Below are 55,763 nucleotides of genomic sequence, written 5' to 3' on the forward strand. Positions count from 1 at the left end.
AAATAGATGATGACGGCGGCTTCGGTGCCGATCTGGGTGATCGCGGTGAACGCCGCACCGGGGTCTTTCCAGTCGGCGAACGCCGCGGTCAGACGGAGATGCGCGCTGGAGGAGATGGGCAGAAACTCCGTCAACCCTTGGACGAGTCCGAGGACGAAAGATTCAAACCAGGTCATGGGGACGACATATCCAGGGGTGATCGAGCGCTTGCCTGCGCGCGGGGACAAAAGGGACAGTGGTCGCGGATGCGGATCATCGGCGGCCGCAGGCAGGGTAACGCCCGGAGATGACCGGCCCGTCAAGAGCCCCGTACCGCCCCGCTACCGCCGGCCACCTGGCCGCGTCGCCCGCCGCCAACGGCCGTCCGCAGGTAAATCGTTCGACGCCGGACCCGGCGCCCGGCACCATATGACGCATGTTCCGGCACGCCTTCCTCTCCCTGCCGTCCGCAGCCGCGGACGCGCCGAAGGCTGCCGTCGATTTCTTCCCGGCCGCGGCCGCAGCTGCCGCAGTCGCCGCAGCCACCGACGGCGCACGAAGCTGACCCTCTCCGGATCGTCCGGCGGACCCCACAGGGGGAGGGTCGGAGTGGCTCAGGGGTCCCCACGGCGCCAAGTCGCCGTCCTCACCGCATCCTTGCGAGGAAGAACACCATGCCCAAGACGGCATACGTGCGCACCAAGCCGCACCTGAACATCGGCACCATGGGCCACGTCGACCACGGCAAGACCACCCTGACGGCCGCCATCACCAAGGTCCTCAGCGACCGGGGCAGCGGCACCTTCGTACCGTTCGACCGGATCGACCGGGCCCCGGAGGAGGCCGCCCGCGGGATCACCATCAACATCTCGCACGTCGAGTACGAGACCGACACCCGGCACTACGCCCACGTCGACATGCCGGGCCACGCCGACTTCATCAAGAACATGGTCACCGGCGCGGCGCAGCTCGACGGCGCGATCCTCGTCGTCTCCGCGCTCGACGGGATCATGCCGCAGACCGCCGAGCATGTGCTGCTCGCCAAGCAGGTGGGCGTACGGCACATCGTCGTCGCCCTCAACAAGGCCGACGCCGGCGACCCGGAGCTCACCGACCTGGTCGAGCTCGAGGTGCGCGAGCTGCTGAGCGTGCACGGCTACGACGGGGAGCACGTCCCCGTCGTACGGGTCTCGGGGTTGCGCGCCCTGGAGGGGGACCCGCGCTGGACGGAGGCGATCGGCGCGCTGCTGGACGCCGTGGACACCTATGTCCCGATGCCCGAGCGCTATGTCGACGCTCCGTTCCTGCTGCCGGTGGAGAACGTCCTGACCATCACCGGGCGCGGCACGGTCGTCACCGGCGCCGTCGAGCGCGGCACGGTGCGCGTCGGCGACCGGGTGGCCGTGCTCGGCGCGGACACCGAGACGACGGTCACCGGGCTGGAGACCTTCGGCAAGCCCATGGAGTCGGCCGAGGCCGGGGACAATGTCGCGCTGCTGCTGCGTGGCCTGCACCGCGACCAGGTGCGTCGCGGACATGTCGTCGCGGCGCCGGGCAGCGTCACCCCGCGACGCCGGTTCACCGCCGAGGTCTATGTGCTGTCGACGGAAGAGGGCGGCCGCCGTACGCCGCTGTCCACCGGCTACCGGCCGCAGTTCTACATCCGGACGGCCGATGTGGTCGGCGACCTCGACCTCGGGGACCGCGCGGTGGCCCGGCCGGGCGAGACGGTGACCGTCTCCGTCGAACTGGGCCGTGCGGTACCGCTGGAGCGCGGCCTCGGCTTCGCCATCCGCGAGGGCGGCCGGACGGTCGGCGCGGGCACGGTCCGCTCCGTGGCCGAGTGAGGCACCTCACCAGGGCGTGACCCTGCGCCCCGCCCCAATCCTGGGGCGGGGCGCAGTCGCCTGTCCCTGCGTACGGCCGGGATGCGAGACTGCTCGCCCGGAGGGTGAACGTGCGCGGGTGCACGGGAGCCGGGGCGCCCGTGCACCGGTACGTCCAGGCGCACGGTCCATGGATCCACGGGACAGGGAGGGACGTCCGATGGCGGGTACGGCACTGGTCCTGGGCGGCGGAGGGCTCACCGGCATCGGCTGGGAGATCGGGATGCTGGCCGGTCTCATCGACGCGGGAATCGACCTGACCTCCGCCGACGTCGTCATCGGCACCTCCGCCGGCTCGATCGTCGGCGCCCATGTCACCTCCGAACGGCTCACGCTGGAGGAAATGTACGAGCGCCAGCTGGCCGCGCCCGAGGCCCGGTCGGCCGCGCGGATGGGCCCGGCGGCGATGGCACGGTTCGCCGCCATCGCGCTGCGCTCGCGGGACGCGGCGTCCTTCGGCGCCCGGATGGGACGGCTCGCCCTGGCGGCCCGTACCGTCCCGGAGGCGGAACAGCGCGCGGTGATCGCCCGGACCCTGGACAGCGCCGACTGGCCGGCGCGACGGCTGGTGATCACGGCCGTGGACGCGGCGACCGGGGCGCGGACCGCTTTCGATGACACCAGCGGTGTGTCGCTGATCGACGCGGTGACCGCCAGCTGCGCCGTTCCCGGGGTGTTCCCGCCGGTCAGCCTCGACGGCAAGCGGTGGATCGACGGCGGTGTGCACTCCAGCGCCAATGCCGATCTGGCCGCCGGGTACAGCCGCGTCGTGGTCATCGCGCCGATGGCGGTCAGCGGCGGGCCGATCGCCGCCCCGCGTACACAGGGCGAGACGCTCGCCCGCCAGGGAGCCCGGGTCCGTGTGATCACACCCGACCGGGCGGCCAGGGCGGCGTTCGGGCGCAATGTCCTGGATCTTGCCAAGCGCGCGGACGCGGCCCGCGCCGGACGCCGCCAGTCGGCCGACCACGCCGAGGAGATCCGTCGGATCTGGTCGGAGTGACCACCGTCCCGCCCGGCACAATGGGACGGTGAATGAGCACACCGGGCCCACGGACGACCGCATCGGTTCGGCGAACGACCGCACCAGGTCGGCAGACGATGCCGCCGGACCGGCGGCCGCGCCCCCCGCACCGGCGGCCGATGAGCCCGATCCGGACGAGCCGATACCCGTCACCCGGACCGTGGACCACGGCATCGCCAAGCTGATGCCGGACGTCGACCGCCCCCGCGCATGGCTGCTGACGGTCGACGGCGCGCCGCAGTCGTATGTGGACCTCGACGCGCCCGGGCACCTGGAATTCGAGTACGTCCGCAGGCTGGCCCACGTCCTGGACGAGGCCGCGGCCCCGGGGTTGCCCCTCGACGCCCTCCACCTGGGCGGCGGCGCGCTGACCCTGCCCCGCTACCTGGCCGCCACCCGCCCGCGCTCCCGCCAGGACGTGATCGACGCCGACCGGGGGCTGATCGCGCTGGTGACGGAACACCTGCCGCTGCCCGCGGGCTCCGGCATCGAGATGCGCGCACAGGACGCCCGTACGGCACTGGAGGCGGCGCCGGAGCACAGCGCCGATGTCATCGTGGCGGACGTCTTCGGCGGCTCGCGGGTGCCGGCCCAGCTCACCTCGGTCGAGTACGCGCAGGCCGCGGGGCGGGTGCTGCGCCCGCACGGCGTGTACGCCGCCAACCTCGCCGACAGTGCGCCGTTCGGCTTTCTGCGCGGCCAACTCGCCAATTTCGCCACGGTCTTCCCGCACCTGGCGCTGATCGCCGAGCCCTCCGTACTGCGCGGCCGCCGCTTCGGCAATGCGATCCTGCTCGCCTCGCGTACGGAGCTGCCGCTCGCCGCGCTGGCCCGGCGGGTGGCCGGTGACGCCTTCCCGGCCCGGGTCGAGCACGGCGCGGCGCTGCGGCGGCGGATCGCGGACGCGCGGCCGGTACGGGACGCCGAGGCGGTCCCGTCACCGGAACCGCCGTCGGGAGCCTTCAGCCTCGGCTGACGCGGCGGACCGACGGGCCCGCGCGGCGCTGCGGGCCCCGCTCGTGTCACGCCGAGTGCTCAGCGGCCGCCGGGTGCTCGGCGGAGGGGGCGGAGTGGTGGCCGCTCGACGGCGTGCCCCGGCGCACCAGTTTCCGTACGTCGCGCACGCACAGCACCGCCGCCGTCAGCAGCGCGACCAGCGCGGAGCAGCCCCACAGCGCGGCCGGCCGGCCGATGAGGTCCTGCACCGGGCCGGCCAGCGCGGTGGCCGCCGGGACCCCGACCAGGGAGCCGAACCAGTCGTAGGAGGAGACCCGGGAGAACTTCTCCTCGGGGATTTCCTGGTGCAGCGCCATCATCCACGTCACCGAGAAGACCTCGATGGCGATGCCGGTACCGAACATGATCGCGGTCAGCCCGGCGGTGGGCAGCGGCACGGCCAGCGCGGCGGAGGGCAGCGCGAGCGGGAAGACGCAGAGCGTGCCGGTGAGCAGGATGCGGCGCGGCTTGATGCGGGTCATCAGCAGCGCGCCGCCGACCGTTCCCGCGCCGAACGCGGCCATCGCCAGGCCCCACGGCCCCGCGCCGCCCAGATGTTCCTCGGCGACCAGCGGCCCGTAGACCGCCTCGGCCGCCACGATCACGGCGTTGACGAGGGAGAACTGCACCACCACCGCCCACAGCCAGCGCCGGGAGGCGACTTCGCGCCAGCCGTCCCGCAGGTCGTGCAGCATCCCTCCGCCGGGGGTGCGCGCGGGGACCCCGCTGACGTCGAGGAACGCCCGTAGCGCTCCGGCGAGGGCGAAGCAGGCGGAGTCGACGGCCAGCACCCAGCCGGGGCCGACGGCGGCGACCAGCGCTCCGCCGAGTGCCGCGCCGCCGATGCTGGCGCCGTTCATGCCCATCCGGAACACGGCGAAGGCGCGCCCCGAGTGCTCGCCGGAAACGCTGGCGAGCACCATGCCCTCGGAGGCCGGGGCGAAGAACGCCTGCCCGGTGCCGCCGAGCGCGGCCAGCGCCGCCATCTGCCACAGCGGCGGGTCCCCGGTCAGTACGAGCAGCGCGAACACGCCCTGGGAGACGCAGTTGAGGGCGTTCGCGGCGACCATCACGCGATGCCGCGGGAGCCGGTCGGCGAGTGCGCCGCCGATCAGCAGGAACAGGACGAGCGGGAGCGTACGGGCGGCGGCGACCAGGCCGACGTCGGTGGCCGACCCGCCGGCGGCGAGCACCGCGAACGCGGTCGCGATGTGAGCTCCGGAGCTGCCGAGGCCGGCGATCACGGTGGCGCCGGTGAGCAGCTGGAAGTTACGCCCGGCCCACGTGGGGCGGGCCGTCACCACGACCGCACCGGCCGGGGCCGTATCGCGATCGGGTGGTGCGCGCTTCGTCGGTCTCGTCGGTGTTGTCCTGGCCACATGGGCGTCAACGATATGCGGGGCCGGAGGAGCGCGGCACGCCGTTTTCCGGGTGCACGGGAAGCCCGTCGAGGTGGAACGGGGCGCGCTCTCTTCCCAACCTAAGCTACCGCTAGGTAACATGCCGCCATGTCCTCCGAGACCCTGCCGTCGATCGGCGAAATGATGTCGGCCTCCGTGCCGATGGTGCGCACCCTGAACCTCGAGTTCACCGAGACCACCGCCGAGCGCGCCGTGGTCCGCATGCCGGATCAGTCCGACTTCCACAACCACGTCGGCGGGCCGCACGCCGGCGCGATGTTCACCCTCGCCGAGTCGGCGAGCGGCGCGATCGTGATGACGGCCTTCGGCGACCAGCTCGGCCGCGCGGTGCCGCTGGCCGTACGCGCCGAGATCGGCTACAAGAAGCTCGCGATGGGGCCGGTCACCGCGACCGCCGAGCTCGGCAGGGCGGTGGCCGACGTGGTCGCCGACCTGGATGCCGGCGAGCGCCCGGAGTTCCCGGTGAAGGTCACGATCACCCGTGAGGACGGCGCCGTCACCGGCGAGATGACCATTGTGTGGACGCTGCGTCCCAACAAGTGAGCCAGTAGGCGAAGACCGCTCCCGGCCCGTCGTGCCCTGCACGGCGGGCCGTCGTCGATCCGCGTCCGAACCGGGCGATCGAGTACGCTTCCCGGGCGCGCTGTTACGGCGCGCCGGGGGTAATGACCGGCCCGGTGGCATCTGCGGCCGGGCAGCGGCCCACGGGGGCCCTACACCAAGTGGAGGAAGCTGCTTTGCACATCCAGGAGTGGCTCGAGACCGTACCGGCCGTGAGCGTCTACCTCCTGGTGGGGGTGGTCATCGGAGTGGAGAGCCTGGGGATTCCGCTGCCCGGTGAGATCGTCCTCGTCAGCGCGGCGATCCTCGCCGCGACCACGGACCACATCAACCCGTTCGTGCTGGGCGCCTGCGCGTCCGTCGGCGCGATCGTCGGTGACTCCATCGGGTATCTGATCGGGCGCAAGGGGGGCCAGCCGCTGCTGGACTGGGCCGGCCGGAAGTTCCCCAAGCACTTCGGCCCCGACCATGTCGCGATGGCCGAGGAGAAGTTCGAGAAGTGGGGCATGTGGGCGGTGTTCATCGGCCGCTTCATCGCCCTGCTGCGCATCTTCGCCGGGCCGCTCGCCGGCGTGCTGAAGATGCCGTACTGGAAGTTCCTGATCGCCAACATCCTCGGCGGCATCGTCTGGGCCGGCGGCACCACGGCGCTCATCTACAGCCTCGGCATCGTCGCCGAGTCGTGGCTGCGGCGGTTCCAGTGGCTCGGCCTGGTCGCCGCGCTGCTCTTCGGCCTCGGCTCCTTCCTGGTCATGAAGCGCCGCGCGAAGAAGGCGGCGGCCGAGCGGGAGGCGCAGGCGCAGGACCAGGTCCCGGCGGCGGTCGACTGACGGTCGTCAGGCATGCGCCGTCATCATGCGATCACCGGCCCGGTAGCGCTCGCTACCGGGCCGGTGGTGTTTCGGCGTCATCGCAGCGGTCAGGGTGTCGACCAGACGTCGGGGCCGCCGTCGCGCCATTCGATGAGGCGGGTGTCGTCCCAGGTGAACTCCGCGGTCGGGAATCCGGCCCGGCGCAGATACGCGGCCACGTCGCCGCGGCGCAGCGCGCGGCCCAGGTCCTGTCCGTAGAGCGTGACGCGGCGGCCGCCGGTGCAGGGCGGGTGCACGATCACGGGAGCACGCTTCATGCCCTCCAGGATGTGGCCGGCCCGGCGCATCCGCATCCCGAACGCGAACGCCCGGTCACGCTGTGTGGTCATCGCCGGCGGCGGGGCCGGTCGCCGCACCGGGGCAGGCGCCTCAGGAGCCCGTACGGAGCCGGGAGAAGAACGGGGCCGGCCGCACCCCGCCGCTGCGCCGCCACCACCGGACGCCTCGGCCGGCATCCGGCGCGGAGCTCCCCTCGCGCACCTCGCGGCGCAGCGCGGCGAGCATATTGCGGGCCCCCGCGATGAACAGCGGATCCCCGACGAGCTTCTTGGCCGCCAGCGCCTTGCGGCAGGCGCGCAGCGCCGCCTCCGGACGGCCATGAGCCCGTTCGGTGAGGGCGCGGGCGTACAGGATGGTGGAGTGCAGCCAGAAGTCACCGTCGGAGTGCCGCAATGCCCAGGCTCGGCGGGCGGCCGCCGCCGCACCCTCCGCGTCCACCGCCGACAGCGCGATGGCCAGCAGCGCCCAGCTGTGGGCGGGCCCGGGGCCGAACCACGGGTCCGTCGAGCGGTGCCCGGCCGCCTCCTCCAGGCACGCCACCGCCGCCCCGGTGTCCTCCCGGTACAGCGCCAGCACACCGTGCGCATGCGCGATACGGGCCAGCCCGTCGGAGTCCGCGTGCATCACGGCCGCCGTCCACGCCTGGTCCAGCAGCGCCTCCGCGGCGGTGAGCGCATGCTCCTGCGCGGCGAGCCAGCCGGCCAGCCACAGCGCCCGGGCGCGCAGCGGGGTGTCGTCACGGGAGAGCAGCAGCAGTCGCTCCAGATGCGCCCGGCCCTCGCGGCGGAAGCCGCACGCGCCCCACCGGAACCACAGCGAGACCGCGATCTCCAGGGCGCCGAGCGCATCGTCCGCGTCCTGCGGCGGCCGGGTCAGCGCCGCGTCGAGATGGTGCTGCTCGTCCTCCACCAGCCGGACGGCGATCTGCTGGTCGGGTCCCTGCCAGGCGATCTGGGCCTCGGCCGCGAGCGCCGCACAGGCCTGCCGGAACCGGCGCAGCGCCGCCGACTCCTCGCCCGCCTCGCGCAGCTGGTTCCGCCCGAAGTCCCGGGCGCCGCGCGGAAGTCGGTAGCGGGGCGGCAACGCGGCCCGGGTGTCTTGCGGGGCGCCGCCGCCCTCCCGTACGCGTTCCAGTACGGAGGCCAGTCGGAGCCGTTCCAGCGCGGCGTCGATGTCCGGTGCAGGAACGTCACTGCTGGCGCAGACACACCCCGCGAGCCAGGGGTCGAAATCGCCGGGCAGCACCGAGAGCCGCGCCCATACCCGCCGCTCGGTGGGTGAGCAGAGGGCGTAGCCGGCGGCGTGTGCCGCGTAGAGAGAGGTGTGCCGCGCGGTCGGCGCCGGGCCCGAGTAGAACAGCGGGCCGTCCGCGTCCACCTGCGCCGCGAGCTGCGGCAGCGACATCCGGTCCAGCTGTCCGGCGGCCAGTTCGATCGCCAGCGGCGAGCCCTCCAGCGCCTCGCACACGGCGACGAGCAGCTCCGGAGCGGCCGCCCCGGTCCGCGCGGCCAGCAGCTCGACGGCCGCCCCCGCGATCCCCTCGCCCAACGTCACCGGGAGCGGCCCGAGCTCGACCACCCGCTCCCCGGGCAGCCCCAGCGTCCGGCGGGACGTCGCCACGATCCGCAGCGCCGGTTCGGCCCGCAACAGCCGCCGCACCAGCCGCGCGCACGCCTCGACCAGCGGGTCGCAGTCGTCCAGCAGCAGGATCGCCCGCTGGCGGACGCAGTGCGCGGCCAGTGCCGCGAGGGCGGGGCCGCCCGCCGGGTCCGCCCGCTCGGGCCGGCCGTGGGGCGGTCCGTACGGGCACGGGGCGCCACCGGCGACGGCCGGCGCGGCGGCGGGCAGGCCGACGGCCCGGAGCAGAGCGTCCGTCAGAGCGCCCTCGGCCAGGCCGTCCCAGCAGCCGATCCGGATGAGCGTGCCGCCGTGCCGCGCGAGATGTTCGTCCAGTACGGCGCGGGCCAGCACGCTCTTGCCCACTCCCGCGGCCCCGGTGAGCGTCACCAGGGCGGAGCCGTCCAGCAGCCCGGACAGCCGCTCGTGCTCAACGGCCCGTCCCACCACCTCGGGCAGTGGCCGGCCCTCGGCCCACGCGCTCATCCGTCATCCTCGTCCACGGCACAGCCCCGCGCCGTCCTATGGACGACCAACGATGCCAGAACCGGCCGTCCGGCAAACAGGCGAGTGCCCTTATCTATCGAGGGAAACGCGGCGGGGACGCTTGACGTGAAGGAAGGGCGGCGGCGCCCCAGGGGACGCTCAGCCCTCCGGGGTCCGGACCGACTCCCGGTGCTGCGCCGCGAGTTCGAGGTACATCGCGGCATTCAGCTTTATCGTCTCGCGCTCCTCGTCGGTCAGCTCCCGCTTGACCTTCGCCGGCACCCCGGCGACCAGCGAACCCGGCGGCACCCGCATGCCCTGCGGGACCAGCGCCTGAGCGGCGACCAGCGAGCCGGCGCCGATGTGCGCGCCGTTGAGGACGGTGGCGCCCATGCCGATCAGGACGTCGTCCTCGACGGTGCAGCCGTGCAGGACCGCGTTGTGCCCGACGGAGACCCGCTCGCCGACGGTCACCGGGAAGCCGGGGTCCACATGCACCGTGCAGTTGTCCTGGATGTTGCTGTCGGTGCCGAGCACGATCGGGCCGCAGTCGGCGCGCAGCACCGCGTGGTACCAGACGCTCGACCCCGGCGCCATCCTGACATCGCCGAGCACGACGGAGGTGGGCGCGGTGAAGGCCGCCGGATCGATCGCCGGCTCCTCGCCGGCCACCCCTGAAATCAACGCCCGTCCTGCCATGTCCGTATCTCCTTGCCGAAACCGTGCCGCGCCAACAGCACCGTAGACGACGGCCGCACCGGCGGGCGGGTGCGGCCGCCGGTAGGGCGAAGATCACAGCGCGGGCGCGACCGGCCGGCCGGTGCGCTGAGTACGGTGTGCGGGTGCCGTCAAATCAGAACGTGTTCTCATCCCTTGCGGCCTGGCGGCGCCGGGCCGTCTCGCGCGCCGTCCACCGTGGCGTGCGCTGGGTGAGGCGGACCGCGGCCGTCACGGCCGAGCGGCCCGGCCCGTACCGCTTCCGCCGGATCGGCGCCGGCGCCCGGCTGGCCTTTCCGCAGGGCACGGTCTTCGGCGACCCGTGGATCGAGATCGGCGATCACTGCATCATCGCCCAGGACGTGACCCTCACGGCGGGCATGATGCCCGACCTCGATCTCGGCCCGGAGCCCATCCTCACCCTGGGCAACGGCGTGGTCCTGGGCCGCGGCAGTCATGTGATCGCGGATGTCCGGCTGACGATCGGTGACGACTGCTTCTTCGGCCCCGGGGTGTATGTCACTACCACCAACCACAGCTATGACGATCCCGAGGTACCGGTCGGCAAGCAGTGGCCGCGCACCGACCCCGTCAGCATCGGCGCCGGCAGCTGGATCGGCACCGGGGCGGTCATCCTGCCCGGGGCGCGGCTGGGCAGGAACGTGGTGGTCGCGGCCGGCGCGGTGGTGCGCGGCGAGGTGCCCGACCATGCGGTGGTCGCCGGCGCGCCCGCCAGGGTCGTCCGCAGCTGGGACCCCGAGGCGGGCTGGCAGCCGCCGCTGCGTACGCCGACGCCGGTGCCGATCCCCGAGGGCGTCACCCCGGAGCAGCTGCTGGCGCTGGAGGGATGGGAGCCGGAGGAGGCCGGGGCGGCGGCCGACGGGGCGTACGAGGCTTCCTGAGCCGGGTACCGGACGAGGCTTTCTGGGCCGCCGTCGGCCGCGTCGGCCCGGGGCGCTCAGCCGCCGGTTGCGAGCAGGGCCGTACCGGCCAGGGCGAGCGAGGCGCCCGCCGTCGGGACGGCGGGCATCCGCTCCGATCCGCATCCCCCGGGCACCGTCGAGCTGATGCACGTCCGGTCCGGCACGCTCGCGCTCGTCGTGGACGGCGAGGGGCACACGGTGGCCGCCGGGGCCTCGGCGACCTTCGACGGCAAGGCGGCGCACGAATACCGCAACGACGGACCGGATCCGGATCCGGTCGAGATGGCCATGTCGGTGATCATCCCGCCGGGGCGCTGATCATCCCCTGAGACGGGCCGTCCCGGATGGCCCCGTGCCTGTTAGCTTGACAGTCATGAGCGTGCCGATGGATGCCTTCGACGATGTCCGCCCCGCCGCCGAGTGCCTGGACCTGCTGGTGGAGCCGGTGGCCGCGGCGATCGCCGACTGGCGCGGCTCCGTGCCGGTGCAGGAACTGCGCTACGTGGACACCGATCCGGCCATCGCGGACACCGAGTCCCTCGTCGAGCGCCACGGCGGCTGGCTGCTGCAGCAGTCGGCGAACTGCGTCGTGGTGGCGGGCAAGCGCGGCGGCGAGATCACCCTCGCCGCGTGCCTGGTCCTCTCGCACACCCGGGTGGACGTCAACGGCACCGTCCGCCGCCAACTGGGCGCCCGCAAGGCCTCGTTCGCGCCGATGGACACCGCGGTCGGCGACACCGGGATGGAGTACGGCGGCATCACCCCGATCGGCCTGCCCGCCGGCTGGCCGCTGCTGGTGGACGCCGCCGTCGCGGACATCCCGTACGCGCTCATCGGCAGCGGCAGCCGCCGCGGGAAGCTGATCGTGCCGGGCAAGGCGCTGGCCGAACTGCCGGGCGTCACCGTCCTGGACGGGCTGGGCGTCGGGTAACTCCGGCTCCCCGGCCGCTATTCGGCCCGCTCCGCCTGCCGGGTCCGCGCGCGGGAGCGCAGATCCAGCGACAGTGGAGTGGAGTGCTCGGTGAAGCCCAGGCTCCGGTACAGCGGCTCGGCCTCGTCCGTGGCATGCAGATCGACGCGGGTGACGCCCAGCTCGGCGAGGCGGCCCAGCAGCGCCTCCGTGGTGGCGCGCGCATAGCCGCGGCCGCGGTAGCGGGGGTCGGTGCAGACGCTGAAGACGAACGCGAAGCGCCCCGACGGATGTCCGGGCGCGGGCAGCCGCTCCTCTATCCGCCCGACCGCGCAGGCCGCCAGATGCGGCGCCCCCGTCGCCTCGCCGTCCACCACGAACGCAACCAGCGGCGCATCCGGCCCGCTCAGCTGGCGTCGCGCCACCGCCTCCGCCTCCCGCTCCCAACTCCCGGGCTCATCACGCCCGTTCATGGCCAGGAACATCAGTCGACGCAGCCGGACGAGCTCGGCGGCGTCTTCGGGGAGCGCGGCGCGGGGCGTGATCATAGACGGACGCTAACGCACCCGGAACTCAGGCCAAACGGGGTATCTCAATGGCCGGACAACGGTCCATGACCATGGCGAGACCGGCGGCGCGGGTGCGGGCGTAGGCGGCTTCGTCGACGACGCCGAGCTGGAACCAGACGGCCTTGGCGCCGATCGCGACGGCCTCGTCGGCGACGGCTCCGGCGAGGTCACTGTTCACGAAGGTGTCCACGACGTCGACCGGGAAGGGAACGGCATCGAGGGACGGATAGCCCACCTCCCCGTGCACGGTCTCGGCCTTCGGGTGCACGGGCACGATCCGCTTGCCGTAGCGCCGCAGCACGTCGGCGACGCCGTACGCGGCGCGCCGCTGGTTCGAGGACAGCCCCACGACGGCCCAGGTGTCCCCGAGCTCGGTCAGGATCCTGCGGATCGTCGCCGGGTCGCCGTACATAGCTGCCTCCTGTAGTCCACCGTGCATGGGGTTCATCGCGTTCATGGTCCCGCTGCAGCACAACGAACGGCCGGCCGCGCTGATTCCCGCCCCGGCCCGACGGCGGTGGCGATGACGTTCCCGGACACGCAGACGCCCCGCCCGAAGGGGAAGACGGGCGGGGCGAGTTCTTGTGGGTCAGTTGGCGCCGCCGACCACCGCGGCCCCGACGACCGGGCTGCCGTTCGTGGTACGGGCCGGCTTGCCGATCGCCGCGCCGCCGGCCACCGGCTCGATCCCGGCGGCCGCCGAACCCGGGCGCAGCGCACCCGCGGCCGGCTCCTGCCCCTCTTCCGCCTGCTGCCCGGCCCCGGCCGCCGCGATCGCCGCCCGGAGCGGCTCGGTCTCCACCAGCATGCTCACCGGACCGGTCGGGTTCAGATACAGCGCATGCCCCGGCGGCAGCTGCTCGATGAGCTCGGCGACCGGCCGCCGGTCGTACAGCAGCCGTCCCACCGACTCGAGGTAGCCGGGGGAGGTGTAGACGGGGATCACTGGGGTGCCCTCCGGCGAGGCCGCGGCCAGCGGCGTACCGGTGGCGGTCACCAGGACCGAGACCTCCGCACGGGCCAGCGTCGCATGGACGTCATGAGCCGGACCGTAGCCGGTGGCGGCGAGCTGTACCGCTCCGTCGACGGCGTCGGCCGGCTCCGCCCAGTCCAGCGCCTGCGGCGACGGCCGGTACTCGGGGTTGTCCCGCCACTCCTCGATCTCGCCGGTCGGACCGGACCGCCACTGCCCGATCAGCGCCCACAGCGGTGGCGGCCCCTCGCCCTGCCAGGTCAGATCGACCATGGCCAGCCAGTGATCGGGTGCGCTGCGCGCCGCCTCGATGACCTCCGGCGGCGGCTCGGGCATGTCGTCGCCCGTCACCGGAACGCCCGCCGTCATCGCCGACTGTGTGCTCTCGTCCATGAAGCCCTCCGCCAACCCGCCGTTCCGTTCCTGAGTGCACGAGCGGACCCCGCAAACACCAAGGCCTTCGCCCTGGATCACCCTGCCCATGGGCGGCGTGGACGTCTTCCCGACGCACCGTGCGGAGCCTCCGGGTACGCCGCCTGGCCGTGCACCCGGCCCCCGTCCGGCGGACACCGCAGCGCGGCGAGGGGCACCGGGACCGGCCGGCGTCCGTGTGTCACAGGGGCCGCATAGGCTGGTCGGATGCAGGAGCAGTACCGGACTCTCGCGCGCGAGGGTGTCCATGAGATCGAGATCAACAAGTCCCGCTTCCTCTGCGCGCTCGCACCCGTGGCGAGCGAGACCGAGGCCCAGGACTTCATCGCGCGTATCCGCAAGGAGCACCCGGGGGCGCGGCATCACTGCTGGGCGTATGTCCTCGGTGCCGACGGCGGCGTCCAGAAGGCGAGCGACGACGGGGAGCCGGGCGGTACCGCCGGCGTGCCGATGCTGCAGATGCTGCTGCGCCGCGAGATGCGCTATGTGGTCGCCGTCGTCACGCGGTACTTCGGCGGCATCAAGCTCGGCGCCGGCGGCCTGATCCGTGCCTACGGGGGAGTCGTCGGCGAGGCGCTGGACGTGCTGGGCACGGTCACCCGGCAGCGCTTCCGCCTGGTCACCGTCAGAGTCGACCACCAGCGGGCCGGCAGGGTCGAGAACGACCTGCGGACGACGGGGCGTGCGGTGCGCGAGGTCACGTACGGGGCCGATGTGCGTATCGAGGTTGGGCTGCCGGAGGCCGATCTGGACGGCTTCCGCGCCTGGCTGGCCGATGCGACGGCCGGGACTGCGGCGCTGGAGGTCGGCGGCGAGGCGTACGGGGAGCTGTGACGGGGGGACGGTGACGGGGAAGCGGTGACGGGGCGGGGGCGGGACCGCTGCGGCAGGCACCGGAAATCCTGTCCCAGCCGGTGCGCTCGGCTCCCGAGCGTGTCAGCCTGTGGCGCGGCGAGCACCGCCACGATCCGGCAAGCACAGTCGGCACGAGAAAGGGCCGCCCATGCCTGAACTCCTCGACGAGCGCGTGGGATTCGTCCGCCGTATCGGACTGTTCCAGGCCACCGCCATCAACATGAGCCAGATGTGCGGCATCGGCCCCTTCGTGACCATCCCCCTGATGGTGGCGGCGTTCGGCGGGCCGCAGGCCGTCATCGGCTTCCTCGCCGGCGCGGTCCTGGCACTCGCCGACGGGCTGATCTGGGCCGAACTGGGCTCCTCCCTGCCGGGCGCGGGCGGCAGCTACGTCTATCTGCGGCAGGCGTTCCAGTACCGCACCGGAAAGCTGATGCCGTTTCTGTTCGTGTGGACGGCGATGCTCTTCGTCCCGCTCGGGATGTCCACCGGAGTCATCGGCTTTGTGCAGTACCTGGGTTACCTCTGGCCGGGCATGAGCCAGGGCCAGGGCGATGCCGTCGGCCTCGTCGTCACCGTAAGCATCGTCGTGCTGCTGTGGCGGCGGGTGGAGAGCATCGCCAAGCTCACCGTCGTGCTGTGGACGGTGATGATCGCCTCCGTCGTCCTCGTCATCACCGCCGCCTTCACCCACTTCAGCCCGGAGAGCGCCTTCACCTACCCCGCGCACGCCTTCGAGCTGACGTCGTCCCACTTCTGGACCGGCTTCGCGGCGGGCCTGACCATCGGCATCTACGACTACCTCGGCTACAACACCATCGCCTACATGGGCGCGGAGATCAAAGCGCCCGGACGCACCATCCCGCGCGCCGTCATCTGCTCCATCCTCGGCATCATGACGATCTACCTGCTGTTGCAGATCGGCACCCTCGGCGTCGTCCGCTGGCAGGACATGCTCGATCCGAACAACCCGGCGTCCTCGTCGGTCGCCTCCGCCGTCCTGGAGAAGGCCTGGGGCAAGGGCCCCGCCGAAGCCGTCACCGTGCTCATCCTCGTCACCGCCGTCGCCTCCGTCCTCGCCGGACTCCTCGGCGGCTCCCGGATCCCCTACGACGCCGCCCGCGACCGGGTCTTCTTCCGCCCGTACGGCACGCTCCACCCGCGCCACCGCTTCCCCGTACTGGGACTGCTGACCATGGGGCTCATCATGGCCGCGGGCTTCCTCCTGGGCCGGCACACCGATCTGGCCACCATCATCCAGCTGCTGACCACCGTCATGGTGATCGTGCAGGCGCTGGCCCAGGTGGCCGCGGTCACCGTGCTGCGCCGCCGGCAGCCGACGCTGCGCCGCCCGTACCGGATGTGGCTCTACCCGCTGCCGAGCATCGTGGCGCTGGCCGGCTGGCTGGTGATCTACGGCTACGCGGACCGGAACTCACCCGGCAGACACCCCATCGAGTGGTCGCTGGCGTGGGTCGCGGCGGGCGTCGTGGCCTTTGTGCTGTGGGCGCGCTACGAGAAGGAATGGCCGTTCGGCCCGAAGCGGATCAGCGAGGAGTATCTGACGGAGGGGGCGACGGGCGCGGAGGGAGCGGAGCGGGGGGATCCGGATACCGAGCCGGTGTAGCCGCCGTCCACCGCCGCGGTCCATCGGCCGGGCGCCGTGCCCACGCCGCGCCACACCGTACGCGCCGGTACCGGCGGAGCGGCCGCCCCGGGGAAGTAGAAGTAGGGGGAGGGAGAAGCAGTCGTTCGGAGAGGTGGCGGACGGCATCACCAAGCGGGCGTCTGCCTGAGCCCGGCGGAGGCGCGGCATGACAAGCGACGACGAGGAACCCGGCGACCGGTGCCTGGTGACCGGGGCCACCGGCTACATCGGCGGGCGGCTGGTGCCGGAGCTGCTGGACGCCGGGTACCGGGTGCGGTGCCTGGCCCGCTCTCCCGAGAAACTGCGTGACCACCCATGGGCCGGCCGCGCGGAGGTGGTGCGCGGCGATGTCACCGACGCGGCGACGGTGCGTCCGGCGATGGACGGCATCGACGTCGCGTACTACCTCGTGCACGCCCTCGGCACCGGCTCCCGTTTCGAGGAGACCGACCGCAGGGCGGCCCGGATCTTCGGCGAGCAGGCCCGTGCGGCGGGCGTGCGGCGCATCGTCTACCTGGGCGGCCTGACACCCGCGGACGTACCGGAGGGGGAACTGTCTCCGCATCTGCGCTCCCGCGCCGAGGTGGGGCACATCCTCCTCGCCTCCGGGGTACCGGCCACGGTCCTGCGCGCGGCGGTCATCATCGGCTCCGGTTCGGCGTCGTTCGAGATGCTGCGCTATCTCACCGAGCGGCTGCCGGTCATGGTCACCCCCAGCTGGGTGCGGACCAGGATCCAGCCGATCGCCGTCCGCGATGTGCTGCGCTATCTCGTCGGTGCCGCCCGGATGCCGGACGAGGTCAGCCGCGCCTTCGACATCGGCGGTCCCGACGTCGTCACGTATCTGGACATGATGCGGCACTACGCGGCGCTCTCCGGCCTGCCGCGACGGCTGATCGTGCCGGTGCCGGTGCTCACGCCGCGGCTGTCCAGCTACTGGGTCGGCCTGGTGACGCCCGTACCGCAGGCCATCGCCCGGCCGCTGACCGAATCGCTTCGCTATGAGGTCGTCTGCCGGGAACACGACATCGCGCGGTACGTCCCCGACCGGCCGGGGCGCCCGGTTCCGTTCCCCACCGCGCTGTCGCTGGCACTGCAACGGGTACGGGAGGCCAAGGTGACCACCCGCTGGTCGTCCGCGGCCGTGCCGGGCGCGCCGAGCGACCCGCTGCCCACCGACCCCGACTGGGCCGGCGGCAGCCTCTACACCGATCGCCGCGAGCTCGCCGTCGACGCCTCCCCGGACGCGCTGTGGCGGGTCATCGAAGCCATCGGCGGAGACAACGGCTGGTACTCCTTCCCGCTCGCCTGGGCGGTGCGCGGCTGGCTCGACCGGCTGATCGGCGGCGTCGGGCTGCGCCGCGGCCGACGCGACGCGGACCGGCTGCGGGTGGGGGACTCGCTGGACTTCTGGCGCGTCGAGGAGATCGAACCCGGCCGGCTGCTGCGGCTGCGCGCCGAGATGCGACTGCCGGGACTGGCCTGGCTGGAGATGCGGGTGGAGCACGGCGCGTCGGGCGGCGCCCGCTACCGGCAGCGGGCGCTGTTCCATCCGCACGGACTGCTCGGGCACGCGTACTGGTGGAGCGTCTCGCCGTTCCACACCGTGGTCTTCGGCGGCATGGCCCGCAATATCGCGCAGGCCGCCACCGGCGCGCGGACCGGCGGCCGGGCCCGCTTCCGGCGGGCCCGCGGCAAGGACGGAACAGGGCCCCGATGAACCCCGATGAGGCCCCGGTCGGTCATCGGCGAGCGGGCGCGCCGCCCCCTGGCTCCCGGCCGCGCAGGGCCCGGAAGGGCATGAGCGCATGCACGGTCTTGCCCCGTGGCGTGACACACACGGAGGTGGCAACCGCCAGCCGGCGGACCATGGGCCAGCCGAAACCTCCCCCGTCACCGTCGACGTCGGGGCAGCGCCCCACGGGCGGGACGGGGCTGGAGTCGCTCACCGACACCACCACGGCGTCCCCGCAGACCGCCAGCCGCAAGGAGCACGAGGCGCCGTCCGCATGCCGTACGGAGTTGGTGACGAGCTCGGAGACGACGAGTACCACGGTGTCGGCGGCCTCCTCGTACACCGGGGGCCGCAGATCCGCCAGAAACCGCGTGGCGACGTCCCGTGCGGTGGCCGCCGCCTGCGGGCAGCGCTCCAGTGTCACCGCGTGCGCGGGTGGTGACGGGTTCAGGCGAAGGGCCGCGGTGCTGCTCATCAGGTCCGCCGCGATGCTGTTCACGAAGCGTCAATCCCTTCTCACGATCACTGCAGGGCCGGCGCCCGGTCACGGGCGTTGACCTGCCGCGCAACGTCTTTCACGGTCGCAGCGGCCATCTACCCCGGTCACGTTCCGTTATTCCGCGCGGATGGATGAGCGGGGCATCGGACCGCATTTCGGGACGGGACCTCCCGGATCTCCGAGACCGGCACCGGACCTCTGACGTGGGTGAAAAGATGAGGCGGAGGACGGACCACGGGCGGCCGGAAGCTAGCGTGGTCGTCGGCGTCCGGTGGCCCTGCGCGGCCCCGGCGCCGGGTGGCGGGGATCTGTGAGGAGAAGAGAAGAGATGCGTCCCGGGGCGGTTACGTGAGAGTCCTGCACACCTCCGACTGGCATCTGGGACGGTCGTTTCACCGTGTGAGCCTGCTCACCGCCCAGCGCGCGTTCCTCGATCACCTCGTCGAGACGGTCCGGGCCCGGGGGATCGAGGCGGTGCTCGTAGCGGGCGACGTCTACGACCGCGCGGTGCCGCCGCTCGCTGCCGTGGAGCTCTTCGACGAGGCGCTGCACCGCCTCGCCGGCCTCGGCGTCCCGACCGTCATGATCTCCGGCAACCACGACTCCGCCCGCCGGCTCGGCGTCGGCTCCGGCCTGATGCGGCAGGCCGGCATCCATCTGCGCACCGACCCGGCCGCATGCGGCACCCCGGTGCTGCTCGAGGACGAACACGGCCCGGTGGCGCTCTACGGACTGCCCTATCTCGAACCGGCCATGGTGCGCCAGGAGCTCGGCGCCCGGCGGGCCGATCACGCCGAGGTGCTGGCCGCGGCGATGGAGCGGGTACGCGCCGACCTGGCGGAACGGCCCGCGGGCACCCGTTCCGTGGTCCTCGCGCACGCCTTCGTCACCGGTGGCGCGGTGAGCGACAGCGAGCGCGACATCACCGTCGGCGGGGTGGCCTCCGTCCCCGCGGCCGTCTTCGACGGCGTCGACTACGCCGCGCTGGGGCATCTGCACGGCTGCCAGACGCTGACCGAACGCGTCCGCTACTCCGGCTCGCCGCTCGCCTACTCCTTCTCCGAGGCCACCCACCGCAAATCGATGTGGATCGTCGACCTCGACGCGGCGGGCACGGTGACCGCCGAACGGGTGGACTGCCCGGTGCCGCGGCCGCTGGCCCGTATCCGGGGGCCGCTGGAGTGGCTGCTCGACGACCCGGCGCTGGCGGCGCACGAAGCGGCATGGGTGGAGGCGACGCTCACCGACAGCTCCCGGCCGCACGAGCCGATGGCCAAGCTCGCCGCCCGCTTCCCGGGCATCATCAGCCTCGTCTTCGACCCCGACGAGGGCCCCGCCCGCTCGCTCGCCTCCTACGCCCAGCGGCTGCGCGGGCGCAGCGACCAGGAGATCGCCGAGGACTTCGTGGAACACGTACGGGCCGGACGCGCGGCCGACGCGGACGAGCGGGCCGAACTGCGGTCGGCCATCGATGACGTACGTGTCGACGACCTCGTGCACGAGGTGGCGCGATGAGGCTGCACCGACTGTCCCTCACCGCCTTCGGGCCGTTCGGCGGCACCCAGGTCATCGACTTCGACCGGCTGTCACGGGACGGGCTCTTCCTGCTGCACGGCCCTACGGGAGCGGGCAAGACCTCCGTCCTGGACGCCGTGTGCTTCGCGCTGTACGGGTCGGTGCCCGGGGCGCGGGGGAGCGGCCAGGCGCTGCGCAGCGATCTGGCGGAGCCGCTGACGCTGACCGAGGTGGTCCTCGAACTGACCGTGGCCGAGCGGAAGTTGGAGATCACCCGGCTGCCCGAGCAGTCGCGCCCCAAGAAGCGGGGCAGCGGGACCACCCGGGAGAAGGCGCAGAGCCGGCTGCGGGAGTTCGACGCGGCCGAGGGGGAGTGGAAGGCGCTGAGCCGGTCGCACCAGGAGATCGGTGAGGAGATCGGCCAGCTGCTCGGGATGAGCAAGGAGCAGTTCTGCCAGGTGGTGCTGCTGCCGCAGGGCGACTTCGCGCGCTTTCTGCGGGCCGATGCGGAGGCCCGCGCCCGGCTGCTCGGCCGGCTCTTCGACACCCGCAGGTTCGCCGCGCTGGAGGACCAGCTCAATGCGCGGCGCAAGTCCGCCGCCGACCGGGTCGCGGCGGGCGACGAACGGCTGCTGGCGCTGGCGCACCGGATGGCGCAGGCGGCCGGGGAGAACGGCGAACTCGACGACCTGTCCATTCCGGTGCCGGAGCGGGACGTTCGCGATGCGCCGCGCCGTGCCGGGGGGAGGGCGGCGGCCGCCGTCCCGAAGCAGAGCCGGGGCGCCGAGCGGACCGCAGCCGGTCCGGGTGAGCCCGGATTCGCCGACGCCGTACTGGTCAGGGCCGCCGTCGCCAGGGTCGGCGCCCGCGAATGGCTGGAGGTCGCCCAGGCCACGGTGCGCGCCGCCGAGGTGGCGGAACGGGCCGCTGCGGGGCGGCTGGAGGAGGCGCACGAGCGGGACCGGCTCCAGCGCCGGTACGACGACGCCCGCCGCCGGGCCGCCCAACTCGAGGCCCGCGCCGGGGAGCGGGAGGAGGTCCGGCGCAGGCTGGAGCGGGGCCGCGCGGCCGCCGAGGTCGCCCCGGCCCTCGCGCTGCGCGACGCCGCCTGGCGTGAGCTGGAGGCCGCGCAGGGCGCCGAGCGGCGGGCCAGGGCCGTACTGTCGCCGGAACTCGCGGAGGCCGAGGGCGATCGGCTCGCCGCGCTGGAACACCGGCTGAGGGGCGAATTGGGTTCGCTGGCGGCGGCCCGGCGGGCCGAGCGGCGGGCCGCCGACATCGGCCTGGAGCGCGCCGGACTGGACCGCGATGCGCGCGCCGACGAGCAGACGCTGCTGGACGCCGCTGAGTGGCTGGCCGGCTGGGACGCCGCCCGCGAGGCCCACCAGCGGCGCATCGAGACGGCGCAGGAGGCCGCGACCCGGGCCGAACAGCTCGCCGCCGAGCTCCGGCCCGCCGCCGAACGCCTCGCCGCGGCCCGTCGGCGCGACGCCCTCGGTGACGAAGTGCGGGCCGCGGAAGGGGAGTTGCTGCGCGCCCGGGAGGGCGCCGCGGCGGCCCACGAGAGCTGGCTCGACCTCAAGGAGCGGCGGCTGCGCGGTATCGCCGCCGAGCTCGCCGAGGGGCTGCGGGACGGCGAGGCGTGCGCGGTGTGCGGCGCCACCGAGCATCCCGAGCCGGCCCGCCCGGGCGCCGGACATGTCGACCGGGCGACCGAGGAGGCCGCGCTGGCCGGCCACCGCCGGGCCGAGGAGATCCGCCGGGACGCCGAGGCCGCCCGCCAGTCGCTCAAGGAGGCGCTGGCCGGTGCGGCCGCCACGGCGGGCGACGCCGCGACGGCCGAACTCGCCGCCCGTGCCGAGGAGTTGCGCCGGGACCACGCCCGCGACCACGCGACCGGCGCCGATCTGCATGCCGCCCGCGAGGCGTCCGACCGCGCGGAGCGCGAGTACGAGCGCCGCAGTGCCGAGCGGCAGCAGGCCGAGCGCCGGGTCGCCGCCCGCACCTCGCACCGCGAGGCGCTGGACCGCGAGCGGGCCGCGCTGGAGGAGGAGGTGAGCCGGGCGCGCGGTGACTGCGCCGGCGTGGCCGAGCGCGCCGGCCGGCTGGAGCGGCAGGTCGGGCAGCTCGCCGCCGCCGCGGACGCCTCCCGTACGGCGAACGCCTGCGCCGAGCGGTACAAGGACGCCGACGCCGGGCTCTCCGACGCCGCCTATCGCGCCGGGTTCGACACCCCGCAGGCCGCCGCCGAGGCGCTGGCACAGAGCGGCGAATGGCGGGCGCTGCAACAGCGCCTCGACGACTGGCGGGCCGAATCGGCCGCCGTGGCGGCGGAGCTGGCGAACCCCGAGGCCGTCGCCGCGGCGGCGCTGCCCCCCGCCGATCCGGACGCGGCCCGCACCGCGCACGAGGCCGCCGGGCACCGGCTGCGGAGCGCCGCCGCGGCCCAGGCGGCGGCCCGTGACCGCTGCGGCGAACTCGACCGGCTCTCCGCCCGTGCGGAGGCCGACGCCCGGGAACTGGCCCCGCTGCGTGCCGCCCACGACCGCATCGCAGGCCTGGCGGGGCTCGCCTCGGGCACCTCCAGCGAGAACGAACGGCGGATGCGCCTGGAGTCGTACGTCCTGGCCGCCCGGCTCGAACAGGTCGCGGCCGCGGCCGGCGAGCGGCTGCACAGGATGTCGTCGGGCCGCTACACCCTCGTCCACTCCGATGAACGGGCCGGCGGCACCCGGCGCTCCGGCCTCGGCCTGCATGTCATCGACGCCTGGACCGGCCAGGAGCGGGACACCTCCAGCCTCTCCGGCGGCGAGACCTTCTTCGCCTCGCTCGCCCTCGCCCTCGGCCTCGCCGATGTCGTCACCGACGAGGCGGGCGGCACCCGGCTGGACACCCTCTTCATCGACGAGGGCTTCGGCAGCCTGGACGAGCAGACCCTGGACGAGGTCCTGGACGTCCTGGACGGGCTGCGCGAACGCGACCGCAGCGTCGGCATCGTCAGCCATGTCGCCGACCTGCGTGCGCGCATCCCCGCCCAGCTGGAGGTCGTCAAGGACCGGTCGGGCTCGACCGTCCGGCACCGGGTGCAGGGCTGAGCCGTACGGGCCGGTGCGGGCTGCGGGGACCCACCGGCCCGCGGGATCCCGCCGCGGGGCCGGTCAGTGGCCGACGGGGCGGCGGGGGAGCGGCGAGGAGTAGACGACGCTGGTCGTCACGGCGCCGAGCGCCCCGATCCGGCCCGAGACCTCCTCCAGATGCCGCATCGAACGCGCGGCGACCTTGATGACGAAGCAGTCATCGCCCGTGACGTGATGGGCCTCCAGGATCTCCGGCGTGGTCTCCAGCAGATCGTGGAACGGCTTGTAGTTGCCGTTCGGATAGCGCAGCCGGACGAAGGCGAGCACCGACAGGCCGATCCGCTCCGGGTCGATCACCGCCGCATAGCCCGAGATCACCCCGGCGTCCTCCAGGCGGCGCACGCGTTCGGTGACGGCGCTGGCGGACATGTTCACGGCGCGCGCCAGCTCGGCGTAGCCCGCGCGGCCGTTGTGCTGCAGGACGTCGAGGATGCGCCAGTCGGTGGCGTCGGGGGAATAGCCGGTCATCCCCGCTGTCTAGCAGGGGAATCCCCGGCAGATCAAGGGTTTTGCCGGTGATCATCACTTCTCGGCCCGACCGGCGAACCATAGGTTATTGGCCATGATCACAGAAGCGACCGAGACGAACCGGACGCCGGGGCCCGCTCCTGCCGTCGCCCCCGCCACCAGCTCCGTCCTCGTCACCCCGCCCGCCGCGCCCGCCGACGCCGCCGCCTACTTCGCCGCGCGCCTCGCCTTCCACACCGATGTCGCCGATGTGCACGGCGCCCTCGCGGCCGGCGCCACCGAATTCGTCGTCGTCGACTCCCGCAGCACCGAGTCCTGGGACCAGGGGCACGTCCCCGGCGCCATCCATCTGCCCACCGCGCGCATCCCCCTGGACGCCGACGAGCTGCTGGACCCCGCCGTCCCCGTCGTCGTCTACTGCTGGGGTCCCGGCTGCGACGGCGCCACCCGCGCGGCCCTGGCGCTGGCCCGGCTCGGCTACCGCGTCAAGGAGATGCTCGGCGGCATCGAGTACTGGATCCGCGAGGGGTACGAGGTGGCCACCTGGCAGGGCACGGAACGACGCCCGGCCGACCCGCTGACCGCGCCCCTCGGGGCGGAGGACTGCGGCTGCTGAGCCGGGCCGCGGAGCGGAGCCGCGTCCGGTACACGAGGACGTACGGTCGACGAGGCCCCGGGCGTCGGCGGTCAGCCGGTGCCCGCGGCGACCAGCGCCTCGAACAACGGCCGGTGGTCCGCCTCCGCGGGCAGTCCGCTGACCTGGCCGTCGCCGACCTCCACCACCCGCCAGACGCCGTCCGCACGCAGCGCCAGATCCGTGGTCAGGAAACGCGGGCCCAACTCCCTTACGAAAGGCGCCACATGAGCGAGGTCGGGGGCAGGGCGCAGCCCGGGGGTGTCGGGGTGCGGGCCGGTCAGCACCGGCTCACCGTCCACCCACCACACCCGCGCCTCGCCCACCGCCCGCGTGAAGTCCTCGAAGGCGCGCAGCACCACACCGCCGGTCAGAAACTCCTCCTGGAGGGCGATGAAGCGCTCCACGACCGAGGTCAGGCGGGCGGTGTCGGCGGCGTTCGGGACGTAGGCCGCCTCCGCCCACTCGTGCTTACGGGACTTGACCCAGTCCTTGACCATCAGCGGACGGTCGCCGAACGTCCCGGCGAGCCGGGCCAGTTCCGTCTCCTGCGGGGCCCGGCCGGGTGCGCAGGGGAGCCAGGCGCTGTCCGGGGTGAGCGCGCGGAACGCCTCGTACCAGCCGGGGAGTTCATGGGCGGTGCGGTACGCGGCGGGGGAGGTCAGCAGCCGGCCGCCGCGGGCGGCGAGGGCCGCGGCCAGCGCGGCGTAGCGCTCTGCGGGCAGCATCCAGCCGCGGTACCAGACCGGCCCGGCATCGCGGGGGACCCGGGACACCGCTGCCGCCGCGTCCCCGGCCAGCAGCGCCTCATGGTCGAGGACCGCGGCCGTCGCCCCGGCCGCCCCCGCCGCGGCGGCCTCGGCCGCGAAGTGCGGGTCGGTACGCCGGGGGCGCAGCGGATCGCCGGGAAGCAGGAAGAGCGGCGGGGCGGGGTCCGTGGTCATCGACGGACCTTAGCAGCGGCCGGAATCGGCACTCCACCGAGAGCAACCGTCAACGGCTCCTGCCCCGGCCCACCCCGCCGCGGGGTCACAGCGCCGACAACTCGCTCAGCAGATCGTCCAGGCCCAGCGAGCCCTGCGAGAGCGCCGCCATGTGCCAGGCCTTGAGGTCGAAGTCCGCGCCGTGCCGGGCGCGGGCCGCCTCCCGGCCCTGGAGCCAGACCCGCTCGCCGAGCTTGTAGCCGATGGCCTGGCCCGCCATGCCCTGGTAACGGATGATCTCGCTCTCGACGAAGTCTGCCGGGCGGCTGCAGTGGCGCGCCAGGAACTCGTGCGCCAGCTGCGGCGTCCAGCGCTCGCCCGGGTGGAAGGGGGAGTCCGCCGGGATCTCCAGCTCCAGATGCATGCCGATGTCGATGATGACCCGGACGGCGCGCATCATCTGGGCGTCCAGATAGCCCAGCCGCCGCTCGGCGTTGGTCAGGAAGCCCAGCTCGTCCATCAGGCGCTCGGCGTACAGCGCCCAGCCCTCCGCGTTGGCGCTGACGATGCCCACGGTCGTCTGGTACCGGGAGAGCCGGTCGGCGACATGCGCCCACTGCGCCAGCTGGAGGTGATGGCCCGGCACGCCCTCGTGGTACCAGGTCGACACCAGGTCGTAGGCCGGGAAGCGGGTCTCGCCCATCGTCGGCAGCCACGTGCGGCCGGGGCGGGAGAAGTCCAGCGAGGGCTGGGTGTAGTACGGGGCCGCGGCGCTGCCCGCAGGGGCGATCCGCGATTCCACCCGGCGCACCCGCTCGGCGAGCTCGAAGTGGGTGCCGTCCAGCGCGTCGATGGCCTCGTCCATCAGCGACTGGAGCCACTGCCGGGTCTCCTCGACGCCCTCGACGGCCTCGCCGTGCTCATCGCACCAGGCCAGCGCCTCCCACGGCGTCTTCGCGCCGGGCAGGACCTTCTCGGCCTCGGTCTCCATCTCGGCCAGCAGCCGGTGGAACTCGGACCAGCCGTACGCATACGCCTCGTCCGGGTCGAGGTCGGCGCCGTTGTAGTAGCGGGCGAGGCGGGCGTAGCGCTCCCGGCCGACGACGTCCGGCGCGCCCGCGACGGCGGGCGCATAGCTGTCCCGGAACCAGTCGCGCAGCTCCACGAGCGCACCGGTCGCCACGTCGGCCGCCGCGGTCAGTTCGGCGCGCAGCACCTCGGGGCCCGGGTCGGTGAACTCGGCGAACCAGCTGCGGTCCTCGCCGATCCACTCGTCCAACTGCCCGATGACGGTGGTGACTTGGAGCGGACCGCCAGGCAGGTCCCGCTTGAGACCGGCGTCGAGCGCGGCGCGGTAGCCCTCCAGCGCGTCCGGTACCGCCCGCAGCCGCCGGGCGATCGCCGCCCAGTCCTCGTCCGTCTCGGCGGGCGTGATGGTGAAGACCTCGCGGACGTGGTGCAGCGGCGAGCTGAGGTTGCTGACCGTGCGCAGGCCCTCGCCCGCCTCGTGCACCGCCAGCTCCGCGGTCAGCCGCTCCCGCAGCAGGCGCGCGCAGACCTGCTCGGCGGAGCTGTCCGCGCCCGGCCGGGCCTCGGCCTCGGTGAGTTTCTCCAGCGTCGTACGGGCCAGCTGGGCCAGCGCTTCCTGGCCGGTGGGTGAGAAGTCGGGGAGCTTGCCGGAGCTCTCGGCGATGCCGAGGAAGGTGCCGGTGATGGGGTCCAGGTCGACGAGGGCGTCGACATAGGCATCGGCGATCTGACGGGGCAAGGGGCCGCCGTCGGAAGAAGTGGTGTTGGACATGCGGGCCATCCTCGTACGGATCACCCCGCCGCGTCACCAACAATAGGCCGGACGTTCCTGTCGCTTTGCGTCGTCATTGCCCAACGGCGCGGGCTGAGGGCCCAACGGCGCGGGGCCGGCCGGGCGTCACTGCGCCCGGCCGGCCCCGCGGTGACCTGCTCAGCGACGGCCGGGGCCGTCCTGGACCCGTACGGTCTCGAGGGCGGGCGACGGGGCGGCCACCCCCGCCGGGCGCGTGGTGATCACCAGCGTGCCCTCCTCGATCTGGTAGTCCAGCGGCAGCCCCAGACCGCGCATCGCCGCGACCATCCCGGTGTTGGAGGCCTGGGTGATGGCGTACACGCTCTCGCAGCCCGCCTCGGCCGCCATCGCCACCAGCCGGCGCAGCAGCTCCGCGCCGATGCCGCGCTGCTGCCAGGCGTCCTCGACCAGCAGCGCGACCTCGGTCTCGTCGCCGTCCCACAGCAGATGACCCAGCGCCACCAGACGGCCGGACGCGGTCTCCACCGCGAGGGTCCGGCCGAACCGGGGGCTGAGCAGATGCCCCAGGTAGCGGTCGGCGTCGGCGACCGGACCGTGGTAGCGCAGCGCGAGCGTGGCGGAGGAGCAACGGTCGTGCATCTCGCGGGCCGCTGCCTGGTCGCTGGTGTCGGCGCGGCGGATGGTGATCTCGTTGCCCTCGGGCAGCGTCAGCACATCACGCCGCGGCGGCACCCGCTGACCGAGCCTGGCGTCCAGGTCGACCAGGGCGCGCACACGGGCGAACTCGGTGGGAGTGAACGGCAACTGCGGCCTTTCGATGGTCAAGGACCCCCCGGAGGGGTCGCGGAACTTCATGGTGTGCTCGGCCAGCACGCCCTCGGCGGGCACCTTCTCGGCGAGCGGCTGCCCGCGCAGCGAACGCGCGGGAACGGAGTGGATCGTGCAGCGCCCCAGCAACTGGCGCAGTGCGAGCGGGAGTTCGGCGGAATCCAGGGCCGTACGGGTCGCCAGGCTCAGCATCCGGGCCGGCGCGTCGACGAGATCGTGGGTGTCCGCCCGCTCCAGCCAGGTGTGCGCGCCGCCCCCGCCGGCCACCGTACGGGTCAGTTCCTCGGGCGCGAGCGCGGCCGGCGCGCGCAGCAGGAACTCATCGACCGTACCGTCGGACAGCGGGTGGGCCTGGAGGCTGAGGATGTCCACCCGCTCCCCGGCCAGCGCCGTGCACAGCGCGGCCAGGCTGCCCGGCTCGTCCCGGACCGTGGTCCGCATCCGCCACAGCGCCGTCTCCTGCTCGGCGGCCACGGCGGGCCGCCCGGCGGAGGACGGCGCCGTGGCGCCGGTATCGGTCGGCGGCGGGGCGTTTTCGTGGCGGCGTGACCACCAGACGTGGAATCCGGCCGTGGCGACCAGGGCGACCGCCGAGGCGCACAGCAGCACCGGGCCCCGGGGGCCGTGCGCGACGGTATTGGCCACCACGTCCGCCACGGCCACGGCCGTGAACAGGGCGGCGAGCTCGACAACTTCCCGGCGCCAGTGATGGCGGCGGGCGGAATTGGCAGAGGAGGCTTCAGTCATGCAGACAGCCTTGCCGACCGGTGTTGCCTGATCGCCAACACTTTGTGTCCGACGGGTAAAAGACGCAATCGACGCATTGGTCCCTACTGCCCTACCCGTCCTGGTTGCAGCACCTTACTGAACAACACCTCTCCGCCCTCCTGACGCAACCGCACCGTCAGCTCCCCGCTGCCCCCGTCGATGTCGATCTCGCCGAAGTTCTGCGGACTCTCCGCGGGGGAGGTGTTGGCACGGTCCGGCGCCTTGATGAACGGCTGCGCGGGGCCGAACGTTCCATCCAGTTTCAGCGACTGGAAACCGCCCGCGTTCAGCGGCCCGGACACGAATTCCCAGAACGGCGCGAAGTCCTTGAACGCCGCCCGCTCCGGTGCGTAGTGCTGCGCCGACGTGTAGTGGACGTCCGTCGTCAGCCATACGGTGCCGGTCACCCGCTCGTGCTTGATGTGCCGCAGCAGCTCCGCCAACTGCAGCTCACGCCCCAGCGGAGCGCCCGGATCGCCCTGCGCCACCGCCTCGAAGTCGGTCTTGCCGTCCGGAACCACCAGCCCCAGCGGCATATCGGAGGCGATCACCTTCCACACCGCACGCGAGCGCGACAGCTCCCGCTTGAGCCAGCGCAGCTGCTCGGCGCCGAGAATGCCCTGCGGGTCATCCGTCTGGCGGCCCGGCGAGTTGGCGTTGCGGTACCGGCGCATGTCCAGGACGAACACATCCAGCAGCGGGCCGTGCCGTACCACCCGGTAGACCCGGCCCCCACGGTCGGCCCGCAGCGTACGGATCGGGAAGTACTCGCTGAAGGCGCGCAGCGACCGCGCCGCCAGCACATCCGCGTCCTTGACGGTGTACCGGTCGTCGTCGAGCAGCTGGCCCGGATACCAGTTGTTGTGCACCTCGTGGTCGTCCCACTGGGTGATCGTGGGCACCTGCGCATTGAACCGGCGCAGATTGTCGTCCAGCAGGTTGTAGCGGAACGCGCCCCGGAACTCCCCGAGCGTCTCGGCGACCTTCGCCTTCTCCTCGGTCGTCACATTCCGCCAGATCCGCCCGTCCGGCAGCGTCACCCGCTCCAGGATGGGGTTGTCGGCGTAGATGTTGTCGCCGCTGCACAGAAAGAAATCCGGGTCACGGCGCCGCATGTCCTCGTAGATGCGATAGCCGCCGCGGTCCGGATTGATGCCCCAGCCCTGCCCGGCCAGATCCCCCGACCAGTGGAAGCGGACGCCCGCCCGTCGCCCACCACCGCCCCAGTCGGAATCTCCCCCAGACTCCGTCCGGGGGGACCCCCATCGCGATGCACCAGTTGGATCGCGCCGTTCGGGCGCCGTCCGGAAGGTCCCGGTGACCGGCTCGCCGCTGCGCCGGGGATCGTCCGGGTCGGCGAGCAGCACCCGGTAGTGGATCTGCTCCCCGGACGGCAGACCGTGCAGCGAGGTGACCCCGGTGAAGTCCGTACCGGCCCCGATCACCGGCCCGTGCCAGGTCCTGGCGCCCCGGAACGACTCCGTCGCGGCGGTCTGCACGACCATCCGGGCCGGCCGGTCGGACCGCACCCACACCAGACCCGAGGACGTCGTCACATCCCCGACCTGCACGCCCCAGGCGGCGCTCGGCCGCCCGCTGCGCGCCTGCGCGGGCGCGGCACAGGCGAGCGAGGGCAGCGCCAGCACCCCGGAACCGGCCGCCGCGCCCCGCAACAACGACCGCCGGCCGAAGCCGTCGCCGGATCCCTGCGCCATCTGAAACCTCCATCGTCGAAACGGCTTTGGTGATGTGCTGTTCGTACCGGGAGCCGATGCCCGGCGCCCGAACGCACGGTGACGGGCGCCCGAACGGCGGGTGCCCCGCCCCGGTAACGGAGCGCCGGACTCAGCCCACCGTGTCGAGAATGACACGGGCCACCAGCCCGGGATCGTCGTTCATCGGCACATGCCCGCAACCCGGCAGCCGCACCAGCCGGGCGCCCGGAATCGCGTGCTTGGCGCGTACGCCCTGACGGGGCAGCAGCAGCCGGTCCCGGCTGCCCCAGCCGATGGTCACCGGAACGTCGGGCACATCGCCGGTGAACCGCACCGTCTGACCGGCCGCCAGCGTCGGCGCGAACCCGGGCGCCTCGCGCAGCGCCCGGGTCTCCGCCACCACCGCCTCGGCCGAACGGCGCCCGGGGTGGGCGTAGATGGAACCGGTCAGCGAGGCCCGCCCGATGACGGAGCGGGCCAGCGACTGCACCACCGGCTCCGGCAGCGCCTGCGCCCCCGCGTACATGCCGCGCAGCACACCGAAGGCGTACCGGCGCTCGGCCGGCGTCCAAAAGCCCGCGGGCGACAGCGCGGTGACCGACCGTACGGCCTTCGCCCGGCCCAGCTCCAGGGCCAGCAGCCCGCCCAGCGAATTGCCCACGACATGCGGCCGGTCCACGCCCAGTTCCCGGAAGGCCGCGGCGAGCAGCGGAACCACCGTCGCCAGGTCGTACGAGGAATCGCCGGGCAGCGCGGGCGAGGCCCCGAAGCCGGGCAGGTCCAGGGCGATCACCTCGTGGGAGGCGGCGAGGATGTCGGGGACCGGGCGCCAGGCCTGGAGATGGTGGCCGATGCCGTGCAGCAGGACGATGGGTTCGCCCGCGCCCTTGCGCTCGTAGGCGAGCGTGACGGCCGGCCCGTCGTCGGGGCGGATGCGGGCGAAGGAGACCGAGGCGGCCATGAGGGGACTCCTGTGGGGGTGAGGCGTGCGGTGTTGCCGGGGCGTGGGAACTCACGATGCCAGCCGTGGCCGGTGAGCGGTCCCGCAGGCCCGGCAGTGTGCCGCACACCACGCCATCCACCGCCCGCCGACTGCCGTTTGCGCTGGACAACGCGGCGACGGCCCGATGGGATGGCAGGGTGCCGACCCATTCCGCGACCGCTGCCACCGATGTCTTCGAAGAACACCGCCCCCTGCTGCACGGGGTGGCCTACCGCATGCTCGGCCGGGTGGCCGACTCCGAGGACGTCGTCCAGGACGCGTGGCTGCGCTGGGCGTCCGCCGACCGCAGCGAGGTACGGGAACCGCGTGCCTATCTGGTGCGCATCACGACCCGGCTGGCCATCGACCGGCTCCGCCAGGTGCAGTCCCGTCGCGAGTCGTACGTCGGGCCCTGGCTCCCCGAGCCCCTCGCCACGGACCTCGACGCCACCGCACCCGACACCGCGGAGCGGGCGGTCTTCACCGAGTCCGTGACGCTCGCCGTCCTCGTCGTCATGGAGTCGCTCTCCCCTCTGGAGCGCGCCGTGTTCGTGCTGCGCGAGGCCTTCGGCTATCCGTACGCGGAGATCGCCGAGGCCCTCGACCGCAGCGAGGCGGCGGTACGCCAACTGGCCGGACGGGCCCGCCGGCATGTGGAGGAGGGCAAGCCGCGCTTCCAGGTCGATCCGGACCGGCAGCGCGACCTGACCGAACGGCTCATGGCGGCCGCGGCCGGCGACGACCTGGAGGGCCTGCTGAAGCTGCTGGCGGCGGACGCGCGGCTGGTGGGGGACAGCGGAGGCAAGGCCAAGGCCCCGCTGCGGATCATCGAGTCCGCCGACAAGGTCGCCCGGTTCCTGTTCGGCGTCACCAGGTCCTTGCCCTCCGGCATGGAATACGCCCTCCTCGAACTCAACGGCGGCATCGCGCTGCTGGCGCACCGCGGCGGCACGCCGGACAGCGTCACCCAGTTCGACGTCGAGGACGGCCGGATCCAGACGGTCTACATCGTCCGCAACCCCGACAAGCTGGCTTCCCTCATGGCGAGCTGAGCCGCGGCCCGCAGGCCGGGCCGCGGACTCGACAGCACGGGCACCGGGCCGGCGAGCCGGTCCGCCGCGGCCGCCATCGACGCCTGGGCCAGCACGATCGCGTCGGCGTCCGGCACCTCCTGCGCCGCGGCGACGACCGCCGCCACAAAGCCCTCCGCATCGCCCGCCTCGAACCGCTCCCAGGCGCCCGCCACGAGCACCGTGGTCACCCGCACCTCGCGTCCGGCCCGCTCCGCCTCCTCGGCGATCAGGTCCCGGGTCGGGCCGAGCGTGCTCTCCAGCGCCGCGAGCACCACGATCCGCGGGCCCGCGGCGACCGCGGCCGCGGCCATCGGCCGGTCCACCCGCAGTACGGGCACGCCCAGCGCGGCACCGGCCGCCTCGGCCACCGAGCCGATCGTCGAGCAGGTGCACAGCGCCGCCTGGGCCCCCTCGCGGGCCGCCCCGGACAGCGCCGCCGCAACCTCCTCCGCCACCGTGTCGGGGCCCAGCTCCCGTGCCCGGTCGAGGAGTTCGGGCCGTACCAGGTGCCGCAGCGCGAGGCCGGGAGCGTCCTCGTCGCGCAGGGCGTCGAAGACCGGGACATGGACGGGCGAGGTGTGCAACAGGGCCAGCATGGCCGCAGGATAGCGAGCGCCCGGGCGGGGCGGCGGGCGCGTCCGCCGTATGGCACCCGTGCGGCGAAACCGCTCGCGGATTGGTCTTGACCAAGGTGTGGACCGGCCATATCGTCGGGATACTGCAACAACCTTTAATAAAGAAACGCTCATAATCGGGCGCGCCGGGGGGACCGGCCGGATGCGGGCCCCGTGAACGGGCCCGGTCCATGGGGCCCCGCGGGGCAACGGCCAGTGCGGAGGACAGGGTGGGGACCACGCAGCTCGAAACGGCGCCGGAGCCGAAGTACTGGCACCTCAAGACCGTGCTCAGCGAGGCGCTGGACTCGGAATTCGCGGTCGGCGAGATTCTGCCCAACGAACGCGAGCTGGCCGCGCGGTTCGGCGTCGCCCGGGCCACGCTCCGTCAGGCGCTCGAACAGCTGGAGCTGGAAGGCAGGCTGCAGCGCCGCCGCGGCGTGGGCACCACCGTCGCGCCGCCCCGCGTCGGCGTCGCCGTGGACCCCGCCCGGCACACCTGGCCCGGCGCCCCCGGTGACGACTGGCAGCCGCTGGACGCCACCGAGACCGAGGCGGTGCCTCCCGCCGTCGCCCGCCTCCTGGAGACGGCGCCCGGCGACCGGGTGCACGTCGTCCGCCGCAGCCGGGTCACCCACGGCCAGCCGGTCGCCGCCGAGCTGCTGTACGTACCGTCGGCCGTGGTCCCCGGCTGCTCCGCGGTGGCCGCGCTCAACGCCCCGGCCCGCGCCCGCGCCGTCCTGAACGCCCTGCAGGAGAGGGAGCTGGAGGGCCAGGACCGCACCGTCGAGCTCGGCTCCGCCCGCGCGGAGGACGCCAAGCAGCTGGACCGGCTGCCCGGCGCACCGGTGCTCGTCGTCACCACCCGCTATGTCTCCGGGGGCCGCACCGCCGCCGTGGCGGTCTCGACATACCGCGCCGACACCTGCCGCCTCACCTTCGGCGAAAGCGACGCGGTCGCGCTGCTCGCGGGCTGATCCGCTCGGCCGGCGATCCTCCGCCTGCACGGGGCCGTGCCGGGCCACGGCACGGGCCCGGCGGCCATCGCGCTACCGGCGGCCCGTCACGGTGCCCTCCACCGCGAAGAGTTCGCCCTCCACGTGATCGAGCGCCAGCCGCAACGCCCCCGTGGCCACCGCCGCCTCCCCCAGCTCCGACAGGGCGACCTGCGGCGGACGCAGGCAGTAGCGCGCCAACTCCGCCCGCAGCGGCTCCAGTACACCGGCCAGGCCCGCCGCCCAGCCGCCGATCACCACCAACTCCGGGTCCAGCGCCAGCACCAGCGCCGCCACATCGTGCACCAGCCGCCGGATGAACCGGTCCACCGCCTCCCGCGCCCGGACATCGCCGTCCCGCGCCAGCGCGAACACCGCGGCGACCTGCGCCTCGTCCAGCGGATGCAGCGGCTCCCCGGTCGTCGACAGCAGCGTCTCCGGCGTCGCCTCCCGCCCCAGCAGATGCAGCGCCCCGATCTCCCCGGCCGCGCCGCCGAACCCCCGGTGCAGCCGCCCCCCGATCAGTGAACCGGCCCCCGGACTCAGCCCCGCCAGCACGAACACCACATCTCCGGACGAGGCCGCCGCACCCTTCCAGTGCTCGGCCACCGCGGCGGCGTTCGCGTCGTTCTCGACCAGTACCGGACAGCGGAAGGAGCGCCGCAGCCGCTCGCCCAGGGGGAGGCCGGTCCAGCCGGGCAGCGCGGTCCCCAGCCGCACCGTGCCGTCCGCCTCCACGATGCCCGGACTTCCCACGCCGACGGCCCGCAGTGAACTGCGCGGCACGCCCGTCCGGCGCAGCAGATCGGCCACCACGCCACGGACCCGCTCCAGCCGCTCGTCGGCCGGCGCGGTCTCCGCCACCGGGCGCTGCGCCGAGTCCAGCACCTGCCCGCCCAGATCGGCGAGCTGGGCCGCGATGCGGTGCGGACCGATCTCGATGCCCAGCAGATGGCCCGCCTCCGTACGGAACCGGAACCGGCGGGCCGGCCGTCCCTGCCGGCGCGCCTCGCCCTCGTCGGCGGCCGCCTCGGCGACCAGCCCGGCCTCGATGAGCCCCTCGACCACGCCCTCGACCGTCGGGCGGGACAGGCCCGTCACCTGGACGAGATGGGTGAGCGTGGGGGAGTCCGCGGCCCGCAGCGCGTGCAGCACCACCGCGGAGTTGATCCGTCGCAGCAGGGAGGGGTCCCCACCCGTGAGCCGCCCCAACGTCACTCTCCCTCGCATCGCGTGTCTGGCGGATCGTAGCCGGTCAGCGGGTGTGCGGCGAGACCCGACCGGCGCGGAAGGGGCTGCCGGGGAGGGCCGTCTCGGTTGCGGAGGGGACCACCGGCGACGAGCGGCACGCCCTCGCCGCACCTTCGCCGCACCCCCGCCGCGGCCCTGCCGCGGCCCTTGCACCGCCCGCCCGCCGGGCCGGCCGGGCCTGACGGGAGGCCAATTGTCAGACCCTGGAGCTTTACTGACGGTATGACGACTGGAGAGCAGCTGGCGGCGATCGACGAGTTGCGCGGCCGCGCCTTCCCGGCCCGGCGGGAGCGGTCCGCGCAAGGGGAGAGCGGGCCCGGGTTCCATGTGGTGCGGCTGTGGGAGGGCGCGCCGCTGTGGGACGCGGACCCGGCGGATGCCGCGGAGATACGCGAGGACTGCGCGGCGGCGCTGGCGGCGCTGACCGCGCTGCTGTCCTTACGGTGGGGAGAGCCCGGGGTCCTCGATCTCGCCGGGCCCCTGGAGCGGGTGGCAATGGGACTGCCCGTCCCGCCGCCGCTGGACATCCTGAGCGGCCTGGTGCCCCGGCTGCACACATGGCGGACGGCGGGCCGCTGGGTGGCGGTCGGCGCGGGGCAGGGCGGACCCGAGCAGCCGTGCCAGGTGCTGGCGGCGATAGCGGAGGAGCGGGCGGCGCGGGGCTTTCCCGGCCCGCCGAGGGACGTCAGTCGTCGCTGAAGGCCGCGGCGCGCAGCCGGCCGTACTCCTCGGCCATGGTCGCCGTCGTCCAATGGGCGTTGAGGCCGCTGGGGTTGGGCAGTGCCCAGATCCGGGTGGTGCCGAGGGTGCGTTCCTGCGGGCCGATGGCGGCGTGCTTGTCGCCGAAGGCGACGCGGTAGGCCGTGACGCCCGCGACCGCCAGCCAGCGCGGCCGCAGCAGCGCCACCTTCTCGGCCAGCAGCCGCCCGCCCTCGCGGTACTCCGCTGCGCTCAGCTCGTCCGCCTTGGCGGTCGGCCGGGCCACGACATTGGTGATGCCGAGGCCGTGCGCGAGCAGTTCCTCCTGCTCGTCCGGCCGCAACTGCCGAGGGGTGAAACCGGACGCGTGCAGGACCGGCCAGAAGCGGTTGCCGGGGCGGGCGAAGTGGTGCCCGGTGGCGGCCGTCATCAGCCCGGGGTTGATGCCGCAGAAGAGCACCCGCAGTCCGCTCGCGGCCACGTCGGGGACGGGGCGGTCGCGAGCGGCCTGCAGCTCCTCGGGGGTGAAGCGCACGTCAGCGGCCCAGGGTCACAGGATCGAGCCCGGGGTGTAGGCCGCGGCCTCGGGGTGCTGCTTGGCGATCTCCTCGATCCGGGCGACGACGGACGCCACCTGGTCGGCCGCGGCGCCCGTGAAGGAGAGCTTGTCCGCCATCAGGGCGTCCAGCTGCGCCTTGTCCAGCGGGATCCGGGAGTCCGCGGCGAGCTTGTCGAGAAGCTCGTTGCGCTCCGCGCCCTGCTCGCGCATGGCCAGCGCCGACGCGACCGCGTTCTCCTTGATCGCCTCGTGTGCCTCCTCGCGGCCGACCCCGGCCCGTACGGCACCCATCAGCACCTTCGTCGTGGCGAGGAAGGGCAGGTAGCGGTCCAGCTCGCGGGCGACGACGGCGGGGAAGGCGCCGAACTCGTCCAGCACGGTCAGGAACGTCTCCAGCAGGCCGTCCAACGCGAAGAAGGAGTCGGGGAGGGCGACCCGGCGGACCACGGAGCAGGAGACGTCGCCCTCGTTCCACTGGTCGCCGGAGAGCTCACCGGCCATCGAGGCGTAGCCGCGCAGGATCACCATCAGGCCGTTGACGCGCTCGCAGGAGCGGGTGTTCATCTTGTGCGGCATCGCGGAGGAGCCGACCTGGCCGGGCTTGAAGCCCTCGGTCACCAGCTCGTGCCCGGCCATCAGCCGGATGGTCTTGGCCAGCGACGAGGGAGCGGCGGCCAGCTGCACCAGCGCGGTGACCACGTCGTAGTCCAGCGAGCGCGGGTAGACCTGGCCGACGGAGGTGAAGGCCTGTCCGAAGCCGAGGTGCGCGGCGATCCGCTGCTCCAGCTCGGCGAGCTTGGCGGCGCCCGCGGAGCCGCCGCCCATCAGGTCGAGCATGTCCTGCGCGGTGCCGACGGGGCCCTTGATGCCGCGCAGCGGGTAGCGGGCCAGCAGGTCCGCCAGCCGTCCGTACGCCACCAGCAGCTCGTCCGCGGCGGTCGCGAAGCGCTTGCCCAGCGTCGTGGCCTGCGCGGCGACATTGTGCGAGCGGCCCGCGATCACCAGCTCGGCGTTCTGGGCGGCCAGCGAGCCCAGCCGCGCCAGGACGGCGACCGTACGGTCGCGCACCAGCTCCAGTGACAGCCGCACCTGCAGCTGCTCGACGTTCTCCGTCAGATCGCGGGAGGTCATGCCCTTGTGGATCTGCTCATGGCCGGCGAGGGCGTTGAACTCCTCGATCCGGGCCTTGACGTCGTGCCGGGTGACCTTCTCGCGCTCGGCGATGGAGGCCAGGTCGACGTCCTCCAGGACCCGCTCGTAATCGGCGAGCGCCTGCTCGGGGACCTCCACACCCAGGTCCTTCTGCGCACGCAGCACGGCAAGCCACAGCTTCCGCTCCAGCTTCACCTTGTACTCGGGGGACCAGAGCACGGCCAGCTCCGTGGAGGCATAGCGGCCGGCCAGAACATTGGGGATGCGAGGCTTCGCAGACACAGCAGTCACGTGGTCAGAGTCTACTGGCGGTTTACGCAGGCCGGAGCCCCGGCCCCGGTCGTGCATTCCTCCAAGCCGCGGACCGACGGACAGTGAGCCCGCTCTGCCGCTCCGTAGCCCTGCTTCACGTCTCTCCCCGACCCGGCGTCCGCCCCTACCGGCCCCCGTTGACGATCGCTCGCTCCACCGCCCCGTCCTCGATGTACCACTTCTTGAGGATCTTCGCGTACTCGCCGCTCACGATGAGGCGGTCGAGGGCATCCCGTACGGCGTCGCGCAGCGCCGTATGGGTCTTGGCGACCGCTATGCCGTAGGGGACGGGCTCCAGCTGCTTGCCCGCGCGCTCCAGGACGTCGCCGCCCGAGTGGGTGGCGGCGCTCAGGGCCGCGACCGGGAAGTCGTCGAGACAGGCCGCGGACCGGCCCTTGGCGACGTCGTCGTAGATCTCGGCCCCTGAGTCGAACTCCCGGATCCTCAGCTTCCCGGAGACGTTGCCGCTGAGCTCGTCCAGGTAGTCACGGGCCACCGTGCCGCGCTGGACGGCGACCGTCCTGCCGGACAGGCCCTGGGGGTTCTTGATGCCCTCCGGGTTGCCCTTGCGGACGACGAGCGCGAGCCCGGCGCTGAGGTAGTCGATCAGGTCCACGCCACCGCCGGTCTTCTCGCCGCCGACGCGGCCCTCCTGCCGGGCCCTGGTGTCGGTCAACGCCGACATGACCAGGTCGTAGCGGCCCGCGGACAGACCGGCAAGAAGGGAGTCGAAGGCGGCGTTCTCGAACCGGAAGCGCACGCCCAGCTCGCGGCCGAGGGCGTTCGCGAGATCGACGTCGACACCGGCGGGCACGCCGTCCTTGGTGAACTCCATGGGCGCGTAGGCGATGTCCGATCCGACGGTGACGATGCCCTTGTCACGTATCTGCTGCGGCAGCCGGCCGGATGGCTGAGCGGTGTGGCCGGGGCTGCCGGTGGCGCTCGTGCCGCCGCTGGGCTTGTTCCCGGCGCTCGCGCCGCCACCGCCGCCGTCCGGCCACAGTGCCCAGGTCAGTGCCCCGCCGCCGGCCACCGCCCCGACGGCGGACAGCGCGGCGAGCACGCGGCGCCGGCTCGGCCCCGGGAGCGGGGTCTGGTCAGGGGGGTGCGGCAGCGGGGGCGCGGGGGTGTAGACGGGGTGCGGCGGCGTCGCGCCGTACAGCGGCGGTGCGCCGTCCGCCGCGCGGGTCGGCAGCTGGTGGTAGGGGACGTCGGCGGGTGGCGCGGCCGGCGGCCGCAGCGCGAGGGTGGCCGGGGACCCGACGTCGCGGAGCTGCGCGGAGAGCCGGCGCAGCTCTACGGCGACGGGGTCCGGCAGCCAGTCGCCGTACGGGCCCGGCGCGCCCGCCGATGCCATGAGCGCGGGGAGGGCAGGCCGATGCTCCGGCTCCTTCGCCAGGCAGCCCGCCGCCAACTCCCGCAGCCCGTCCGGGAGATCGTCGAGCCGCGGTTCCTCGTGCACGGTGCGGTACATGAGGATCTGCGGCTCGGCGCTGCCGTACGGACCGCCGCCCGTCGCCGCGAACACGATTACCCCGCCAAGCGCGAACACGTCCGCCGCGCCCGTAATCTCGGGGCCCGTCATGACGAGTTGCTCGGGCGCCATGAACCCCGGGGTGCCGAGGGCGGTACCGGTCATCGTCAGGGCGGTGTCCGCGGCGGAGTACGCGATGCCGAAGTCGATGACGCGCGGGCCCTCGGCGGTGAGCAGGATGTTCGACGGCTTGAGGTCGCGGTGGACCAGGCCGTGCGCGTGCACCGCCGTCAGGGCGTGCAGCAGGCCCGCCGTCAGCAGCCGCACCGCCCGCTCGGGCAGCGGTCCGCAGTCGTGCACGGCATCGGCCAGCGAGACGCCCGGCACGTAGTCCGTCGCCATCCAGGGCGTGTCGTCGTGCGGCGCGGCGTCGACCACCGGCGCCACGAACGGCCCGCCCACTCGCCGGGCGGCGGCCACCTCACGGGCGAAGCGCGTCCGAAAGCCTCGGTCGTCGGCGAGTTCGGACCGCGCGGTCTTCACCGCCACCGTCCGCCCGTCCGGGGTGCGGCCGAGATAGACCCGCCCCATGCCGCCGCCCCCGAGCAGCCCGACGATCTCGAACGGTCCGATCTGCCGGGGATCGTCCTTCGCCAACGGTCGCACCCATACCCCCACCCTTGACCAGCAGTTGTGTACGGCAGTATTCCGCACGCCGGCCGGCGCCTGGCCAACGCCTCGCACCCCGCCCTGCCGCCTCGCCGTCTGCGAGGGCGGCCCGTTGTCAGTGGTCGCCCCTACTGTGTCCGCATGGTGACTGAGACACCGCACGAGACCTCACCGCGGCATCTGCTTCAGGAGTGGATCGACGATCTGCCGTATCGGCTGCTGCTGTTGGAGAAGGTGCACCTCGCCGGCCATTGGATGGGCTTCACGTTCGACTATTCCGCCACGTCGCTGGAGGTGCTGGAGGCCCGTCTGCTGGAGCACGACGACTCCGTGCAAGAAGCGGGGGAGCGGGCGGAGTTCGTGGACAGCGCGATGGCCTACCTCGGCGAGGTCCTGCTCGGCACAGCGGGCGGTGGCTGGGGCTGGAACACCCGACCGGTCGGTGATCTCCCGGGGCAGCCGGTCGTCCGGCCGGACCCGGCCCTGGAGCTCTCGCCGGTCGCACCCCGGCTGCTGATCGCGTACGCCCTCCGGGTCCGCACCGGGACCGCGTTCGCCGAGGAGGTCGAGCGGCTGCGGCAGGCCGTGACGGCACGGCGGCAGGAGGTCCCGGGCTGGGAGCCGGTCAAGGAGCACACGCCGCGCGTGGACCCCACGGAGCCGCTGCCGGAACCTCCGGTGCTGACGGCCTGGCTGGACGAGCGCAGGGAAGCGCTCTCCCAGTGGGCCGAGGACGCATTCGAGGGCGCGTGGCGGTGGAATTTCCACCCGGACACGCTGGGCCGGCTGGAAGCGGTGGTGCGGCAGCGGTTCGCCACCGTGCAGGAATTCGACGCCGCGCGGGACGAGCCGTTCGTGCAGGGCGCCTGCTGGTACGTGGGCGAGGTCATCCGGCGGAACAAGGGCGCCGTGTGGCAGTACCTCCCCCTCGACCCCGCCGCCGAGCCCGGGGCCCTGGGCTCGCGGGAGAGTGCCTGGACCGGGGTGCCCTTCGTGGACCAGCCGGACAAGCGGGTCGGGGGCGCCGCCATTCCGCTGGTGTGCCTGCGCGAGCTGCTCCGCAGCGACGCGGCGGACGGGGAGCCGGGGGAGCCGGAGGACGGCACGGGCGGCCTGCGGGAGGTGCTGATCTGGTTCAGGTCGTCCACGTACGCGCATGTGGGGGCGCTTCTGGCGCGGATGGGCATGGTGTCCCGGGAGAAGGTCGACGGCGTCCTCGCCGGGTACACCGAGTTCGGGCACGAGGAGCTGCCACCCCATGAAGTGGCCGACGCTCTCGCGTCGTTCGGCGTGGCGATATCGGCCCACGCGGACGATGTCGACTATCTGGAGGAGAGCTACGCGGGCATCCTGCAAGAGGCCGCGGCACTCACCGACGGCGCGGTCACCATCACCGACGTGCGGCTGCGTCCGGACGAGGAGTACGACGAGGTCCTGGAGTTCGCCCGCAATGGCGTCCTGGTGACCCAGCCGGTCGAGCACGCGTCGGAGGAATACCTCGACCACTTGGCGATCATGGAGTTCATGCACCACCTCGATCCCGACCCCGGCGACGACCCGCGCCGGTTCCGCCAGGTCGACTTCGTGCGCCTCAAGGATTCCGGCTACGACAGCTACTTCGTCCTCGTCACGCCTGAACAGGCGACCGTGCTGGAGAAGGAGCTCGGTCTGGAGCTGCACTGAGCGGCGGGGGCGGTTACGTGCCCATACGCCAGGCCGTTACGTCCCGACGCGCCGGGCGGTCGCGGCCCCACACGCCGGGCCGTTACGTCCCGACGCGCTGCCAGTCCGTCACCGGGCCGGGGGCCGTATGGTCGGCGGGGGAGACCCAGAAGCCTTTGCCCAGCTCGGCGCTGAACTGGGCGCCCGTCCGGCCGTCCCCCGAGGACCGGCCGGTGAGCCGGCGCCCTATCCACGGCACCAGATGCTCCCGCGCGAACCGGAGGTCCGCGGTCCGCCGCGCGCCCCAGCCGGGCGGCACCGAGGCCGGCAGCGGCGCGTCCCAGTCCGACTCGGCGGCCAGCCCGAGCGCCTGCCAGACGGCCTCCGCCACCCGCCGGTGCCCCTCGGCGTTCAGATGCAGCCGGTCGTCCGCCCACAGCCGGGGGTCGGCCAGCGCCCGCGATGCGTACAGGTCCACGACCACCGCGCCGTGCCGCGCCGCCAGGGCGTCGATCTGCGCGAACAGCTGCTCCATCCGCGGCCGGAACCGTTCCATCACCGGCCCCTCGCGCCCCGGGCTGCGCATCAGCACCAGCTGCCCGCCGCCCTCCGCCAGCCGTCCGGCGGCCTCGGCCAGCTGCGCGCACACCCGGTCCACATCGCACTTGGGCCGCAGTACGTCATTGAGCCCGCCGACCAGCGTCACCAGATCCGCGCCCATCGCGGCCGCGGGGCCGCACTGTTCGTCGACGATCTGGCCGATGAGCTTGCCGCGCACCGCGAGATTGGCGTAGCGGAAGCCCGGCGAGCGAAGCGAGGTGGGGGTACCCCCGGCCGAAGGCTGGGGGAGAAGCGAGGTGGGGGTACCCCCGGCCGAAGGCTGGGGGAGAAGCGAGGTGGGGGTACCCCCGGCCGAAGGCTGGGGGACAGTTGCGAGGCGGGCGGCGAGCAGATCGGCCCAGCCGCGGTAGGAGCCGTCGGGCAGGCCGTCGGACATTCCCTCGGTGAAGCTGTCGCCGACCGCGACGAAACTGGTGTAGTAGGCATTCATTTTCATGGCGCGGTGATCCTATCCCGCACCGTCCGGCCGGCGGACGCGGTGTACGGTCGGATGTCGTCCGGAGGGCGAGGAAAGGTAGAGGTGAACGCGCCATGACTCCCCGCCGGGGTGACGGACCCCACGCGCCCACATTCACCGAGCGGGCCCGTCGGCAGCAGCTCATCGAGTGCACCATCGACCTGATCTCCACCCGGGGCTACCCCTCGACCTCGCTGTCGGCGATCGCCGAGCGGGCCGGACTCTCCAAGGCCGCGGTGCTCTACCACTTCGCCTCCAAGGACAACCTCACCAAGGCCGCGCTCGACCAGGTGATGGGCGAGTTCAGTGCGTATGTCACCGAGCGCCTGGCGCGCGCGGCGGGCCCCCGGGAAGCGGTCATCGCCTACGTACGGGCGATGATCGGCTACCAGCAGGCCAACCGCCGGCATGTCCGCGTGATCACCGAGATGCTGCTCGACGACCACGGCGGCACCAAGCTCAAGACGCCGTCCTCGCATGACACCAACGGCCGGTGGCAGGCCCTCGCCGCGCTTCTGATAGAGGGTCAGGAGGCGGGCGTGCTGCGGGAGTTCAACCCCCAGACGCTGGCCCTGGCGATCGGCGGGGCGATCGACGGGGTGATCGCGCACTGGCTCGTCCACCCCGACCTCGATCTGGACGCGGCCGCCGCCGAGCTGGAGACCTTCACCCTCAACGCGATCGAACGCCGTGACTGACCCGGGCGAAGGCCGGAGCGCGCTCGGGACGTACGCCGAACCCGCCCAGCATCCCGCTGACCGTCCGCAGCGCCGGAACCCGTCGCAGCAGCCGCATCGGCACCGGCAGCCGCTTCTCGTCGAGCGTGCCGTTCAGGGCGTCCCGGATCATCCCGTGCTCGGCCTGCTGCGCCCTTTGCACCACGGCCATCGGCAGATGCCGCCGCTTTTGCACGCGCGCCAGATCGGCGACGGTCACCGTGCCGCGGCGCAGCGGTCCCGCCAGGATCCGGGCGGCCGCCACCGCGTCCTGCAGCGCGAGATTGACGCCCACCCCGCCCACCGGCGACATGGTGTGCGCCGCGTCCCCGATGCACAGCAGACCGTGCCGGTGCCACCGCCGCAGCCGCCCGAACGTCACCTCCAGCAGCTTCACGTCGTCCCACTCGATCGTGCCGGTGACCTTGTCGTCCCAGTCGAACAGCACGCCGAGCCGGTCACGCAGCCGCTGGATGCCGCGGCCGCGCAGCTCCGCGTCCCGGCCCTTCGCGATCAGATACGAGGTCTGGTAGTACGTGCCCCGGTCCATGGTGACCGCCGCCTGGCCGCCGCCGAACCGGGCGAAGACGCGGCCGTCCTTGCGGGTGTCCGAGGGAGCGTCCACCCGGATCTGCCAGACGTCCATCGGCACCTCGAAGAGGTCCTGCCGCAGCCCGGCCGCGCCGCGCACCACCGAGTCCCGGCCGTCGCAGGCGACCGTCAGATCCGCGGCGAGCTCACCCGCGATGCCGCGTTCGTCGACGTACCGCACGCCCGTTACCCGCCCGCCCTCGGTGCGCAGCCCGGTGACCTCGGTGCGCATCCGCAGGGTGAAGGACGGCTCCTCGGCCGCCGCGCTCGCGAGCAGATTGAGGAAGTCCCACTGCGGCACCATCGCGAAGTATTTGTGCCGGCCCGGGATCCGCCGCATATCGGTCATCACGACGGTCGTGCCGCCGATCTGCGCCCGCATGTCCTCCAGCTTGGGAAACGGCAGCCGCGCGAACGCCTCGCCCAGGCCCAGCTCGTCCAGCAGCCGCAGCGTCGACGGATGAACGGTGTCACCGCGGAAGTCACGCAGGAAGTCGGCGTGCTTCTCCAGGACGGTGACCTTCACGCCGGCCCTGGCCAGCAGCAGCCCCAGCATCATTCCGGCCGGTCCCCCGCCCACGATGCAGCACGTTGTGCGGTCCATGTGCCCTTGCCCCCTCGACGCATACGGATATCGCGACCGGCCGTGCCGTACGCAACGCGGCTAACCGATCGGTCAGCAATCTAACCGATCGGTTAGCCAAGGGTGTTGCGGGGGAGGAAATCAGGCCGCGGGCGGCTGCTGCAGCACCAGTTCCCGCAGGACGTCCTCCATCGTCACCAGCCCGGCCAGCGTCCCCTCGTCGCCGATCACCGCGGCCAGATGCGTACGGGATGCGCGCATCGCCGTCAGCACGTCGTCGAGCGGCGTCGCCGACTTGACCCGGGCGATCGGGCGCAGCGCGCCGACCGGGAACGGCAGATCGCGCGGGGTGGCGTCCAGCGCGTCCTTGACGTGCAGATAGCCGAGGATGCGGCTGTTGTCGTCGATGACCGGGAAGCGCGAGAAACCGGACCGGGCGGCCAGCCGCTCCAGGTCTTCGGGAGTGACCCCCATGCGCGCGGCGACGACCCGCTCGGCGGACAGCACCACGTCCCGGACCGGGCGGCGGCCCAGCTCCAGCGCGTCCCGCAGCCGCTCCTGCGCCCGCTCGTCCAGCAGACCGGCGGCCCGCGAGTCCTCCACCATCTTCGCGAGCTGATCGTCCGAGAACGTCGCGGCCACCTCGTCCCTGGTCTCCACCCGCAGCAGGGCGAGCAGCACATTGGCGAAGGCATTGATCGAGAAGATCACCGGACGCAGCGCGCGGGTCAGCGCGACCAGCGGCGGACCCAGCAACAGGGCGCTGCGCACCGGCTCGGCCAGCGCGACGTTCTTCGGCACCATCTCGCCGAACAGCATGTGCAGATAGGTGGCCAGGGACAGCGCGATCACGAACGAGATCGGGTGGATCAGGGCGTGCGAGATGCCCACGGCATGGAACACCGGCTCCAGCAGATGGGCGATGGCGGGCTCGGCGACCGCGCCCAGCACCAGGGTGCACAGCGTGATGCCCAGCTGGGCGGCGGCCAGCATCGCCGAGACATGCTGCAGACCCCACAGCACGCTGGCGGCGCGGCGGTCACCGCGCTCCACGTAGGGCTCGATCTGGCTGCGGCGCACCGAGATCAGCGCGAACTCGGCGCCCACGAAGAAGGCGTTGACGACCAGCGTCAGCAGGCCCACGAAGAGCTGGAGGGCGGTCATCGGCCGGCCTCCGGGTCCACGTCCCCGGGGGCGTCGGCCAGGGGCACGTGCAGCAGCACCCGCGCGGCGCGGTGCCCGGACGCGTCCAGTACATCCATCGTCCAGCCGGCCACCTCCACGCTGTCGCCGCGCACCGGAATCCGGCCCAGCTCCGTGGCGATCAGCCCGGCCAGCGTCTCGTACGGGCCGTCCGGTACCCGCAGGCCGATCCGCTCCAGCTGATCGGTGCGGGCGGCGCCGTCGGCCTGATACAGATTGCGGCCGTCCGCGTCGGAACCGGCGGGGGCGAGGTCGGGGGTCTCCAGCGGGTCGTGCTCGTCACGGACCTCGCCGACCACCTCCTCGACGATGTCCTCCAGCGTCACCACACCGGCCGTGCCCCCGTACTCGTCGATGACCACGGCCATGGTGCGCCTGCCGGACAGCCGGTCCAGCAGCCGGTCCACGGTGAGGGTCTCCGGTACCAGCAGCGGCTCGCGCAGCAGGTCGGAAACGGGGTGCCGGGGACGGCGGTCGGCCGGGACCGTCAGGACGTCCTTGATGTGCGCGACACCGACGACGGCATCCAGGCTGCCGCGGTAGACGGGAAAGCGGGACAGCCCCGTCGCCCGGGTCGCATTGGCGATGTCCTCGGCCGTGGACTGCACCTCCAGGGCCACCACCTGCACCCGCGGCGTCATCACGTTCTCCGCGGTCAGATCGGCGAGATTGAGGGTACGGACGAACAGCTCGGCGGTGTCCGGCTCCAGCGCGCCCTCCTTGGCGGAGTGCCGGGCCAGCGCCATCAGCTCCTGCGGGCCGCGGGCGGAGGCCAGCTCCTCGGCGGGCTCCAGGCCCATCCGGCGGACCATGCGGTTCGCGGCGTTGTTGAGATGCCGGATCAGCGGCTTGAAGGTGGCGCTGAAGCCGCGCTGGGCGCTGGCGACGTTCTTGGCGATGGCCAGCGGGCTGGAGATCGCCCAGTTCTTCGGGACCAGCTCGCCGACGACCATCAGGACGACCGTGGAGATCGCCGTGGCGAGGACCAGCGCCACCGATTCGACCGCGGAGCGCGGCAGGCCGATCGCGGCGAGCGGCCCCGCCAGCAGGGTGGCGATGGCCGGTTTGGACAGCATGCCGATGACCAGGCCGGTGACGGTGATGCCGAGCTGCGCCCCGGAGAGCTGGAAGGTGAGGCTGCGGACGGCTTTGAGGGCGCTGTCCGCGCCGCGCTCGCCGCGCTCCGCGGCGCGTTCGAGGTCGCTGCGCTCGACGGTCGTCAGCGAGAACTCGGCCGCGACGAAGATGCCACAGGCCAGGGTCAGGAGGAGCGCCACGCCCAGCAGAAGCAGGTCGGTCATCGGGTCACCTCCGTCCCATGATCGAACAGGTTCGGGAGGTTCGCCCTCTGTCGGGAGGGCACCCGGCCGGGGGCCCGGCAACTGGGAGGCTCGTCCATGGCTGGACGCTCACACACCTTTCACTGGGGGGAGGGAAGTCACGAAAGCCCTCCAATAGTAAAGGATCGGCAAAGTTGGTGGGATGGTGAAAGCCCGCCCCTGTTGAGCGCCTCATCGACCGATCCGGATGCCGCCGCCAAGCCCGCCCCCGCGGCCCGGCCGGCCGTGCTCCTCGCCGGCCGCCGGCGGCGTGCCGCCTACAGCGTCTTGACCCAGCGCCGCCAGTGGTCCTCGCGGTGGTAGCCGGCCGCGGCCCAGGTGTGGTGGGCGCGTTCGTTGGCTTCCAGGACCATGGCGTCGACGCGGCGGCCGCCCAACGCGGCGAACCGTTGTTCCGCCGCTTCCATCAGGGCGGTGGCGACGCCTTGCCGGCGGCGGTCCGGGTGTACGGCCAGCCGGTAGGCGGAGCACCGCCAGCCGTCGAAGCCGGCTATGACGGTCCCCACGAGAAGGCCGTCGCGCTCGGCGAGGATCAGGGCTTCGGGATCCGTGGCGATGAGCCGGGCCACTCCGTCGTGGTCGTCGCTGATGCTCGTACCCTCTGCGGCTTCGCGCCAGAACGCCAGCACGGTGTCGATGTCCGGGAGGGCGGCGTGGCGGATGTGGAGATCACTCATGTGGCGAGCCAAGCAGATCGCTCGCGCGCCTGGCGAGCCGATTCCGTGGACGAGTGACGACGAGTCAGGGAGCGGCGGAGGGCCCTTGAAGGCGGAGTCTTCCGTGCCGAGCCTTCGGCAGCCAACTGCGTTGCCCAGGAGTGCGGTTGTCCGACCGGCCCGGGCGAGGACGCGACCGATCGCGCTCCAGCCGGAAATGCCTGGCGGCTCACGGCGGCGAGCGATACGATCACTCGCGATGACGACTCAATCCATTAACAGATTGGGGGCCCCATTCGCGCAAGGTGAGTGCTGATGCTCACTCGGACCGCGAATGAGGATTCCCGCCTTTCCCTCTGGCTGCGCGTGCGCCGGTTCGCCGTGCCGCCCTCCATGATCGAGACTGCGACCGCCCGGCGTTGCGCCGGGGACTGGGCAGGCGCCTGCGCCGCCGCAGGCATCGATCTCGACCTCCACATGCGCTCCCTGGCGCGTACCCATGGCCAGGAACTCGCGGCTCGGGTCCGGGCCGATCTCCGCCATCTGGCGCCCGACCTCTTGCGCTGGCACATGCCCAGGATCGCTCCCGACGGACTGCTGCGCCCGGGTATCACCATCGCTCTGGCCAGGTACGACGCGGCGGGACGCGACGGCGCACGCCCGGTGTACCTCGTGGCCCGGACCCCGCCGGCCTGGGCGGATGCCGGGCAGCGGATCAGCCTCGCGTTGTGGGACGGATCCCCCTCCGAGGCCGGCGCCCGCCATCATCCGCATCCCCATCCCCACCGGCGGTTCCGTCTCGACCTGCACCGCCACCTGTGGGACGCGCGCCGGACCGACGAGCTACGGATCCGGTCCGGGGCCGATCGGCCGCCCGCCGACGGCCGTTGCGCGACGGACCCCGAGCTGCTGCGGATGGTGCCGCCGGGGCGCCGCTGCGCCGTTGACCGCTGGGCGGCCGAGGCGGGGATACTGCTTCGCGCCGAAGGGCGGCCCGCCGGTCCCGTCACCGTGCGGCTCGGCGGCCGGCGCCGGCTGGCCTTGGACCTGGTGGCGGACGGGGACGGTCCCGGGCCGCCCGGCGTGCGGATCGCGGCGGCGCCCACGGACGGCGGCGCCTCGACGACGCCAGTCCTGCCCGACGCGGCCACCTGGGTGCTCCCCGATCTGGAACTGATCCGCAGCGGATCGATCGAGGCCGATCGGCTGCACCCGCTGGTCGCCTCGGCGCTGCTACCGGATCATGCGCCGGCCCCCTCGTCCCCGACTCCGGACCTGGCGGGACAACCGCGGCTCGTGGAGTGCCGGGGAGCTCGGCATCGGATCGGCCTGGTCAACGGTGTACTGGCCGCGCTGGACCACGACCCGGCGGAGATCCGGCGGGAGGAACTGCTGGTCGCCCTGACCGGTACTCCGCTTCCCTGCCTGCGGGCGATCGACGAGGCGCACCGTCATCCGGACTGCCTCACCGGCGTCCGTGAACGCCTGGAACACGGCGATATCGCCGGTGCGCTGGCCGTCGTCGAGGGCCTGCTGGGCCCCGATGCGCTACTGCGCGACGGTGCTCTGCGGGACGCACTGGAGACGGCCGCGCGGCGCCGGATCACCTACGGGCTGTACCGGTCGGGCCTGATCGGACCCGGACCCGACCGCATCCGCCCCGGTGTCCGCCGTCCCCGTGGCCACCGCTCACACCCACGTCACACGACGTCCAGCTGATCCGGGGGCTCCGTTCCCCTGCGCCCGCTCGTACCCTCACGCACACAAAGGTGATCACATATGCACGCATACGCCCCGTTCGCTGCCGTCGCCACCCCCTCCGACGCGGCCCACACCCCCCAGCTCGACGTCGCCGGAGAGCTGCTGACCCTGCTGCGCAACGCCACCACCGAACCGCGCCCCGACACCCAACTGGAGGCCCTGACGCTGGCCGTGGCCGCCGACCTGCCCGTACTTCTGTGGGGTGAGCCGGGAATCGGCAAGACCGCGGCCCTGACACAGCTTGCCGAGGCGCTGGACCTTCCGCTGACCACGGTGATCGCCAGCGTGCACGAGCCGTCCGACTTCTCGGGCCTGCCCATCGTCGGCGACGATCCCGCCGAGCAAGGCGTCCCGATGGCCCCGCCGGACTGGGCCGTACGCCTGGTACGGGCCGGCCGGGGGCTGCTGTTCCTGGACGAACTGTCCACCGCACCGCCGGCCGTTCAGGCAGCCCTGCTCCGCCTGGTGCTCGAGCGGCGCATCGGTGCGCTCCAACTGCCGCCCGGCGTACGGATCGTGGCCGCCGCCAACCCCCGCTCCTCGGCAGCCGACGGCTGGGAACTGAGCCCGCCGCTGGCCAACCGTTTCGTTCATCTTCAGTGGACCCACGACCACGAGGTCGTCGTACGCGGCCTCGGTGGCACCTGGCCCCGGGCAACCCTGCCCCGGCTCGACGCGGCGAAGTTGCCGGAGGCCGTGGACTTCGCCCGCCGCGCGGTGTGCGGACTCCTCGCCGCCCGCCCCAAACTCGTGCACCAACTGCCCAGCAGCGAAACCCGCAGGGGCGGCGCCTGGCCCTCCCCCCGAAGCTGGGAGATGGCCCTGTGCCTGATCGCCTTCGCGACCGCGGCCGGCTCCTCCCGTGACGTACTGTCCCTCCTGGTCCGGGGCACCGTGGGAGACGGCCCGGGACTGGAGCTGCTGGCCGGCCTGGACCGGATGGACCTCCCCGACCCCGAGGTGCTGCTGGCCGACCCGGCGGGTGCCGTCCTGCCCGAACGGGGGGACCTGCGCCAGGCCGTGCTCGACGGTGTGGTGGCCGCGATCCGCCGGCGCCCCGACAAGTCCCGCTGGGACGCGGCGTGGGCGCTCCTGGTCCGGGCGGTGGAGACCGGAGCGCCGGACCTGGTGGTCGTCCCGGCGACCACCCTCGCCTCGCTGCGCGAGGAGGACTGGGACGTGCCGGCGTCGATCGAGCAGCTCGCCGGAGTGGTGTCACTGTCCCGGCGGGCGGACCGGGCGGCGGCCCGGACCGCGGTCGCCGCGAAGGCGGGCCGATGACGGCGGACGCACCCGACGCGCCGGACACACCGGGGACACTGGACTTCGGCAAGCTCTTCGCCGCCCGGCTGCACGCCGCCCGGGTCCGGCCCTACTTGGCGAGCGCCCTGTTCGCGCTGCACACCGTGGAATCGCGCCGGGTACCGACGATGGCCGTCGACCGGCACTGGCGGTGCTATGTCTCGCCGGTGTTCGTGGACCGGACGCCGGTGGAGGAATTGGCGGGGGTGTGGGTGCATGAGGTCTCGCACCTGCTGCGCGACCACCACGGGCGCAGTGACCGGGTCGCCCGTCAGCGCGGGCTGACCGGCCCCGGGGAACGGCTGCGGATGAACATCGCCGCTGACTGCGAGATCAACGACGACGTGTTCGGCGAGGGGCTGATCGGGCCCGAAGGCGCCGTCGATCCCGCGTCCTTGGGGCTGCCCGAGGGGGAGCTCATGGAGGACTACCTGCGCCAGTTCCGGCTCGGGCCGCACACCCAGGGCCTCGCCTGGCTGGACTGCGGCAGTGGCGCCGACGGACTGGAGCGGGAGTGGGACCTGGGGCCGGACGGCGCCCACGGGCTGAGCGCTCACGAACAGGACGCGGTCCGGTTCCGGGTGGCGCAGGGCATCACCGGCCGTCCCGGGGACGCCCCGAAGGGATGGCAGCGCTGGGCGGAGGAGGCGTTCCAACCGCCGCAGCCGTGGCGGGAGTTGCTGGGCGCGGCGGTCCGCTCGGCGGCCTCCGGGGCCGGCGCGGGCGAGGACTACACCTACGGCCGCCCGTCGCGGCGCTCGGCCGGAGTACCCGGCACCGTACTGCCGAGCCTGCGGCGCAGGCCGCCCCACGTCTCCGTGGTCATCGATACCTCCGGGTCGGTCAGTGACACCGAACTGGGCAGCGCGCTCATCGAGGTTGCCGCGATCACCCGCGCCGTGGGCGGCCGCCGTGATCTGATCACCGTGCTGTCCTGCGATGCCGCGGCCCGGATCGTGCACCCACTGTGCCGTGCCGAGGGCATCCCGCTGGTAGGCGGTGGGGGGACGGATCTGCGTACCGGCTTCGCCAAGGCGCTCCGGGCGCGACCCCGGCCCGATGTCATCGTGGTCCTGACCGACGGGCAGACGCCCTGGCCCGGCACGCGACCACCCTGCCGGACGGTCGTGGGTCTCTTCCCCCGGCAGGAGAGCGCCGCGTCGTGGGACGAGGACGATCCCGATTACGTGCCGGACTCGCCTCCCGCCTGGGCACGCGTGGTGGTCATCGGGTCGGCTCCCACCGCTCGGTGAGGACTCCGCCCCGCGGCTGCCGCGGCTGCCCGTCGAACCCGGCGATCACCGCGCACGACCGGCTCCCCGGCCCCTCAGCCGCCCGTCAATTCCTCCAGCACCGGAGCGAACGCCTCCATGAACGGATCCAGCACCGTGATGTACGAGAAGCCGAAGCGCTCCCGCCGCTCCCGCAGCTGCTCGGCCATCTGCGCGGGCGTGCCGATCAGCAACGTCGGAGCCTCCAGCGCCTGCTCCTCGTCCAGCCCGATGCCGCGCGCGGCGATCTCCCGGGCGGCGGCCCGGCGGTCGTCGGTGGGCAGCACCTGCTGGACGAGGATGTTCAGCTCGGCGGGCTCCGGGCGCTCGGCGGCGTACTCCTGGTACCGGGCCACGGAGGCCGCCAGCTCCTCGGCCGGCAGCAGCTCCAGCACGCCCTCGGGTTTGCCGGATGACTGCCGGCCGCCGGTGAATGCCGCGATGTCGGCGTGCCGGGCCGTCAGCCGCATCATCCGGGGGCCGTTGCCGCCGATCAACAGCGGCGGGCGGGGCCGCTGCGCGGGCCGCGGGAGGTGCTCGGGGTCGCCGAGCAGCCGGTCCAACTCCTCGATGGTGCGGGCGAGATGGTCCACCCGCTGACCGGGAGTGCCCCAGGGCAGCCCGGCCTTCTCGTGCTCGGCACGGACGTATCCCGTACCCAGTCCGAGCTCCAGCCGCCCACCGGTGAGCGCGTCCGCGCCGGCCACTTCACGGGCCAGCAGTGCCGGGTTCCAGAAACCCGCGTTGAGGACGAAGGTCCCCACCCGCGGCCGCCCGGTCGCCTCCGCCGCGGCGATCAGCGCGGGAAACGGCGCCGGCATGCCCAGATGATCCGGGACCAGCAGCACGTCATAGCCCAGCTCCTCGGCGTGACGGCACTTCCGGCGCCAGGATTTTCTGTCCTCGAGCGTGAGCATGTTGAGGCCGAAGCGGAACGGGCGCGGCATGGGACCCCCTGAGAGCGCGTGCGGTGGGAATGGGTCGTGATCGGTCACGGCCAGAGAATCACGGTCGTCCCGACGGCGTGGCCGACTTGGTCATTCCCGGCGGCGCCCGGGGCCGTGGCGCCCGCGGCCGCCGCCTCCCGCCGCCGATAGGCCCCGGCTATCGCCCGCATTCGCAATCAGCGGATGGTCTCAGGCCCTGCGGTGGGTGAGCCTGGCCGGGACCGAGACGTCCGACGGAGGGGCAGACCATGGCCTATGTACCGCAGCGGCACCCGGTGGCGGCGCACCAGCTGCTGAACTTCATCGACGGCCGGTGGGCGCCGGCCGAGTCGGGCCAGACCCGGACCAATGTCAATCCGGCCGATCTCCACGACCACCTGGGGGAGTTCGCCGAGTCCGGCGGTGTGGACGCCGACCGGGCCGTCGATGCGGCGGCCGCCGCGCTCCCCGCCTGGCGGGCGCTCGGGCCGATCCGGCGGGCCGCGTACCTGACCGAGATCGGACACCAACTGGCCGACCGTGCCGAGGAGTTCGCGGCGGCGATCACCCGTGAACAGGGCAAGCTGCTGAGCGAGGCGCGCGGCGAGGTCGCCCGCGCCCGCGCGGTGCTCGACTTCACCGCCGGCCAGGCCCGGCTGCTGGGCGGCGTCACCGCGCCCGCCGAGGAGGACCGCACCTTCGCCTACACCTTCCGCCGCCCCCTCGGCGTCGTCGCACTGGTCTCGCCCTGGAACTTCCCGCTCGCCATCCCCGTATGGAAGGTCGCCCCCGCGCTGCTGTCCGGCTGCACCGTGGTCCTCAAGCCCTCCCCGCTCACGCCCCTCACCGCGGCCCTGCTCGTCGATGCGGCACGCCGCGCGGGCCTGCCCGACGGCGTGCTGAACCTCGTCCAGGGCGATGCGGCGGCCGGTGAGGCGCTGGTCGCGCACCCGGACGTGGCCGGCATCAGCTTCACCGGCTCGCTCGCCGTCGGCACCGCCATCCACACCGGCGGCGCCCACCGCCTGCTGCGCACCCAGCTCGAACTCGGCGGCAAGAACGCGCTGATCGTGCTGGACGACGCGGATCTCGACCGGGCCGTGGACGCGGTGGTGCACGGCGCCTTCGGGCAGGCGGGGCAGCGCTGCAGCGCCACCAGCCGCGCCGTCGTCGACCACCGGGTACGGGACGCGTTCCTGGACCGGCTGGTCGACCGGGTCGCCGCGCTGCGGGTCGGCCCCGGTGACGACCCGGACTCCCAGATCTGCCCGGTCGTCGACACCGCCCGGATGGCGGCCGCGCTGGACGCCGTCGCCGGGGCGCGGCGGGACGGCGGCAAGGTGCTGTGCGGCGGCGAGCGCGCCCTCGACCAAGGGCTGCCGGAGGGCTGCTATGTCCGGCCGACCGTCATCCGCGACGTCCCCTGGGACAGCGAACTCGCCCAGGAAGAGATCTTCGGCCCGGTCCTCGCCGTGGTGGACGCGGACGGCTTCGACGACGCCATGCGGATCGCCAACTCCGTCCGTTACGGGATGTCCGGCACCGTCTTCACCGCCTCCCAGTCCCGCGCCTTCGACGCCGTCGACCGCTTCGAGGCGGGCATGCTGCACGTCAACCGGCCGGGCGTGGGCGCCTACGCACACCTCCCACACGTCGGCGCCAAGGCCTCCCAGTACGGCCCGCCGGAATGCTCCCCGCAGGTCTGGGACTTCTACACCACCTGGCACTCGGCCTGCATCAGCTACTGAACCCGACGGCCCGGCGGTTGCCTGCCGGGCCGCCCAGGGCTTACGACATGCCGAGGGCCGGTCACGCCTCCGCGGGTGACCGGCCCGGCGTCTTTGGCGCTCAGCGGGTGGCCAGCACCTCCTCCGCCAGCCCGAACGACAGCGTCATCCCGGCGCCGCCCACACCGTTGACGACCGTCACCCCCGGCTCCGGATCGACGACGAGTTCCGTACGGCCGTCCCGCAGCGACGGATAGCAGCCCGTCCAGCGTTCGGTGATCCGCGTATCGGGCAGCCGCGCGAAGCCGCCGAGATAGCCGAGGATCGCCGCATTGATCCGCTCATCGGCGAACGGGTCATGGGTGGCGGCATAGTCGTGGCTGTCGCCGATCGTCAGCCGGCCGTCCGCGGTCGCCGACAGCAGCACATGGATCCCGTGCTCCCGGTGGAACGGCAGCTCCTCGCGCATCCGGGCATCCAGCGCCGCCCGCGCCGTACAGTCCTCGAACGCCGCGTAGTGCAGCAGCGTCAGCCCGCCGCACAGCATCGGCCCCAGCTGCCAGCCGCCCGGCTGCACCCCCGTGCGCAGCATCTGCAGCTTGCAGCGCACCAGCCCGCTCTCCGCGAAGACCTGCGGATACAGCGTCGCGAAGTCATTGCCGCTGCACACCAGCACCCGGTCGGCACGCCATTCACCGGCGGTGGTGGACACCACCGGGGCCGACACGTCGCGCACCGTCGTACCGAAGCGGACCTCCACGCCGTACTCCTCGACGAGATACCGCGCGATCGCGGGAATCGCCCGCCGGGGATCGACATTGAGCTCGGTGGGGCTCCACATCGCGCCGAGCAGTCCCTCTTCACGCACCGCGGGACCGCGCCGTACCGCCTCCGCCGCGGTGATCATCGCCGTGCCGCGTTCGCGGGCCGGCTCCGTCGTCGCGACGAACTCCTCCAGCACCGCCAGCTCGTCGGGCCGGTGCGCCAGATGCAGCGAGCCGGCCGGCGCCGCCC

49 protein-coding genes and 2 pseudogenes (2 of these 51 only partly in view) are annotated in these 55,763 nt (G+C 73.2%); 24 read left to right on the forward strand and 27 right to left on the reverse strand.

All coding sequences use genetic code 11. The features are described 5' to 3' along the window. Positions 1-176, reverse strand: partial view of an undecaprenyl-diphosphate phosphatase gene (locus ACIRPT_RS03415; protein ID WP_403821467.1) — the 5' portion only. The gene continues 697 nt to the left of window position 1, outside the view; 176 of the gene's 873 nt are visible here — the first part of the coding sequence; its start codon is at positions 174-176; the stop codon falls past the left edge of the window. A gap of 239 nt (positions 177-415) precedes the next feature. On the opposite strand from ACIRPT_RS03415, the gene ACIRPT_RS03420 reads away from it, so the two are divergent. The 4 genes from ACIRPT_RS03420 to ACIRPT_RS03435 all read left to right on the forward strand — a co-directional run bounded on the left by ACIRPT_RS03420 (position 416) and on the right by ACIRPT_RS03435 (position 3,865). Continuing rightward, entirely contained in the window at positions 416-544 is a 129-nt protein-coding gene (locus ACIRPT_RS03420) for a hypothetical protein (RefSeq protein WP_403821470.1), read from the forward strand. 109 nt (positions 545-653) lie between these two features. Further along, complete coding sequence (tuf, locus tag ACIRPT_RS03425; protein ID WP_403821473.1) at positions 654-1,826, forward strand: elongation factor Tu; 1,173 nt, start codon at positions 654-656, stop codon at positions 1,824-1,826. A 199-nt stretch (positions 1,827-2,025) separates the two neighbouring features. Beyond that, positions 2,026-2,868, forward strand: a complete 843-nt coding sequence (locus ACIRPT_RS03430; protein ID WP_403821476.1) for a patatin-like phospholipase family protein — start codon at positions 2,026-2,028, stop codon at positions 2,866-2,868. A 205-nt stretch (positions 2,869-3,073) separates the two neighbouring features. Beyond that, positions 3,074-3,865, forward strand: a complete 792-nt coding sequence (locus ACIRPT_RS03435) for a spermidine synthase (RefSeq protein ID WP_403821788.1) — start codon at positions 3,074-3,076, stop codon at positions 3,863-3,865. A 46-nt stretch (positions 3,866-3,911) separates the two neighbouring features. Here the strand turns inward: ACIRPT_RS03435 and ACIRPT_RS03440 are convergent, their stop codons facing one another. Then, a complete protein-coding gene (locus ACIRPT_RS03440) occupies positions 3,912-5,189 on the reverse strand; it encodes an MFS transporter (RefSeq protein WP_403821479.1) in 1,278 nt (425 codons plus the stop codon). A 204-nt stretch (positions 5,190-5,393) separates the two neighbouring features. On the opposite strand from ACIRPT_RS03440, the gene ACIRPT_RS03445 reads away from it, so the two are divergent. Beyond that, positions 5,394-5,849 (forward strand): DUF4442 domain-containing protein, encoded by a 456-nt coding sequence (locus ACIRPT_RS03445; RefSeq protein ID WP_403515989.1) that lies wholly within the window; start codon positions 5,394-5,396, stop codon positions 5,847-5,849. 194 nt (positions 5,850-6,043) lie between these two features. After that, complete coding sequence (locus tag ACIRPT_RS03450; protein ID WP_403515992.1) at positions 6,044-6,697, forward strand: DedA family protein; 654 nt, start codon at positions 6,044-6,046, stop codon at positions 6,695-6,697. Between the two features lie 89 nt (positions 6,698-6,786). Here ACIRPT_RS03450 and ACIRPT_RS03455 read toward each other — a convergent pair whose 3' ends face one another. From ACIRPT_RS03455 to ACIRPT_RS03465, 3 genes are all read right to left on the reverse strand, one after another. After that, positions 6,787-7,068 (reverse strand): hypothetical protein, encoded by a 282-nt coding sequence (locus ACIRPT_RS03455; RefSeq protein WP_403821482.1) that lies wholly within the window; start codon positions 7,066-7,068, stop codon positions 6,787-6,789. A gap of 40 nt (positions 7,069-7,108) precedes the next feature. Beyond that, positions 7,109-9,121: an ATP-binding protein gene (locus ACIRPT_RS03460; RefSeq protein WP_403821485.1), complete on the reverse strand. Its 2,013-nt coding sequence runs from the start codon at positions 9,119-9,121 to the stop codon at positions 7,109-7,111. Between the two features lie 159 nt (positions 9,122-9,280). Further along, positions 9,281-9,820, reverse strand: a complete 540-nt coding sequence (locus tag ACIRPT_RS03465; RefSeq protein WP_403821488.1) for a gamma carbonic anhydrase family protein — start codon at positions 9,818-9,820, stop codon at positions 9,281-9,283. Positions 9,821-9,963: 143 nt separating this feature from the next. Here ACIRPT_RS03465 and ACIRPT_RS03470 point away from each other — a divergent pair, with 143 nt between their 5' ends. From ACIRPT_RS03470 to ACIRPT_RS03480, 3 genes and pseudogenes are all read left to right on the forward strand, one after another. Next, positions 9,964-10,740, forward strand: a complete 777-nt coding sequence (locus tag ACIRPT_RS03470; protein WP_403821491.1) for an acyltransferase — start codon at positions 9,964-9,966, stop codon at positions 10,738-10,740. Positions 10,741-10,872: 132 nt separating this feature from the next. Further along, positions 10,873-11,079 (forward strand): annotated as a pseudogene (locus ACIRPT_RS03475) (cupin domain-containing protein); the annotation flags it as partial. Positions 11,080-11,134: 55 nt separating this feature from the next. After that, positions 11,135-11,692: a YbaK/EbsC family protein gene (locus tag ACIRPT_RS03480; protein WP_403821494.1), complete on the forward strand. Its 558-nt coding sequence runs from the start codon at positions 11,135-11,137 to the stop codon at positions 11,690-11,692. A gap of 17 nt (positions 11,693-11,709) precedes the next feature. On the opposite strand, the gene ACIRPT_RS03485 is transcribed toward ACIRPT_RS03480, so the two are convergent. From ACIRPT_RS03485 to ACIRPT_RS03495, 3 genes are all read right to left on the reverse strand, one after another. Then, positions 11,710-12,219 carry a GNAT family N-acetyltransferase gene (locus tag ACIRPT_RS03485; protein ID WP_403821497.1) on the reverse strand — a complete coding sequence of 170 codons (510 nt, stop codon included), beginning with the start codon at positions 12,217-12,219 and terminating at the stop codon, positions 11,710-11,712. Between the two features lie 25 nt (positions 12,220-12,244). Next, positions 12,245-12,652 carry a CoA-binding protein gene (locus tag ACIRPT_RS03490; RefSeq protein ID WP_403821500.1) on the reverse strand — a complete coding sequence of 136 codons (408 nt, stop codon included), beginning with the start codon at positions 12,650-12,652 and terminating at the stop codon, positions 12,245-12,247. A 177-nt stretch (positions 12,653-12,829) separates the two neighbouring features. Then, the gene (locus ACIRPT_RS03495) at positions 12,830-13,606 is read right to left on the reverse strand and encodes a type VII secretion system-associated protein (protein ID WP_403821503.1); all 777 of its coding nucleotides are present in this window, start codon (positions 13,604-13,606) and stop codon (positions 12,830-12,832) included. Positions 13,607-13,852: 246 nt separating this feature from the next. Between ACIRPT_RS03495 and ACIRPT_RS03500 the strand changes: the two genes are divergently transcribed. From ACIRPT_RS03500 to ACIRPT_RS03510, 3 genes are all read left to right on the forward strand, one after another. Further along, entirely contained in the window at positions 13,853-14,479 is a 627-nt protein-coding gene (locus tag ACIRPT_RS03500) for a YigZ family protein (RefSeq protein ID WP_403821506.1), read from the forward strand. A gap of 169 nt (positions 14,480-14,648) precedes the next feature. Beyond that, positions 14,649-16,127 carry an APC family permease gene (locus ACIRPT_RS03505; RefSeq protein WP_403821509.1) on the forward strand — a complete coding sequence of 493 codons (1,479 nt, stop codon included), beginning with the start codon at positions 14,649-14,651 and terminating at the stop codon, positions 16,125-16,127. A 187-nt stretch (positions 16,128-16,314) separates the two neighbouring features. Continuing rightward, positions 16,315-17,868, forward strand: a complete 1,554-nt coding sequence (locus tag ACIRPT_RS03510) for an SDR family oxidoreductase (protein WP_403821512.1) — start codon at positions 16,315-16,317, stop codon at positions 17,866-17,868. A 22-nt stretch (positions 17,869-17,890) separates the two neighbouring features. Here the strand turns inward: ACIRPT_RS03510 and ACIRPT_RS03515 are convergent, their stop codons facing one another. After that, positions 17,891-18,382, reverse strand: coding sequence for an ATP-binding protein (locus ACIRPT_RS03515; RefSeq protein WP_403821515.1), 492 nt, complete (start codon positions 18,380-18,382; stop codon positions 17,891-17,893). 348 nt (positions 18,383-18,730) lie between these two features. Between ACIRPT_RS03515 and ACIRPT_RS03520 the strand changes: the two genes are divergently transcribed. Then, the gene (locus tag ACIRPT_RS03520; RefSeq protein ID WP_403821518.1) at positions 18,731-19,897 is read left to right on the forward strand and encodes an exonuclease SbcCD subunit D; all 1,167 of its coding nucleotides are present in this window, start codon (positions 18,731-18,733) and stop codon (positions 19,895-19,897) included. Further along, positions 19,894-22,992 (forward strand): AAA family ATPase, encoded by a 3,099-nt coding sequence (locus tag ACIRPT_RS03525; RefSeq protein ID WP_403821520.1) that lies wholly within the window; start codon positions 19,894-19,896, stop codon positions 22,990-22,992. The genes ACIRPT_RS03520 and ACIRPT_RS03525 overlap by 4 nt, the downstream gene beginning before the upstream one ends. A gap of 63 nt (positions 22,993-23,055) precedes the next feature. Here the strand turns inward: ACIRPT_RS03525 and ACIRPT_RS03530 are convergent, their stop codons facing one another. Next, positions 23,056-23,502: an Lrp/AsnC family transcriptional regulator gene (locus tag ACIRPT_RS03530; protein ID WP_403514436.1), complete on the reverse strand. Its 447-nt coding sequence runs from the start codon at positions 23,500-23,502 to the stop codon at positions 23,056-23,058. Between the two features lie 94 nt (positions 23,503-23,596). Between ACIRPT_RS03530 and ACIRPT_RS03535 the strand changes: the two genes are divergently transcribed. Beyond that, positions 23,597-24,118, forward strand: a complete 522-nt coding sequence (locus tag ACIRPT_RS03535) for a rhodanese-like domain-containing protein (protein ID WP_403821525.1) — start codon at positions 23,597-23,599, stop codon at positions 24,116-24,118. Between the two features lie 71 nt (positions 24,119-24,189). Here the strand turns inward: ACIRPT_RS03535 and ACIRPT_RS03540 are convergent, their stop codons facing one another. The 5 genes from ACIRPT_RS03540 to ACIRPT_RS03560 form a co-directional block, all read right to left on the reverse strand. Next, positions 24,190-25,080: an ATP-grasp domain-containing protein gene (locus ACIRPT_RS03540; protein ID WP_403821528.1), complete on the reverse strand. Its 891-nt coding sequence runs from the start codon at positions 25,078-25,080 to the stop codon at positions 24,190-24,192. An 85-nt stretch (positions 25,081-25,165) separates the two neighbouring features. Continuing rightward, positions 25,166-26,860 carry a DUF885 domain-containing protein gene (locus tag ACIRPT_RS03545; protein WP_403821531.1) on the reverse strand — a complete coding sequence of 565 codons (1,695 nt, stop codon included), beginning with the start codon at positions 26,858-26,860 and terminating at the stop codon, positions 25,166-25,168. A gap of 159 nt (positions 26,861-27,019) precedes the next feature. Next, positions 27,020-28,417, reverse strand: a complete 1,398-nt coding sequence (locus ACIRPT_RS03550; RefSeq protein WP_403821534.1) for a GNAT family N-acetyltransferase — start codon at positions 28,415-28,417, stop codon at positions 27,020-27,022. Positions 28,418-28,500: 83 nt separating this feature from the next. Next, positions 28,501-30,153: an alkaline phosphatase D family protein gene (locus ACIRPT_RS03555; protein WP_403821537.1), complete on the reverse strand. Its 1,653-nt coding sequence runs from the start codon at positions 30,151-30,153 to the stop codon at positions 28,501-28,503. 130 nt (positions 30,154-30,283) lie between these two features. Beyond that, the gene (locus ACIRPT_RS03560) at positions 30,284-31,114 is read right to left on the reverse strand and encodes an alpha/beta fold hydrolase (RefSeq protein WP_403821540.1); all 831 of its coding nucleotides are present in this window, start codon (positions 31,112-31,114) and stop codon (positions 30,284-30,286) included. A 179-nt stretch (positions 31,115-31,293) separates the two neighbouring features. On the opposite strand from ACIRPT_RS03560, the gene ACIRPT_RS03565 reads away from it, so the two are divergent. After that, positions 31,294-32,187, forward strand: a complete 894-nt coding sequence (locus ACIRPT_RS03565; RefSeq protein ID WP_403821543.1) for an RNA polymerase sigma-70 factor — start codon at positions 31,294-31,296, stop codon at positions 32,185-32,187. Here the strand turns inward: ACIRPT_RS03565 and ACIRPT_RS03570 are convergent. After that, complete coding sequence (locus ACIRPT_RS03570; RefSeq protein WP_403821546.1) at positions 32,139-32,804, reverse strand: aspartate/glutamate racemase family protein; 666 nt, start codon at positions 32,802-32,804, stop codon at positions 32,139-32,141. The genes ACIRPT_RS03565 and ACIRPT_RS03570 overlap by 49 nt on opposite strands. Positions 32,805-33,052: 248 nt before the next feature. Between ACIRPT_RS03570 and ACIRPT_RS03575 the strand changes: the two genes are divergently transcribed. Beyond that, complete coding sequence (locus ACIRPT_RS03575) at positions 33,053-33,799, forward strand: GntR family transcriptional regulator (RefSeq protein WP_403821549.1); 747 nt, start codon at positions 33,053-33,055, stop codon at positions 33,797-33,799. Between the two features lie 72 nt (positions 33,800-33,871). On the opposite strand, the gene ACIRPT_RS03580 is transcribed toward ACIRPT_RS03575, so the two are convergent. Continuing rightward, positions 33,872-35,029 (reverse strand): ROK family transcriptional regulator, encoded by a 1,158-nt coding sequence (locus ACIRPT_RS03580; RefSeq protein WP_403821552.1) that lies wholly within the window; start codon positions 35,027-35,029, stop codon positions 33,872-33,874. Between the two features lie 261 nt (positions 35,030-35,290). Between ACIRPT_RS03580 and ACIRPT_RS03585 the strand changes: the two genes are divergently transcribed. After that, positions 35,291-35,767 (forward strand): hypothetical protein, encoded by a 477-nt coding sequence (locus tag ACIRPT_RS03585; protein WP_403821555.1) that lies wholly within the window; start codon positions 35,291-35,293, stop codon positions 35,765-35,767. Here the strand turns inward: ACIRPT_RS03585 and mug are convergent. The 3 genes from mug to ACIRPT_RS03600 form a co-directional block, all read right to left on the reverse strand. Then, complete coding sequence (mug, locus tag ACIRPT_RS03590; protein WP_403821558.1) at positions 35,754-36,302, reverse strand: G/U mismatch-specific DNA glycosylase; 549 nt, start codon at positions 36,300-36,302, stop codon at positions 35,754-35,756. The genes ACIRPT_RS03585 and mug overlap by 14 nt on opposite strands. Positions 36,303-36,317: 15 nt before the next feature. After that, positions 36,318-37,760, reverse strand: a complete 1,443-nt coding sequence (gene purB / locus ACIRPT_RS03595; RefSeq protein WP_403514630.1) for an adenylosuccinate lyase — start codon at positions 37,758-37,760, stop codon at positions 36,318-36,320. A 154-nt stretch (positions 37,761-37,914) separates the two neighbouring features. Then, positions 37,915-39,930 carry a bifunctional serine/threonine-protein kinase/transporter substrate-binding domain-containing protein gene (locus ACIRPT_RS03600; RefSeq protein WP_403821561.1) on the reverse strand — a complete coding sequence of 672 codons (2,016 nt, stop codon included), beginning with the start codon at positions 39,928-39,930 and terminating at the stop codon, positions 37,915-37,917. A gap of 144 nt (positions 39,931-40,074) precedes the next feature. Between ACIRPT_RS03600 and ACIRPT_RS03605 the strand changes: the two genes are divergently transcribed. Then, positions 40,075-41,616 carry a hypothetical protein gene (locus ACIRPT_RS03605; RefSeq protein ID WP_403821563.1) on the forward strand — a complete coding sequence of 514 codons (1,542 nt, stop codon included), beginning with the start codon at positions 40,075-40,077 and terminating at the stop codon, positions 41,614-41,616. 82 nt (positions 41,617-41,698) lie between these two features. Here the strand turns inward: ACIRPT_RS03605 and ACIRPT_RS03610 are convergent, their stop codons facing one another. Next, positions 41,699-42,652, reverse strand: coding sequence for an SGNH/GDSL hydrolase family protein (locus ACIRPT_RS03610; RefSeq protein ID WP_403821566.1), 954 nt, complete (start codon positions 42,650-42,652; stop codon positions 41,699-41,701). 95 nt (positions 42,653-42,747) lie between these two features. On the opposite strand from ACIRPT_RS03610, the gene ACIRPT_RS03615 reads away from it, so the two are divergent. Then, positions 42,748-43,371 (forward strand): TetR/AcrR family transcriptional regulator, encoded by a 624-nt coding sequence (locus tag ACIRPT_RS03615; protein WP_403821569.1) that lies wholly within the window; start codon positions 42,748-42,750, stop codon positions 43,369-43,371. Here the strand turns inward: ACIRPT_RS03615 and ACIRPT_RS03620 are convergent. The 4 genes from ACIRPT_RS03620 to ACIRPT_RS03635 form a co-directional block, all read right to left on the reverse strand. Next, a complete protein-coding gene (locus ACIRPT_RS03620; protein WP_403821572.1) occupies positions 43,346-44,584 on the reverse strand; it encodes an FAD-dependent oxidoreductase in 1,239 nt (412 codons plus the stop codon). The two genes, ACIRPT_RS03615 and ACIRPT_RS03620, sit on opposite strands and share 26 nt — an antisense overlap. A gap of 120 nt (positions 44,585-44,704) precedes the next feature. Next, positions 44,705-45,727 (reverse strand): hemolysin family protein, encoded by a 1,023-nt coding sequence (locus ACIRPT_RS03625; RefSeq protein WP_403821575.1) that lies wholly within the window; start codon positions 45,725-45,727, stop codon positions 44,705-44,707. Continuing rightward, positions 45,724-47,067 carry a hemolysin family protein gene (locus ACIRPT_RS03630; RefSeq protein WP_403821578.1) on the reverse strand — a complete coding sequence of 448 codons (1,344 nt, stop codon included), beginning with the start codon at positions 47,065-47,067 and terminating at the stop codon, positions 45,724-45,726. Before ACIRPT_RS03630 ends, ACIRPT_RS03625 begins: the two co-directional genes overlap by 4 nt. Before the next feature lie 296 nt (positions 47,068-47,363). Beyond that, positions 47,364-47,783 carry a GNAT family N-acetyltransferase gene (locus ACIRPT_RS03635; RefSeq protein WP_403821581.1) on the reverse strand — a complete coding sequence of 140 codons (420 nt, stop codon included), beginning with the start codon at positions 47,781-47,783 and terminating at the stop codon, positions 47,364-47,366. Positions 47,784-48,077: 294 nt separating this feature from the next. On the opposite strand from ACIRPT_RS03635, the gene ACIRPT_RS03640 reads away from it, so the two are divergent. The 3 genes from ACIRPT_RS03640 to ACIRPT_RS03650 are packed head-to-tail and all read left to right on the forward strand — an operon-like array spanning position 48,078 to position 52,078. Beyond that, the gene (locus ACIRPT_RS03640; protein ID WP_403821584.1) at positions 48,078-49,481 is read left to right on the forward strand and encodes a hypothetical protein; all 1,404 of its coding nucleotides are present in this window, start codon (positions 48,078-48,080) and stop codon (positions 49,479-49,481) included. Between the two features lie 60 nt (positions 49,482-49,541). Continuing rightward, positions 49,542-50,804: an AAA family ATPase gene (locus ACIRPT_RS03645; protein WP_403821587.1), complete on the forward strand. Its 1,263-nt coding sequence runs from the start codon at positions 49,542-49,544 to the stop codon at positions 50,802-50,804. Further along, positions 50,801-52,078, forward strand: coding sequence for a VWA-like domain-containing protein (locus ACIRPT_RS03650; protein ID WP_403821590.1), 1,278 nt, complete (start codon positions 50,801-50,803; stop codon positions 52,076-52,078). Before ACIRPT_RS03645 ends, ACIRPT_RS03650 begins: the two co-directional genes overlap by 4 nt. Positions 52,079-52,152: 74 nt before the next feature. On the opposite strand, the gene ACIRPT_RS03655 is transcribed toward ACIRPT_RS03650, so the two are convergent. Then, positions 52,153-53,043 (reverse strand): TIGR03621 family F420-dependent LLM class oxidoreductase, encoded by an 891-nt coding sequence (locus ACIRPT_RS03655; RefSeq protein ID WP_403821593.1) that lies wholly within the window; start codon positions 53,041-53,043, stop codon positions 52,153-52,155. Between the two features lie 248 nt (positions 53,044-53,291). On the opposite strand from ACIRPT_RS03655, the gene ACIRPT_RS03660 reads away from it, so the two are divergent. Beyond that, entirely contained in the window at positions 53,292-54,770 is a 1,479-nt protein-coding gene (locus ACIRPT_RS03660) for an aldehyde dehydrogenase family protein (protein ID WP_403821596.1), read from the forward strand. Between the two features lie 100 nt (positions 54,771-54,870). Here ACIRPT_RS03660 and ACIRPT_RS03665 read toward each other — a convergent pair. After that, positions 54,871-55,763 (reverse strand): annotated as a pseudogene (locus ACIRPT_RS03665) (TIGR03364 family FAD-dependent oxidoreductase); its annotated part runs 79 nt beyond the window's last position; the annotation flags it as partial.

Origin of the sequence: Streptomyces sp. NPDC101227 (genome assembly GCF_044767545.1) — a bacterium.
Taxonomy (GTDB): Bacteria; Actinomycetota; Actinomycetes; order Streptomycetales; family Streptomycetaceae; genus Streptomyces.

What these genes read in the sequence shown, in the direction of transcription:
- ACIRPT_RS03420 (WP_403821470.1), top strand. Translation starts at nt 416, where the DNA reads ATGTTCCGGCACGCCTTCCTCTCCCTGCCGTCCGCAGCCGCGGACGCG.
- tuf (WP_403821473.1), top strand. Translation starts at nt 654, where the DNA reads ATGCCCAAGACGGCATACGTGCGCACCAAGCCGCACCTGAACATCGGC.
- ACIRPT_RS03430 (WP_403821476.1), top strand. Translation starts at nt 2,026, where the DNA reads ATGGCGGGTACGGCACTGGTCCTGGGCGGCGGAGGGCTCACCGGCATC.
- ACIRPT_RS03435 (WP_403821788.1), top strand. Translation starts at nt 3,074, where the DNA reads ATGCCGGACGTCGACCGCCCCCGCGCATGGCTGCTGACGGTCGACGGC.
- ACIRPT_RS03445 (WP_403515989.1), top strand. Translation starts at nt 5,394, where the DNA reads ATGTCCTCCGAGACCCTGCCGTCGATCGGCGAAATGATGTCGGCCTCC.
- ACIRPT_RS03455 (WP_403821482.1), bottom strand. Translation starts at nt 7,068, where the DNA reads ATGACCACACAGCGTGACCGGGCGTTCGCGTTCGGGATGCGGATGCGC.
- ACIRPT_RS03460 (WP_403821485.1), bottom strand. Translation starts at nt 9,121, where the DNA reads ATGAGCGCGTGGGCCGAGGGCCGGCCACTGCCCGAGGTGGTGGGACGG.
- ACIRPT_RS03465 (WP_403821488.1), bottom strand. Translation starts at nt 9,820, where the DNA reads ATGGCAGGACGGGCGTTGATTTCAGGGGTGGCCGGCGAGGAGCCGGCG.
- ACIRPT_RS03480 (WP_403821494.1), top strand. Translation starts at nt 11,135, where the DNA reads ATGAGCGTGCCGATGGATGCCTTCGACGATGTCCGCCCCGCCGCCGAG.
- ACIRPT_RS03485 (WP_403821497.1), bottom strand. Translation starts at nt 12,219, where the DNA reads ATGATCACGCCCCGCGCCGCGCTCCCCGAAGACGCCGCCGAGCTCGTC.
- ACIRPT_RS03490 (WP_403821500.1), bottom strand. Translation starts at nt 12,652, where the DNA reads ATGTACGGCGACCCGGCGACGATCCGCAGGATCCTGACCGAGCTCGGG.
- ACIRPT_RS03495 (WP_403821503.1), bottom strand. Translation starts at nt 13,606, where the DNA reads ATGGACGAGAGCACACAGTCGGCGATGACGGCGGGCGTTCCGGTGACG.
- ACIRPT_RS03500 (WP_403821506.1), top strand. Translation starts at nt 13,853, where the DNA reads ATGCAGGAGCAGTACCGGACTCTCGCGCGCGAGGGTGTCCATGAGATC.
- ACIRPT_RS03505 (WP_403821509.1), top strand. Translation starts at nt 14,649, where the DNA reads ATGCCTGAACTCCTCGACGAGCGCGTGGGATTCGTCCGCCGTATCGGA.
- ACIRPT_RS03510 (WP_403821512.1), top strand. Translation starts at nt 16,315, where the DNA reads ATGACAAGCGACGACGAGGAACCCGGCGACCGGTGCCTGGTGACCGGG.
- ACIRPT_RS03525 (WP_403821520.1), top strand. Translation starts at nt 19,894, where the DNA reads ATGAGGCTGCACCGACTGTCCCTCACCGCCTTCGGGCCGTTCGGCGGC.
- ACIRPT_RS03530 (WP_403514436.1), bottom strand. Translation starts at nt 23,502, where the DNA reads ATGACCGGCTATTCCCCCGACGCCACCGACTGGCGCATCCTCGACGTC.
- ACIRPT_RS03535 (WP_403821525.1), top strand. Translation starts at nt 23,597, where the DNA reads ATGATCACAGAAGCGACCGAGACGAACCGGACGCCGGGGCCCGCTCCT.
- ACIRPT_RS03540 (WP_403821528.1), bottom strand. Translation starts at nt 25,080, where the DNA reads ATGACCACGGACCCCGCCCCGCCGCTCTTCCTGCTTCCCGGCGATCCG.
- ACIRPT_RS03545 (WP_403821531.1), bottom strand. Translation starts at nt 26,860, where the DNA reads ATGTCCAACACCACTTCTTCCGACGGCGGCCCCTTGCCCCGTCAGATC.
- ACIRPT_RS03550 (WP_403821534.1), bottom strand. Translation starts at nt 28,417, where the DNA reads ATGACTGAAGCCTCCTCTGCCAATTCCGCCCGCCGCCATCACTGGCGC.
- ACIRPT_RS03555 (WP_403821537.1), bottom strand. Translation starts at nt 30,153, where the DNA reads ATGGCGCAGGGATCCGGCGACGGCTTCGGCCGGCGGTCGTTGTTGCGG.
- ACIRPT_RS03560 (WP_403821540.1), bottom strand. Translation starts at nt 31,114, where the DNA reads ATGGCCGCCTCGGTCTCCTTCGCCCGCATCCGCCCCGACGACGGGCCG.
- ACIRPT_RS03570 (WP_403821546.1), bottom strand. Translation starts at nt 32,804, where the DNA reads ATGCTGGCCCTGTTGCACACCTCGCCCGTCCATGTCCCGGTCTTCGAC.
- ACIRPT_RS03585 (WP_403821555.1), top strand. Translation starts at nt 35,291, where the DNA reads ATGACGACTGGAGAGCAGCTGGCGGCGATCGACGAGTTGCGCGGCCGC.
- ACIRPT_RS03605 (WP_403821563.1), top strand. Translation starts at nt 40,075, where the DNA reads ATGGTGACTGAGACACCGCACGAGACCTCACCGCGGCATCTGCTTCAG.
- ACIRPT_RS03610 (WP_403821566.1), bottom strand. Translation starts at nt 42,652, where the DNA reads ATGAAAATGAATGCCTACTACACCAGTTTCGTCGCGGTCGGCGACAGC.
- ACIRPT_RS03615 (WP_403821569.1), top strand. Translation starts at nt 42,748, where the DNA reads ATGACTCCCCGCCGGGGTGACGGACCCCACGCGCCCACATTCACCGAG.
- ACIRPT_RS03620 (WP_403821572.1), bottom strand. Translation starts at nt 44,584, where the DNA reads ATGGACCGCACAACGTGCTGCATCGTGGGCGGGGGACCGGCCGGAATG.
- ACIRPT_RS03625 (WP_403821575.1), bottom strand. Translation starts at nt 45,727, where the DNA reads ATGACCGCCCTCCAGCTCTTCGTGGGCCTGCTGACGCTGGTCGTCAAC.
- ACIRPT_RS03630 (WP_403821578.1), bottom strand. Translation starts at nt 47,067, where the DNA reads ATGACCGACCTGCTTCTGCTGGGCGTGGCGCTCCTCCTGACCCTGGCC.
- ACIRPT_RS03635 (WP_403821581.1), bottom strand. Translation starts at nt 47,783, where the DNA reads ATGAGTGATCTCCACATCCGCCACGCCGCCCTCCCGGACATCGACACC.
- ACIRPT_RS03640 (WP_403821584.1), top strand. Translation starts at nt 48,078, where the DNA reads ATGCTCACTCGGACCGCGAATGAGGATTCCCGCCTTTCCCTCTGGCTG.
- ACIRPT_RS03645 (WP_403821587.1), top strand. Translation starts at nt 49,542, where the DNA reads ATGCACGCATACGCCCCGTTCGCTGCCGTCGCCACCCCCTCCGACGCG.
- ACIRPT_RS03650 (WP_403821590.1), top strand. Translation starts at nt 50,801, where the DNA reads ATGACGGCGGACGCACCCGACGCGCCGGACACACCGGGGACACTGGAC.
- ACIRPT_RS03655 (WP_403821593.1), bottom strand. Translation starts at nt 53,043, where the DNA reads ATGCCGCGCCCGTTCCGCTTCGGCCTCAACATGCTCACGCTCGAGGAC.
- ACIRPT_RS03660 (WP_403821596.1), top strand. Translation starts at nt 53,292, where the DNA reads ATGGCCTATGTACCGCAGCGGCACCCGGTGGCGGCGCACCAGCTGCTG.